At 29.0% G+C, this 57,671-nt stretch carries 54 protein-coding genes and 1 riboswitch (1 of these 55 running past the window's edge); of the genes, 46 read left to right on the forward strand and 8 right to left on the reverse strand.

Features of this window, described 5'->3' with window-relative positions:
- Positions 1-166 precede the first annotated feature (166 nt).
- Positions 167-1,798 carry a recombinase family protein gene (locus CLPU_RS12575; protein WP_050356024.1) on the reverse strand — a complete coding sequence of 544 codons (1,632 nt, stop codon included), beginning with the start codon at positions 1,796-1,798 and terminating at the stop codon, positions 167-169.
- 203 nt (positions 1,799-2,001) lie between these two features.
- Between CLPU_RS12575 and CLPU_RS12580 the strand changes: the two genes are divergently transcribed.
- The 3 genes from CLPU_RS12580 (at position 2,002) to CLPU_RS17320 (ending at position 4,682) form a co-directional block, all read left to right on the forward strand.
- Positions 2,002-3,387, forward strand: coding sequence for an MATE family efflux transporter (locus tag CLPU_RS12580; protein ID WP_235436181.1), 1,386 nt, complete (start codon positions 2,002-2,004; stop codon positions 3,385-3,387).
- Positions 3,388-3,574: 187 nt separating this feature from the next.
- Complete coding sequence (locus CLPU_RS12585) at positions 3,575-4,330, forward strand: polysaccharide deacetylase family protein (protein WP_050356026.1); 756 nt, start codon at positions 3,575-3,577, stop codon at positions 4,328-4,330.
- A 178-nt stretch (positions 4,331-4,508) separates the two neighbouring features.
- Positions 4,509-4,682, forward strand: coding sequence for a hypothetical protein (locus CLPU_RS17320; protein ID WP_157857734.1), 174 nt, complete (start codon positions 4,509-4,511; stop codon positions 4,680-4,682).
- A gap of 32 nt (positions 4,683-4,714) precedes the next feature.
- On the opposite strand, the gene CLPU_RS12590 is transcribed toward CLPU_RS17320, so the two are convergent.
- Positions 4,715-5,326 (reverse strand): S8 family serine peptidase, encoded by a 612-nt coding sequence (locus CLPU_RS12590; protein ID WP_164492060.1) that lies wholly within the window; start codon positions 5,324-5,326, stop codon positions 4,715-4,717.
- A gap of 143 nt (positions 5,327-5,469) precedes the next feature.
- Between CLPU_RS12590 and CLPU_RS12595 the strand changes: the two genes are divergently transcribed.
- The 9 genes from CLPU_RS12595 to CLPU_RS12630 all read left to right on the forward strand — a co-directional run bounded on the left by CLPU_RS12595 (position 5,470) and on the right by CLPU_RS12630 (position 13,574).
- A complete protein-coding gene (locus CLPU_RS12595; protein ID WP_050356027.1) occupies positions 5,470-6,285 on the forward strand; it encodes a peptidase MA family metallohydrolase in 816 nt (271 codons plus the stop codon).
- Between the two features lie 319 nt (positions 6,286-6,604).
- Positions 6,605-7,294, forward strand: a complete 690-nt coding sequence (locus CLPU_RS12600) for a response regulator (RefSeq protein WP_050356028.1) — start codon at positions 6,605-6,607, stop codon at positions 7,292-7,294.
- 3 nt (positions 7,295-7,297) lie between these two features.
- The gene (locus CLPU_RS12605) at positions 7,298-8,374 is read left to right on the forward strand and encodes a sensor histidine kinase (RefSeq protein ID WP_050356029.1); all 1,077 of its coding nucleotides are present in this window, start codon (positions 7,298-7,300) and stop codon (positions 8,372-8,374) included.
- Positions 8,375-8,802: 428 nt separating this feature from the next.
- A complete protein-coding gene (locus tag CLPU_RS12610) occupies positions 8,803-10,059 on the forward strand; it encodes a UDP-N-acetylglucosamine 1-carboxyvinyltransferase (RefSeq protein WP_050356030.1) in 1,257 nt (418 codons plus the stop codon).
- 153 nt (positions 10,060-10,212) lie between these two features.
- The gene (locus CLPU_RS12615; protein ID WP_050356031.1) at positions 10,213-11,016 is read left to right on the forward strand and encodes an MBL fold metallo-hydrolase; all 804 of its coding nucleotides are present in this window, start codon (positions 10,213-10,215) and stop codon (positions 11,014-11,016) included.
- 14 nt (positions 11,017-11,030) lie between these two features.
- Complete coding sequence (gene htrA / locus CLPU_RS12620) at positions 11,031-12,308, forward strand: serine protease HtrA (RefSeq protein WP_050356032.1); 1,278 nt, start codon at positions 11,031-11,033, stop codon at positions 12,306-12,308.
- A 169-nt stretch (positions 12,309-12,477) separates the two neighbouring features.
- Positions 12,478-12,645, forward strand: a complete 168-nt coding sequence (locus CLPU_RS16775) for a CxxH/CxxC protein (protein ID WP_082154225.1) — start codon at positions 12,478-12,480, stop codon at positions 12,643-12,645.
- Between the two features lie 19 nt (positions 12,646-12,664).
- Positions 12,665-13,120, forward strand: coding sequence for a 23S rRNA (pseudouridine(1915)-N(3))-methyltransferase RlmH (rlmH, locus tag CLPU_RS12625; protein WP_050356033.1), 456 nt, complete (start codon positions 12,665-12,667; stop codon positions 13,118-13,120).
- A gap of 124 nt (positions 13,121-13,244) precedes the next feature.
- Positions 13,245-13,574: a DUF6054 family protein gene (locus CLPU_RS12630; RefSeq protein WP_050356034.1), complete on the forward strand. Its 330-nt coding sequence runs from the start codon at positions 13,245-13,247 to the stop codon at positions 13,572-13,574.
- A gap of 166 nt (positions 13,575-13,740) precedes the next feature.
- Here the strand turns inward: CLPU_RS12630 and CLPU_RS12635 are convergent, their stop codons facing one another.
- Positions 13,741-14,883, reverse strand: a complete 1,143-nt coding sequence (locus CLPU_RS12635) for a phosphotransferase (protein ID WP_050356035.1) — start codon at positions 14,881-14,883, stop codon at positions 13,741-13,743.
- 533 nt (positions 14,884-15,416) lie between these two features.
- On the opposite strand from CLPU_RS12635, the gene CLPU_RS12640 reads away from it, so the two are divergent.
- The 8 genes from CLPU_RS12640 to CLPU_RS12675 all read left to right on the forward strand — a co-directional run bounded on the left by CLPU_RS12640 (position 15,417) and on the right by CLPU_RS12675 (position 22,957).
- Positions 15,417-16,301, forward strand: a complete 885-nt coding sequence (locus CLPU_RS12640; protein WP_050356036.1) for a cation diffusion facilitator family transporter — start codon at positions 15,417-15,419, stop codon at positions 16,299-16,301.
- Between the two features lie 240 nt (positions 16,302-16,541).
- Positions 16,542-17,285, forward strand: a complete 744-nt coding sequence (locus CLPU_RS12645) for an SDR family NAD(P)-dependent oxidoreductase (RefSeq protein ID WP_050356037.1) — start codon at positions 16,542-16,544, stop codon at positions 17,283-17,285.
- Positions 17,286-17,587: 302 nt separating this feature from the next.
- A complete protein-coding gene (locus tag CLPU_RS12650; protein WP_050356038.1) occupies positions 17,588-18,487 on the forward strand; it encodes an SDR family oxidoreductase in 900 nt (299 codons plus the stop codon).
- Between the two features lie 352 nt (positions 18,488-18,839).
- Positions 18,840-19,526 (forward strand): response regulator transcription factor, encoded by a 687-nt coding sequence (locus tag CLPU_RS12655; RefSeq protein WP_050356039.1) that lies wholly within the window; start codon positions 18,840-18,842, stop codon positions 19,524-19,526.
- Positions 19,527-19,536: 10 nt separating this feature from the next.
- Entirely contained in the window at positions 19,537-20,931 is a 1,395-nt protein-coding gene (locus CLPU_RS12660) for a HAMP domain-containing sensor histidine kinase (RefSeq protein ID WP_050356040.1), read from the forward strand.
- A 142-nt stretch (positions 20,932-21,073) separates the two neighbouring features.
- The gene (locus tag CLPU_RS12665; protein ID WP_050356041.1) at positions 21,074-21,769 is read left to right on the forward strand and encodes a cytochrome c biogenesis CcdA family protein; all 696 of its coding nucleotides are present in this window, start codon (positions 21,074-21,076) and stop codon (positions 21,767-21,769) included.
- A 14-nt stretch (positions 21,770-21,783) separates the two neighbouring features.
- Positions 21,784-22,374 carry a TlpA family protein disulfide reductase gene (locus tag CLPU_RS12670; protein ID WP_050356042.1) on the forward strand — a complete coding sequence of 197 codons (591 nt, stop codon included), beginning with the start codon at positions 21,784-21,786 and terminating at the stop codon, positions 22,372-22,374.
- Between the two features lies 1 nt (position 22,375).
- Positions 22,376-22,957 (forward strand): prolipoprotein diacylglyceryl transferase family protein, encoded by a 582-nt coding sequence (locus CLPU_RS12675; RefSeq protein WP_050356043.1) that lies wholly within the window; start codon positions 22,376-22,378, stop codon positions 22,955-22,957.
- A gap of 120 nt (positions 22,958-23,077) precedes the next feature.
- Here CLPU_RS12675 and CLPU_RS12680 read toward each other — a convergent pair whose 3' ends face one another.
- Positions 23,078-24,421 (reverse strand): MATE family efflux transporter, encoded by a 1,344-nt coding sequence (locus CLPU_RS12680; RefSeq protein WP_097677575.1) that lies wholly within the window; start codon positions 24,419-24,421, stop codon positions 23,078-23,080.
- Positions 24,422-24,577: 156 nt separating this feature from the next.
- On the opposite strand from CLPU_RS12680, the gene CLPU_RS12685 reads away from it, so the two are divergent.
- From CLPU_RS12685 to CLPU_RS12725, 9 genes are all read left to right on the forward strand, one after another.
- Positions 24,578-25,471: a LysR family transcriptional regulator gene (locus CLPU_RS12685; protein WP_050356045.1), complete on the forward strand. Its 894-nt coding sequence runs from the start codon at positions 24,578-24,580 to the stop codon at positions 25,469-25,471.
- Positions 25,472-25,707: 236 nt separating this feature from the next.
- Positions 25,708-26,151 carry a MarR family winged helix-turn-helix transcriptional regulator gene (locus CLPU_RS12690; protein WP_050356046.1) on the forward strand — a complete coding sequence of 148 codons (444 nt, stop codon included), beginning with the start codon at positions 25,708-25,710 and terminating at the stop codon, positions 26,149-26,151.
- Between the two features lie 120 nt (positions 26,152-26,271).
- Positions 26,272-28,497: an ABC transporter ATP-binding protein gene (locus CLPU_RS12695; protein WP_050356047.1), complete on the forward strand. Its 2,226-nt coding sequence runs from the start codon at positions 26,272-26,274 to the stop codon at positions 28,495-28,497.
- Complete coding sequence (locus CLPU_RS12700; RefSeq protein WP_050356048.1) at positions 28,494-30,362, forward strand: ABC transporter ATP-binding protein; 1,869 nt, start codon at positions 28,494-28,496, stop codon at positions 30,360-30,362. Before CLPU_RS12695 ends, CLPU_RS12700 begins: the two co-directional genes overlap by 4 nt.
- 363 nt (positions 30,363-30,725) lie before the next feature.
- Positions 30,726-31,322 (forward strand): hypothetical protein, encoded by a 597-nt coding sequence (locus CLPU_RS12705; RefSeq protein ID WP_050356049.1) that lies wholly within the window; start codon positions 30,726-30,728, stop codon positions 31,320-31,322.
- Between the two features lie 171 nt (positions 31,323-31,493).
- Positions 31,494-31,877 (forward strand): lactoylglutathione lyase, encoded by a 384-nt coding sequence (gloA, locus tag CLPU_RS12710; protein WP_050356050.1) that lies wholly within the window; start codon positions 31,494-31,496, stop codon positions 31,875-31,877.
- Positions 31,878-32,339: 462 nt separating this feature from the next.
- On the forward strand, positions 32,340-33,407 hold the full coding sequence (locus CLPU_RS12715) for a uroporphyrinogen decarboxylase family protein (protein ID WP_050356051.1): 1,068 nt from the start codon (positions 32,340-32,342) through the stop codon (positions 33,405-33,407).
- Positions 33,408-33,485: 78 nt separating this feature from the next.
- Positions 33,486-34,133: a corrinoid protein gene (locus CLPU_RS12720; protein ID WP_050356052.1), complete on the forward strand. Its 648-nt coding sequence runs from the start codon at positions 33,486-33,488 to the stop codon at positions 34,131-34,133.
- A 146-nt stretch (positions 34,134-34,279) separates the two neighbouring features.
- Positions 34,280-34,657: a YbaN family protein gene (locus CLPU_RS12725; RefSeq protein ID WP_050356053.1), complete on the forward strand. Its 378-nt coding sequence runs from the start codon at positions 34,280-34,282 to the stop codon at positions 34,655-34,657.
- 65 nt (positions 34,658-34,722) lie between these two features.
- Here the strand turns inward: CLPU_RS12725 and rsiV are convergent, their stop codons facing one another.
- A complete protein-coding gene (gene rsiV, locus CLPU_RS12730) occupies positions 34,723-35,616 on the reverse strand; it encodes an anti-sigma-V factor RsiV (RefSeq protein ID WP_050356054.1) in 894 nt (297 codons plus the stop codon).
- Between the two features lie 17 nt (positions 35,617-35,633).
- Positions 35,634-36,119 carry a sigma-70 family RNA polymerase sigma factor gene (locus CLPU_RS12735; protein WP_050356055.1) on the reverse strand — a complete coding sequence of 162 codons (486 nt, stop codon included), beginning with the start codon at positions 36,117-36,119 and terminating at the stop codon, positions 35,634-35,636.
- Between the two features lie 579 nt (positions 36,120-36,698).
- On the opposite strand from CLPU_RS12735, the gene secA2 reads away from it, so the two are divergent.
- From secA2 to mtnK, 3 genes are all read left to right on the forward strand, one after another.
- Positions 36,699-39,086, forward strand: a complete 2,388-nt coding sequence (gene secA2 / locus CLPU_RS12740; RefSeq protein WP_050356056.1) for an accessory Sec system translocase SecA2 — start codon at positions 36,699-36,701, stop codon at positions 39,084-39,086.
- Between the two features lie 168 nt (positions 39,087-39,254).
- On the forward strand, positions 39,255-40,433 hold the full coding sequence (locus CLPU_RS12745) for a DUF116 domain-containing protein (protein ID WP_050356057.1): 1,179 nt from the start codon (positions 39,255-39,257) through the stop codon (positions 40,431-40,433).
- A gap of 286 nt (positions 40,434-40,719) precedes the next feature.
- Positions 40,720-41,937, forward strand: coding sequence for an S-methyl-5-thioribose kinase (gene mtnK / locus CLPU_RS12750; RefSeq protein WP_050356058.1), 1,218 nt, complete (start codon positions 40,720-40,722; stop codon positions 41,935-41,937).
- A gap of 38 nt (positions 41,938-41,975) precedes the next feature.
- On the opposite strand, the gene mgtA is transcribed toward mtnK, so the two are convergent.
- A complete protein-coding gene (mgtA, locus tag CLPU_RS12755; RefSeq protein ID WP_050356059.1) occupies positions 41,976-44,591 on the reverse strand; it encodes a magnesium-translocating P-type ATPase in 2,616 nt (871 codons plus the stop codon).
- Between the two features lie 311 nt (positions 44,592-44,902).
- Positions 44,903-45,063, reverse strand: a riboswitch (M-box (ykoK) riboswitch).
- Between the two features lie 161 nt (positions 45,064-45,224).
- Here mgtA and CLPU_RS12760 point away from each other — a divergent pair.
- From CLPU_RS12760 to CLPU_RS12810, 11 genes are all read left to right on the forward strand, one after another.
- Positions 45,225-45,644, forward strand: coding sequence for a 23S rRNA (pseudouridine(1915)-N(3))-methyltransferase RlmH (locus CLPU_RS12760; RefSeq protein WP_050356060.1), 420 nt, complete (start codon positions 45,225-45,227; stop codon positions 45,642-45,644).
- Positions 45,645-45,997: 353 nt separating this feature from the next.
- Positions 45,998-46,609, forward strand: a complete 612-nt coding sequence (locus CLPU_RS12765) for a TetR/AcrR family transcriptional regulator (RefSeq protein ID WP_050356061.1) — start codon at positions 45,998-46,000, stop codon at positions 46,607-46,609.
- A 35-nt stretch (positions 46,610-46,644) separates the two neighbouring features.
- Entirely contained in the window at positions 46,645-47,232 is a 588-nt protein-coding gene (locus CLPU_RS12770) for a hypothetical protein (protein WP_050356062.1), read from the forward strand.
- A 296-nt stretch (positions 47,233-47,528) separates the two neighbouring features.
- On the forward strand, positions 47,529-47,948 hold the full coding sequence (locus CLPU_RS12775; protein WP_050356063.1) for a hypothetical protein: 420 nt from the start codon (positions 47,529-47,531) through the stop codon (positions 47,946-47,948).
- A 198-nt stretch (positions 47,949-48,146) separates the two neighbouring features.
- Entirely contained in the window at positions 48,147-48,671 is a 525-nt protein-coding gene (locus tag CLPU_RS12780; RefSeq protein ID WP_235436182.1) for a DUF924 family protein, read from the forward strand.
- A gap of 156 nt (positions 48,672-48,827) precedes the next feature.
- On the forward strand, positions 48,828-49,307 hold the full coding sequence (locus CLPU_RS12785) for a hypothetical protein (protein WP_050356065.1): 480 nt from the start codon (positions 48,828-48,830) through the stop codon (positions 49,305-49,307).
- Positions 49,291-49,605, forward strand: coding sequence for a hypothetical protein (locus CLPU_RS12790; RefSeq protein ID WP_050356066.1), 315 nt, complete (start codon positions 49,291-49,293; stop codon positions 49,603-49,605). The genes CLPU_RS12785 and CLPU_RS12790 overlap by 17 nt, the downstream gene beginning before the upstream one ends.
- A 338-nt stretch (positions 49,606-49,943) precedes the next feature.
- Complete coding sequence (locus tag CLPU_RS12795) at positions 49,944-50,456, forward strand: helix-turn-helix domain-containing protein (RefSeq protein WP_050356067.1); 513 nt, start codon at positions 49,944-49,946, stop codon at positions 50,454-50,456.
- A complete protein-coding gene (locus CLPU_RS12800) occupies positions 50,446-50,808 on the forward strand; it encodes a DUF4180 domain-containing protein (protein ID WP_050356068.1) in 363 nt (120 codons plus the stop codon). Before CLPU_RS12795 ends, CLPU_RS12800 begins: the two co-directional genes overlap by 11 nt.
- 663 nt (positions 50,809-51,471) lie before the next feature.
- A complete protein-coding gene (locus tag CLPU_RS12805; protein WP_050356069.1) occupies positions 51,472-53,214 on the forward strand; it encodes an ABC transporter ATP-binding protein in 1,743 nt (580 codons plus the stop codon).
- The gene (locus tag CLPU_RS12810) at positions 53,204-54,976 is read left to right on the forward strand and encodes an ABC transporter ATP-binding protein (protein ID WP_050356070.1); all 1,773 of its coding nucleotides are present in this window, start codon (positions 53,204-53,206) and stop codon (positions 54,974-54,976) included. Before CLPU_RS12805 ends, CLPU_RS12810 begins: the two co-directional genes overlap by 11 nt.
- A 421-nt stretch (positions 54,977-55,397) precedes the next feature.
- Here the strand turns inward: CLPU_RS12810 and CLPU_RS12815 are convergent, their stop codons facing one another.
- A complete protein-coding gene (locus CLPU_RS12815; RefSeq protein WP_050356071.1) occupies positions 55,398-55,793 on the reverse strand; it encodes a winged helix-turn-helix transcriptional regulator in 396 nt (131 codons plus the stop codon).
- Between the two features lie 361 nt (positions 55,794-56,154).
- Here CLPU_RS12815 and CLPU_RS12820 point away from each other — a divergent pair, with 361 nt between their 5' ends.
- From CLPU_RS12820 to CLPU_RS12830, 3 genes are all read left to right on the forward strand, one after another.
- Positions 56,155-56,757 (forward strand): FMN-dependent NADH-azoreductase, encoded by a 603-nt coding sequence (locus tag CLPU_RS12820; protein ID WP_050356072.1) that lies wholly within the window; start codon positions 56,155-56,157, stop codon positions 56,755-56,757.
- 206 nt (positions 56,758-56,963) lie between these two features.
- Complete coding sequence (locus CLPU_RS12825; protein ID WP_050356073.1) at positions 56,964-57,395, forward strand: hypothetical protein; 432 nt, start codon at positions 56,964-56,966, stop codon at positions 57,393-57,395.
- 222 nt (positions 57,396-57,617) lie between these two features.
- Positions 57,618-57,671, forward strand: the 5' portion of a protein-coding gene (locus CLPU_RS12830; protein WP_050356074.1) for a GIY-YIG nuclease family protein. Its footprint extends 966 nt past the window's final position; only the first 54 of its 1,020 coding nucleotides appear in the window; it begins with the start codon at positions 57,618-57,620; its stop codon lies beyond the right edge, outside the window.

The following is a 57,671-nucleotide window of genomic DNA, read 5'->3' on the forward strand; positions in this document are numbered from 1 at the left end:
TAATCCTGAGTTAACAGCTTTTTCAACAGCTCTAACTAATGGATCAGTATTAAGAGGATTATTAGCAGGACTACCTAATGATAAGTTCAGTATTTTTGTATTATACTTATCCTTTGTCTCAATTACCCATTGTATAGCAGAAACTATACATGTTAAAAAGTAATTATTAGCTATTTTTATTTAATTCACTAGAAAACCTTATTTCCAAGTTATTTCCGTCCCATATGATATCATTTACTAATTTAGAAAGTAAAATCACTTTTTCTTCATATTCAAACTCATATATACTTTTATTAAAGGATCTAACAAGATCTTTGAGAGATTCTAAAGTTTTTAATTCATTAAGAGTAAATTTTTTTTCCTTGTTTATTTTTTCTATACTTATTTTTACTTCATTTATCTTTTTATCAAGAGCTTCTATCTGACTTATAATATATTTACTAGATTTAGAATCGAGGGTTTCACTAAGCTTTAGGGTCAAATTTTCTATCATTCTTTCATACTTTTGAACTTCTTTTTCTAGAGTAGAAGATTTGGTAGCATATAAGTCATTAAGAGATATTATATAATCTTTCTTTTTAAGTAGAGATTTAAGTAGTTTATTATAGTCAAGATTTAATTTTCTTATTTCGTTTAAAACTAACTTATCAACTTCTTTACCTGGTAGATTTTTTGAGTTACACTTAAGTCCTCTTGAGATTTCTTTTAATTTACACTTATAATAGTGGGATCTAGTACCATCTTTTCTTTTATTACCATATATAGTTCTCATTTTACTTTCACATATATTACATTTTAAAAAGGTACTCAATAGTCCTATTTTACTGGAGATTGTTTTAGGAGATTTTAATTTATTGTTTTGTATTAGATTTTGAGTAGAGATAAAGTCGGTAGAGGATATTATACCTTTGTGTTTTCCTACTGCAACTATCCACTCAGAGTGACATCTTAGTTTATTTGCCCTACCTTTTTTTTCTATTGTTTTGTTATATACCATAAGACCATGTATGCCATCAAACTCAGATTTATCACTAGCTATATCCATATTAAGAGAACGACAGTATTTATACATGTTTTCATCAGCTTTTACGTATACCATATTGGTTAGTATGCCTCTAACTCCAGTAACATCAAAATAATTACCATTAGGAGTTTTAATATTATTTGTAACAGACCAAACTTCAACTTGATTTAGACTTTTAAGCTCTAAATATTTTTTAAAAATCATTTTAACTATGCTTATTTCTTTAGGAATTTCCTTTAGCTTATACATTACTTTTTTGTTCATATTTTCATCATAATATTCTATGGGCTCTGATCCATATCCAGTAGGAGTTTTTCCACCTAACCATCTACCAGAGCGTGAGAGCCTTAACATGTTATCTTTTATACGCTCTGCTATAGTTTCACGTTCTAATTGTGCGAATACACTAGCAATATACATCATAGCTCTTCCCATAGGTGTAGAAGTATCAAATTGTTCTCTTATAGAAATAAAAGATATATTATTTGACTGAAGAAGTTCTATAGTATTTGAAAAATCAGATATACTTCTACTAATTCTATCTAATCTATAACACATGAGTATATTAAATTTTTTTTTATTGGCATCTCTAATCATTTTTTTATATTGAGGTCTATCAGAACTTCCACCAGAAAATCCTTCATCTTCGTATATTATGAATTCATCGACTTTAAAATGTTTATTAGCATATTCTTCACATAATTGAATTTGGTTTTGAGTAGATTCACCTTTGTTAGTAAGCTTAGACTTTCTTGAATATATAGCTATTTTCATAGTACCACCTCATTTAATTATATGAAGATTTGATTTTAATATTTGTTAGTTTAATTTAAAATATTTAAAACTTTACTATTTACAACGATATACTAAAAGGATAAGCTGATATAGGAACCTGAGATTAATTTTAAAGATCATAATGAAGTGATTGAAATTAAGTAATTAGTGGTAATAAACATTAAAGCTGAAGGTAAAGGAGAGTGAAAACGAGTATGCTACCAGATACATTAAATGGTTTATTTAAGGATAGGGATTATTACAAGATTTTATTTAAAATAGCTGCTCCTATAGTAATACAAAACCTTATTACATCTTCTGTAAATATCGTAGATACACTTATGGTAGGACGGCTAGGGGAGGCAGAAATTGCTGCAGTAGGTATAGCAAACCAAGTATTTCTTTTATATAGTATCTTAATAATGGCATGCTGCAGCGGATGTGGAGTATTTATAGCTCAATATTGGGGAGTAAAAGATGAAAAAAATATAAGAAGAGTTTTAGGACTTTGTATTTCTGTTGTAACAACAATATCTTTAGTTTTTACCGCACTTATCTTAATAGCTCCATCAGCTATAATTTCTATATTTAATAAAGATCCACAGGTAATAAAATTAGGAAGTGAATATATACGATTAGTATCTTTAAGTTACACTTTTACAGCTATAACATTTGCAGTAGCAGCAGCTTCAAGAAGTGTAGAGAAAACAGTGCCACCTATGGCTGCAAGTTTTTTAGCATTAATATGTAATAGTGTATTAAATTATATATTTATATTTGGAAAAGCAGGATTTACTCCAATGGGAGTTAAAGGAGCAGCTTTAGGAACTCTTATAGCAAGAGGAGTAGAATCCTTTGTACTTATAATCTATCTATATAAAACTAATAAAGTGTTATGGGGAAAACTATCTGATTTATTTTCTTTTAACATGAAGTTTTCAAAAAAAATATTTGGAGTTGTAATAGATGTTGTATTAAATGAGCTCTGCTGGGGATTGGGTTCAGTAGTATATTCTATAGTATATGGTCATATGGGTACTAGTGCTATAGCTGCTATACAAATATATAATACCGTGCAAAATTTATTTTTAGTTTTCGTATTTGGTATGGCGGCTGCCTCAGTAGTTATGATAGGAAAAGAAACAGGAGCAGGGAATAAAGAAAAAGCCATGAGATATGGATATCAATCGACTGCTTTGACAGCCATTATAGGAATAGTAGCATCTATACTACTTGCATTAAGTGCTGGTTTCATAGTATCGCTATTTAATATACCAGATATAGTAAGATATTATGCTAAAATGATTTTGTATGTTGTAGCTTTTGTTTTCGCAATAAGATCAATAAACATAATCTTAATTGTTGGAGTACTAAGAGGTGGTGGAGATGCAAAATATAGTCTTAAGATAGAAGCATTTACTATGTGGGGAATAGGTGTTCCACTATCATTTATAGGAGCATTTGTCTTAAAGTGGCCAGTATATTGGGTAGTTGGACTTTTAACAGTAGAGGAGATAGTTAAGTGCTACTTCTCAGTATCAAGACTAAGAACAGGTAAATGGATAAAAAGAGTTACTGATACTGTATAAAAATCAATAATAATAACATAAAAAGCATAATGACAAAGATATTAGAATAATATTTTAATATGTCCTTTGTTATTATGCTTTTATTTTACTTGGCATGATAAACTGCTGAAACTTAGAGTGGTGTATATATTCTATATGCTAGTTATTTAGCAAATTAATAAAATTAAATTAAAAGAGGAGATATAATATGATTGAAGTAAAAATAAGAACATTAATTATGAGCTTTTTAGCAGTTATTATTACTACTTCACTTTTGGTGTTTGTTAAACCAGGTAAAGAGATGATTACTCATAATGAAATACAAAATAATAATATAGAGGAACTAGATAATAGTACAAATTTAGTAAAGCACGGTCCTAGAGATAGAAAAATGGTTACACTTACATTTGATGATGGGCCTAATCCGGTATACACTCCTCAAATATTAGATGTACTAAAGAAACATAATGTAAAAGCTAATTTTTTTGTACTAGGAAAACATGCTGAAAAATATCCAGATATTATTTTAAGGATGAAAAAAGAGGGTCATGAGATAGGAAACCATTCATATAGTCATATAAACGTAGAGAAAAGTAGTATAGAAGAAATAAAAGCTGAGATAATAAAAACTCAGGAAATCGTAAAAAATATAACAGGAGAAAATCCTAAGTTACTTAGACCACCTTATGGACTATACAATGGAAAAATTATTAATATGTCAAAGGAAATGGACCTAAAAATAGTATTATGGACTTATTATCAAGATCCTAAAGATTGGAGCAGTCCAGGAGTAGATCATATAGTAGAAATAGTTACTACTAAAATAAAGAATGGAGATATAATACTACTACATGATCATAATGAAAAGGAAAGCCATACAGTGGAAGCATTAAAAACTATCATACCAAAATTAACTGAAATGGGGTATGAATTTGTAACAATATCAGAACTATTAAATTTATAGATACATAAATAGAGGCTTTATATGAAAAATCTAAATAGCAAAACTCCAAATCTTATGATTTAATTATAGTTTAAAATATAAGATTAAAGGAATTTTGCTATATTTATTTTTTGTTTTAATTTTAAAAGAACAAATAGTACAAACCCGTATATTCATAGACATATATGGGAGGGATAAAATGAAAAAGACAATAAATATAGTCACTAATATAGAAAATAAAGAGATTTTGGAAGAACTTATTATAGAGGCTTTAATAGAAGTGATAAAATTAAGAATAGATAGACTTTCTGAGGGGGTAAGGGAAGAGGCATATAATATACTTATTAACGAAGTTAAGTCGATTTTAAGTTAGTATATGAGATTAAGAAATCATTACTTTTATACTTATATTGCAGAAACTATATCCGAGGTATTACCTCCACCTGTTTCATCTAGTGCTTTAATTGCTAAAATATTTGCTTCTGGAGCTATACCCATATATTTTCCATTTGATGAATACCCATTTGAGCCTATAATACCTGAAACATGTGTACCATGACCGTTATCATCATAAGGAGATGTCTTATTATTTACAAAATCTTTAAATCCTACAATTCTATTTCTAGGTTTTACTAAGTCCGCATGAGGAGCAACACCAGTGTCTATAACAGCTACAGTCACCCCTTTTCCAGTATAACCTCTTTCATATGAAATAGGAGCTCCTACTGAAGGGCTTGCTATATCTAATAAAGCAAACACTTTAGAGTCAAAGCATATATACTCAATATTTGGGTGTCTGGATAGCCTGTTTATAGCGTCTAAACTAAGATGACAAGCAATACCACCAACTAGAGGAAGGTGGTGTCTTACCTTTCCAGACATACCAAAAACCATACTACTTAGCGTATCGCTATCATTATCCTTAACACATATTATAACAGGAATTTCTTCTTTAGATCTAGAATTTAGTTTCGCACTAACAACAGGACAAATTTTCAAATTACTCACTCTTCTCATTTCATTCACCTTCCCATATATTAAATTTATGCAATTACCTATTAAAAGGTTAATTTAAGTTAAATTTTACAGTGAAGTTTACATAATGTTGTGTTATAATGGAATTCCCTCTTACATACTTATTTAGAAAGGGGGAGCTATGTATGAGGATATTTAAAACACAAAAAAATATATTGAAAACTTTAATTATATCAATATTAATAATATTATTCACAACTACCCTATTTCGTGAACAATTATTAGTATATTTTTATCCAATAATTAAATCCACTCAAAAATTCGCAATAACATCTAACGTAAAAGATTATGAAAAAATAGAAACTGATAATTTTATAATAAGATATGATGAGAGTCAGTCACAAAATGCTTTAATGTCATTAGAAATAGCAGAGAAGTATTATAATGATATGATTAAATTATTTAGACATGCTCCTAAGAACAAGATAGAAATGATACTCTATAAAAATGGGGATGAGATGATGAAAAACACTGGGTTAAATGATGGATCTTATCCTATAGGAGTTTATTATGGTGGTGTCGTTCATATTCTTCCTCCTGAAGAGTGGATAGAAGATGATGACAACTTTGAAGAGATATATGAAAAAGACGGTCCAGTAGTCCATGAGATAGCACATTATATTGTAGATGAAATCACAAATGGAAATTACCCTATGTGGCTTACAGAAGGGGTAGCATTATATGCAGAATATAAAATTACTGGATCTGAATGGGGAAAAGATATGAATGATGACTATATATCAATAGAAGATCTTGAAGAAAGATTCAATGAACTAAATCAAGAAGTAGCATATAGAAAATCATTTAATATAGTAAAAAATATGTCGGATAAATGGGGAGTCGAAAAATTGAACAACATGTTGTATTCCCTGGGAAAAGGTAATAGATTAAATAAAGTGACTGAAGCTGTATTTAAAGTGAATTTATACGAAATCAGATAAAAAAGACAGCCTTTTAAAGGGCTGTCTTTTTTACATAATTTCATACATATCTTCAAATTAATGGGGGATGGAGATTTATGAAATATATTTACAGAATACTACGCTATTCTAAGAAAATTATACTATAAAAGTTAAATACTTGTATATGAGACTTTAGCACTAAGTAATAGTAAAAATTTAATAGTTAAATAATTACATTGATAACTATCATATTCAAAGGAGGAAATTAGTTATACTAATAGAATAAATATTAATAAATCGACATAATATAACTAATTATACAAAAAATTAACTGATGTTACGAGGTGGTATAGGGATTATGAAAAGGAGAATATTAGTAGTAGATGATCAAAGACACATGGCAAACGTAATCAAATTTAATTTAGAAAAAGAAGATTTTGAAGTAATCCTATCACATGATGGTGGCGATGCTATAAAAAAAGCATTTGACTGCTGTCCAGACTTAATCTTACTGGATATTATTCTTCCTAAAAAAGATGGATTTCAAGTATTAAAGGAAATAAGGAAAAAAACAATTACTCCAGTAATAATAGTTACTTCCCAAGAAGATGAGGAACATAAAGTACAGGGGTTAGATCTTGGGGCAGATGACTATATTACAAAGCCATTTGGTATTAAAGAGTTGGTCGCCAGGGTGAAGGCTAACTTAAGAAGACTAGAATATCTAAACTTACCTAAAAAAAGCAACATAATAGCTTCAGAGGATTTGGTAATAGATATATCAAAATATGAAGTAAAAAAAGATGGACAAGTTATAAATCTTACTTTAAGGGAGTTTGAATTACTTAAGTTTTTAGCATTAAGATCTGAAAAAGTATTTTCAAGGGAGCAATTATTAGAAGAAGTATGGGGATATGAACATTATGGAGATATAAGGACTGTCGATGTTACTATAAGAAGGTTAAGGGAAAAAGTAGAAAATCAATCAGGCAAATATAAACATATACTTACAAAAAGAGGTGTTGGATATTATTTCAGGAGGATTTGATAAATGTTGAAGAATAAAAAGTCTTCAAATATTTTTCAAGAAGACATTTTAGATAATATTATTAATAATATTGATAGCGGCATAATAATATTTGACAAAGATAGGAATATAATATGTGGAAATAAATCAGTTGCTAATATACTTGGGATAAACTATGAAAGTTTATTTAAATTAAATCTTCAAGATATATTGAGGATTGCTAAAAAAGATGAAAAAGTAGAAAACATAATAAAGAATTTAAAAGATAACTTTGAATTAGAAGTAAATATAAAAGGAATAGATTACAAGTTTGAATATACTTATTTTGACGGAGATGATAATGAGAAGTCAATCATAAATTTAAGAAGGATTAATAATGAAAAGCCATCAAATAGTAATGATTATATAGGATACGTTTCTCACGAGTTGAAAACACCTATATCTACAATAAAGGCATATATAGAAACTCTAATAGATATAATGAATAATAATGAATTTAGAGATAAAGAAATATCAATGAAGTTTCTATCTGTAGTTAAAGAAGAATGCGATAGAATGTTTACTATAGTTAAAGAATTATTACATATATCAAAATTAGATAGAGACATATTTGCATTAGAAAAAGAAAAAGTGTCAGTAAATGAGTTTATAAAAAAGATATATACTAAAATTGAGGTATTGGCAAAAATTAAGAGACAGAATATTTTAATAAACATTTCTAAGAATATTAATAATATATATATAGATAAAAATGCTATGGAACAAGTAATATTAAATATACTAACTAATTCTATAAAATATACAAAAGAAAAAGGAAAAATAGAAATATTAGTGTATGAAGAAGATAGCAAAAGTATTATATCCATAATAGATAATGGTATGGGTATTAAGGATGAAGATATAGAGAGAGTATTTGAAAGATTTTATAGAGTACAAGAAAGGGAAGAAGATTTCAAAGATATAATAGATGGAGCTGGACTTGGACTATACATATCGAGAGAAATAGTTAAAAAACATGGTGGAAGTATAACTATAAAGAGTGAATATAATGTAGGAACACAAGTGAATATAATAATTCCAAAAATAGAGCATATACATTAAAAAATATCTAAGATTGATAATACATATTGAAAAATATGACATATATAAAAAAATTAATAACATTTTATTAAATAGTAGATAGAAAAATAAATATATGATATTATAGTTATTGTTTAGTGTTGATATTTACGAGCCCTTGTAAATAAAAGCCAATATATTTATTTGGATATAATTTGCTATTTAAAGTAACTTTATTAAATAGAATTGGCTCTTGATTGAATGGATAAGTGAAAATAGAAGAAGTAACGGACTTCTTCTATTTTTTGTTTATTAATATAGGAACACAGGCTCATTGTTTTATAGTATAATATATATTGGTTAATTGTGTTTAAAAGTGAAAAATAAGCGAGTTAGAATAGAATACAATACAAGTTATAAAGCAAAGGTAGAAAGAGAGGTGCAAAACTGACTTAAGTCGGTGGGATGGTATGGACAAGTTAGTTATAGAAGGCGGAATTAAACTAAATGGTGAAGTTGAAATAAGTGGGTTCAAAAATGCAGCCCTTCCTATGATACCGGCTACTTTGTTAGCAGGTGACAAATGTGTAATCGAGAATCTTCCATTAATAAATGATGTATATTGTCTTACTGAGATAATGAAAGAAATAGGTTCTGATATAGATATAAAAGATAATGGTACTATGACTATAGATACCAGTAACATAAAAGAGTGTAAGGCTCCATATGAATTATCTAATAAAATTAGAGCATCTTATTATCTTTTAGGAGCAGGACTTGGTAGATTTAAAGAAGTAGAAATATCATATCCAGGAGGATGTAATATAGGTACTAGACCTATAGATCAACATATAAAAGGTTTTGAGGCACTTGGAGCTAAAGTAGAAGTAGACCATGGAGTTATAAGATGTAAAGCAGAAAAACTCGTAGGTGCCAGTATTTACTTAGACGTTATAAGTGTAGGTGCTACTATTAACATAATGTTTGCAGCAACTATGGCAGAAGGAACAACTATAATAGAAAATGCTGCAAAAGAACCTCATATAGTAGATGTTGCTAATTTATTGAATGCAATGGGAGCTAATATAAGAGGCGCTGGTACAGATGTTATAAAGATAGTTGGAGTAGAAAAACTACATGGATGTACACATAGTGTAATACCAGATCAAATAGAAGCTGGAACTTATATGATTGCAGCTGCATGTACAGAAGGAGATATACTAGTAAAAAATGTAATACCTAAGCACTTAGAATCTATAACTGCGAAGTTAAAAGAAATGGGTGTAGATGTAATAGAAAATGGGGATTCAATTAGAGTTATTGGAAATAGTGACTTAAAAGGGATAAATGTTAAAACACTTCCTTATCCAGGATTCCCAACTGATTTACAACAGCCTATGACTGTATTACTTACAAAAGCAAAGGGAACTAGTATAGTAACTGAAAGTGTTTTTGAAGGTAGATTTAAGTATATTGATGAATTAAAAAGAATGGGAGCAAATATAAAAGTAGATGGAAGAGTTGCTGTAATAGAAGGTGTTGGAAATTTAAGTGGAGCACAAGTTAAAGCTACTGATTTAAGGGCAGGTGCTGCATTAGTTGTAGCTGGTCTTATGTCAAAAGGTATAACAGAAATTGAAGAGCCATATCATATATATAGAGGATATGAGGGCTTAGAAAGCAAATTAATAAGTCTAGGTGCAAAGATAAGAAGGATTAAAGAATAAAAAATAGCCGAGTAACATCGGCTTTTTTTATTTTTTGATAACTATGTAAATTTTATGATATAATTGTTTCATCAAGGATTTATTAATCCTTAAATCACATACTTAAATTACAGTACACATATAGTATATAGTAGAAAATATGGAGGATAAACAATGTCTTTTAAATTTTGCTCGCTAGCTAGTGGGAGTAGTGGGAATTGTCAATATATTGAAACGGAAAAGGTAAGAGTACTATTAGATGCAGGATTAAGTGGGAAGAAGATTCAAGGTTTGTTAACATCTATAGACATAGATCCAACTACTATAGACTGTATACTGATAACTCATGAACATAAGGATCATATAAAAGGAGCGGGTATACTATCAAGGAGATTTAACCTGCCAATATATGCAAATGAAAATACTTGGTTAAGTATGAAAAATGAATTAGGAAATATAAAAGAAGAGAATATAAGAGTAATAGGAGCTGAAAGTGATTTTGAAATAGGAGACTTGGGAGTGTCTACTTTTAAAATATCACATGATGCTGTAGAACCTGTAGGATATTCTTTCTATAATAAAGGAATAAAAATGAGTATAGTTACAGATACTGGTTGTATTAATGAAAATATAAAAAAAGAAATAAGAGATTCTAATTTGCTTATGATTGAATCAAATCATGATACTGAAATGCTTAAAATAGGGAGTTATCCTATGTTTCTGAAAAGAAGAATACTAGGAGAATTTGGTCATCTTTCAAATGATGATGCAGGAAAGCTATTAACAGAGATTCTTACTGGAAAGAATGAAAAGATAATTCTTGGACATATCAGTAATGAAAATAATTTTCCTGAATTAGCATATCAAACAGTTGCTAACATATTAACAGAAAAGGGTATAGATATTTTTAAAGATATATCTTTAGAAGCAACATATAGAGACAGGCCAACGAAAGTTTATGACTTTAAAAATCTTTAGGAGGTATTTAAGTCATGGATAATGAAAATAAAAACTTTTTTAATGAAGATGAAAACAAAAATAATGACGTAAACTTTCAACTATTAAATAGCGATAACGAATCGAAAGAAGATAAAACTTACTATAGAAGCGGAAATAATAATTATTCTAATAATTTTAACAACGGAAATAATAAAAAAAGAAGTAATCTATCATATGTATTAGTATCTATAATATCAGCTATCATAGGGGGATTAATATTTTCACTAGTAGCTCCTTCAATATATGGAAGAACAGGATATAATAAGGGTGGCGAAGGATTAAATCCTCAACAAATAAATATAACACCAAAAGATAATATTTCAACAGTAGAAGCAGTTGCTAAGAAATCTATGAAGTCAGTTGTAGGAATAACAACAGTGGAAACTATAAAAGAAGACTTTTTTCCATTTGCGTCAGAAAGACAAGTTCAAGGAGTAGGATCAGGAGTAATAGTAGATAGTAATGGATATATTCTTACAAACTCTCATGTTGTAGGTGATGGGAAAGCTGAAAACATAACGGTTCTTTTTGAAGATAGAAGTAAAAAGCAAGCTAAAATACTTTGGAATGACGTTGCTTTAGACTTAGCAGTTATAAAAGTAGATGCTACTAATCTTCCAGTAGCAGACTTAGGAGATGCAGAAAAGTTAAATATAGGAGAAATAGCAGTAGCTATAGGAAATCCACTTGGACTAGAATTCCAAAGAACAGTTACTTCAGGAATTATAAGTGGACTTAATAGAAGTATAACAACACAAGGTGGAGATAAAATAGAAAACTTAATTCAAACGGATGCTTCAATTAACTCTGGTAATAGTGGAGGGCCACTTTTAAATTCAAAAGGAGAAGTTGTAGGAATAAATACATTGAAACTTAGCTCAGCAGAAGGACTTGGATTTGCTATACCTATAAATTTAGCAAAACCTATAGTAGAGCAAGTTATAAAAGAAGGAAAATATACTAGTGCATATATAGGAATATCATCATATGACGTAAATGAGGTTAAACAAAGATATAATCTTGATGTTAACATTGATAAAGGTTCATATATATTGCAAATAGTTCCAAATTCTCCAGCAGCTAAGAGTGGACTACAACCAGGAGATGTAGTAGTTAGTATAGATGATAAAAAAATAGAATCCCAAAGAGGGTTAAAGAAGCTTCTTTATAGCTACAAGCCAGGAGACAAAGTTAAAATTGGAATAGTAAGAAATGGAAAGAAAATAGAAAAAAATCTTACTTTAGAAGCGGCTCCATCTAATGGACAATAAAAGCTTAGCAAGTTTGACTTGCTAAGCTTTTTTTAATATAAGTCATAAAAATAGCATTAATTGAAAATACTAATTAAAAGTAGTGTTAGTTGAACTATGCAGTATACTATGGAATTATGATAAAATAGGAAATAATAGTTTTAAAATATAGTAGGTTTGGAGTGGTTATATGTACGTAGTATGCAATGATCATTTAGAAGTAGCCTTAGAAGAATTTATAGATACCTATGAACAATCGCCAGATATTTATGAACTTAATAAAATAAGTTTTACAGACTGGACAAGTCCACATTCTTGTGAATTTTGTGAAAAGATACCTAGGTTTTTAGTAGTATAAAACGAGATATGGAGGACTTATGAATATAACTATAGCATCAGTTGGAAAAATAAAAGAAGATTTTTTGAAAAAAGGAATAGAAGAGTATTCAAAGAAAATTTCAAAGTACTGTAATATACAATTTATAGAGGTAAGTGATGAAAAAGCTCCTGAAAACTTAAGTAAACAAGAAGAAGAAATAATAAAGAACAAAGAAGGAGAAAAGTTACTTAACAGAATAAATGAAAATACTTATCTTATATCACTTACAATAGATGGTGATGAAATTACATCAAATCAGTTTTCTCAAAAGTTGGAAAAATTAAAAGAAGCTGAAAATATAGATGTAACTTTTGTAATAGGTGGTTCGCTAGGACTGTCAAATGATATTTTAAAAAGAAGTAATTATAAATTATCGTTTTCTAAGATGACATTTCCTCATCAGCTGATGAGATTAATACTTCTAGAACAGATATACAGACTTATAAGAATATAAATTACATTATTACTAATATCATTCTTTTATTATAAAAAATTAGAAATATATGTGGTCTAAATATTTCGATTTTTAATATATTGAATAAAGTGAGACATATTACAATAAAAGGGTGGTATAAAAAATGAGTAAAAAAATACTTAAATTGAGCATTGAACCGTCTAAAGTAATTGAAGTTCTTAAGGGGCATAATTTTTCAGATCTAGTTCACGAAGAGTTTCACCAATTAGAGAATGAAAAATATATAGGAACTTTAATATATGAGAAATTTTTTTATAAAGTAGAAAGAAAGGTTAGTGTAATAATTATCGTAGATAACCTTAAAGATTTTACAGAGATAAGAATAATATCTACCGGGACTTCCCAAGGTTTAATATTTGATTTTGACTGGGGAGCATCAGGTAATGTTATAGAATATGTTTCAGGTGTTCTGAAAGAATATATAATAGAATAACGTATATAGTTAATTCTATAGTGTATTTAAAATAAATAGATCATAAAGGAAACTTATAATTTAAGATTAATTAATCTTAAATTATAAGTTTTTTTATGATCTAAAATAGATATAATAATTTTAATATAGTATATTGAATGAAATTATTATTTATATGTTAAAATCCTCATATAATTTCGTATAGCTTACGGGCTTCATCAGATAAGGATAGTAGATAACTAACTAGTATTCCCTGCTGATGTATATATTCTTCCATTGAGTGTTTAGATATTTGTTCCCATATTTTATAACTAGTTTTATCTGATATATTAGGAAGCCACATAAGCAAACATCCATATTTTAAAGCTGAAATAGTATAAAAAGCAAACTTTATTTTCTCATATGATCCATTCCATCCAACATCTTTTAAACCATCTATATAGCTTTCAAGTATTATATCAAAGAGATCGTTGGGTTTTGATAAATTTGTTTCAAACATACTAAAACTTGCAGATGCTAAATCACTTATATCAGTTCCTATAATACCTTTACCAGCGTAAGACCAGTCAATAAGTGTTAGTATATTGTCTTGTGAAAAGAACATGTTTCTCCTAAAAGCATCGAGATGACAAAAAGTTTCTGATAATGTTTCAAGCTTGTCTAAAAGAAAAGGACTATCATTCCATAATTTAATTAAATGTTTAGAAGTAGATTTAGAAAATGCAGAACGTATCATAGGATGCTCCCATATGGCTTTATCTTCAATTGATTTTTTAATCCAGGATAAATGATGTAATGTAGCCCTTGGAGACCCATTTTGAGTTAACCATGGATAATTAGGCATCGCTTTTTTAGAAATATATTCTCCATTAAAATTTCCTAAGATCTTTGCTGATTTAGAATATTGATCTAAGGACCATAGAGAGTCATCAGATAACTCTTCCATCCATAACCATATAGAATTATCTGTTTGTTTTTCAATACTATAGCACTTTGGACCTTTTAGTTTAGACGGAAGTGTATCTAATAATGTTGAATCATAAATAATAGCTTCACGCTTCCAATACAAGGGATGACATATATCGGTTTCACCGACTTGTGTTGAAGATAAAACTTTAAGTATAAACGACCAATCTTTAGTTATAGATTTAACTTTTGCTTTTCCATAAACCCTATATACTCCATCTGTTGCAGCACCTTTGCTACTAACTATAGGAGTATAATTATAAGTGATATTAGTTATATCATTAGAGTTGAATGACTTACTTATAAGATCTAATAATTTTAATTTGTCATAGTTTCTAAGCTTTTCCTCAATTTTATTGTGCAATAATATACACCTCCTAGAGATAGAAAATTTCATATATTATAGTTTAGGGATGAAATTATAATATAATTTGTAAGGAATGTATAGACTTTAAAAAAGGTAAATTTTGTGGTATAATACATATAGAAAACAAAGAGAGAAATACATAATAATACGAATATATTAGGAAAAAGCGTGTCCATTGTGATACGCTTTAACTGTTATATTTTGTAATCAAATAGTCTCATATAAAAATAACAGATAGTAAATCAATGATTAATTATAATGGAACTAGTTGTTCTCAATTGAAAATAAAAAAGATAATTATGTCTTCATTAACGAAAAAGTATAACTAACATATAATGAGATGTGACATAACATATAGTAATATTAATATACCGATACTATCGTGATTTTCAACTAAGAACAAAGAAATAGAAAAAACAATACTGTATCAGAATTAATATTTAGTTAATTTAAGGGGAGATTGGACTATTGATTTATATGTTTAATTTAACAGAAGTTTATAGATCAAACTTTGTTAAGGAGAATAATATATGAGGAATAATTATGATGAAGCTAACAAAGTTACTATTAAATCTATAATATGGAATTTAATATTAACAGCTATAAAAGTGTTAGCTGGCATAATTGGAAATTCTACAGCTATGATTGCCGATGGAATACATTCAGCATCAGATATAGTAAGTTCCATAGGTGTGCTAATAGGAAATTTTATAGCAAAGAAGCCTAATGATGAAGAGCATAGTTATGGTCACGAGAAAGCAGAAACATTAGTTTCTTTTTTATTATCAATACTTCTTATAATGGTATCATTTAGTATAGGATATAACGGTATTAAACTATTATTTAACACAGAGGAAATTAAAGTTCCTACTTTGCTACCTCTTATTATATCCGTTGTATCAATAATAATAAAAGAATATCAATATCAAATAACTATAAAAGTAGCTAAAAAAACAAACTCGCCAGCACTTAAAGCAGATGCATGGCACCATAGGTCAGATGCATTTTCTTCAATAGCAGCATTTATAGGAATAGGTGGAGCATTGATAGGCTTTAAGTTACTAGAACCAATAGCAACAATAATAGTTGCTTTATTTATCTTAAAAGTAGGGCTTAATATACTAAAGATCTCTACAAATGAATTAATGGACTATTCTATAGAAGTAGAAGAACAAGAAAAAATAATAGATATAGCTAGCAAAATAGAAAATGTTATAGAAGTTAGACATTTAAGAACAAGAAAACATGGTTCATTTGTATATGTAGACTTAACTGTACAAGTTGATAATGCATTAACCGTATCTGAGGGGCATGAAGTAGCCCATAAGATTGAAGAAAAGATACTGGAAAGTATGAGTTCTATAAAAGGAATACTTGTTCATGTTGAGCCTAGTGAGAAATTAAGAGAAAAATAGATGTTAATACGTCTGTATAAAATGGGTATTAGATAAAACAACTGGGTTTTCTTTTAAGACGTAAATAGAATAAAGCTCAATAAAATTATATGTGAAAAGAGGTGGTGATTTACACATCCTCTTTTTCTACATAACCTTATTTTATCAAACTTAATACTACGGTATAGATGTTTGGAATGAGGACAGACTAAAATCATGTAATTTGTTAGCAAGATTAACTTAAATTTTGGAGGGTTGGATATGTTTTTAAAAGATAAGGTTGTTATTATTACTGGAGCTGCTTCTGGTTTTGGAAAAGAAACTTCTTTTTTGCTTGCTAAAGAAGGAGCTAATATAGTTGCAGTAGATTATAGTGAATCTGGAAAAGAAATAGTAGAAAAAATTAAAGAAGATGGTGGAAATGCAATATTTGTTAAAGCTGACGTGTCAAAAGAAGATGATGTTAAAGATTTTATTAATAAGACAATACAAACTTTTGGAAAAATAGATGTACTTTTCAACAACGCTGGAATATACATACCTGGGAAAGCTGATGAGTTATCGACTACAGACTGGGATAAAGTAATAGATATAAATCTTAAAAGTATTTACCTAGGAAGTAAATATGTATTTCCACATATGAAAGAGAACGGAGGAGTTATTTTAAATACAGCTTCTGCAGCAGGAATAATTGGGTTTCCAGATGCCGTGTCATATGCAGCGTCGAAAGGAGGAGTTGTTTCGTTAACTAAGGCTATGGCTGTAGATTATGCACAGTATAATATAAGAGTAAATTGTATTTGTCCTGGTACCGGTGAAACAGGAATGACAAAAGAGGTCTTAGAGAATGAAGAGTTAAGACAAATGTTCGCAGAACCTATACCTTTAAAAAGATTTGCTCAGCCAATAGATATAGCAAATGCCGCTTTATTTTTAGCATCTGATTTGTCTTCATATTTGACTGGAGTTGTCCTTCCTGTAGACGGTGGTTGGACTGTAAAATAGTTTATAATAAATCATAAAAAATAAATTGTAATTGAAAAATAGAGTGCATAAAGTTTTATAATAGCTATGAGTCAATCTATCTGTAGATAGATTGACTTTTATTTATATAAAAAACGAATTTTAATATCAAAGGAGATTGTATAATGTTCTTTTTAAATTTTCATCACTTAGACAGTAATAGAAAAGATATTGAGACAACCGTGTGATTGGAAGAAAGCTTAAATTACTAATCGTTTATAACGAACACTTTCTTACCTAAAACATATAATATATATGAAGTTTTTATAGAGAGGATGGGTATTATGTATCCAGTGTATCCGTATTTAGGATGGGAAACTAAATGTAAGAAAGTCCCTATAACTTTTCCACCACAGCATCAAAATCGTCAACCAGGGATAGAATCAAAGATGATTCCGAGACCCATATATAATAATCCCTATTATTATGGTTCGAGGAAGTTGATAAATAAGGTAGCCCTTATTACAGGCGGTGATAGTGGTATTGGTCGAGCTGTTGCTGTAGCATTTGCAAAAGAAAAAGCTGATGTGGCTATCGTCTATTTATATGAACGTTGTGATGCTTTGGAGACAAAAGCAGCTGTAGAAGCATTAGGTCGTCGCTGTCTTATTATTAAGGGGGACATTAGAAGAGCAAAGTTTTGTAATGAGGCTGTAGAAAAAACGCTACATACTTTTGGACGTCTTGATATACTTGTAAATAATGCAGGAGTTCAATTTCCTCAAGATAGCATATTAGACATAAGCAACGAACAGTTAGAAAATACATTTAGAACTAACATTTTTTCATTCTTTTATATGACAAAAGCAGCACTACCTTATCTTGATTGTGGAAGCTCTATTATTAATACGTCTTCTATTACTGCCTATGAAGGAGAAGAAACTTTAATAGACTATTCTTCTACTAAAGGTGCGATAGTATCATTTACACGATCACTATCAAAGTCTCTTGTTGAAAAAGGAATACGTGTAAATGCTGTTGCCCCTGGACCTGTTTGGACACCACTTATACCATCAAGTTTTTCAGCTAATAGAGTTAAAACATTCGGAAGCGATACTCCTATGAAACGAGCAGCACAGCCATTTGAACTTGCACCTACTTATGTATTTTTAGCATCAGACGATTCAAGTTATATTACAGGACAGATGATTCACGTGAATGGAGGAAGAATGGTAACTTCTTAAATCAAATCTTTATATTTTCTTCATATTTATTTGATATAATGTAAAGAAAGTTGAAGTAAAAAACATATAAAACGAATACCTTGTTTTAAATATATTTATCTTAGTTTAAAGATACTCTAGTATTGATATCCTACGTGTAAAAGATTTTTTAAAATATTTCTTAATTTATATATCCCCTATTATTTTATAGGGGATATATTAGTTTTCAGGTAATGGAGATATTTATTAGAATATTTTTAATTTATATAAAAGGACATCTTATAAGTAATATTATATTGAATTTTATAAGATATAAATTCTAATATTAATAATTAGAAGGGTTTATAAATTAGTAGATATAGGAGCTGGATGAATGAAAAACATTTTAATTGTAGATGATGAGATTAAGATTGTAGAGCTTTTAGAAGCTTTTTTAAAGATTGAAGGTTACAGTATCTATAGAGCATATGATGGAAAAGAAGCATTAGAAATATTTGAAAAAGAGGAAATTCACCTTGTTATTCTAGACCTTATGCTTCCTAGAATAAGTGGAGAAGAGGTGTGTAAAAAGATTAGGGCTAAATCAGATGTACCAATAATTATGCTCACAGCTAAAGTAGACGAAGAAAATAAAATAGAAGGTTTAGGCATAGGAGCAGATGATTATGTAACAAAGCCTTTTAGTATAAGAGAACTTGTAAGCAGAGTGGCCGTAATCATGAGAAGATGTTATAAGGAGGAAAATACACAGGCTGAAAGGTTTGTATTTAATGATGGTGATTTAGAAGTTGATGTAAAATTATTTAACGTAATAAAAAAAGGAATAGAAATTAAATTTACACCAAACGAATTTAAAATATTGAAGACTTTAATTTCTAATAGAGGAAAAATTCTATCAAGGGATGTTCTTGTGGAGAAAGCTTTTGGGATAGATTTTGATGGCATCGATAGAACCATTGATGTTCATATAATGAATATAAGGCAAAAGATAGAAGATAATCCTAAAGATCCGCAATATATTAAAACGGTTTATGGTATGGGATATAAATTTAATTGTTAGGAAGTGGAGTATGCAGATAAAACTTGTAAATAAACTGATAATTAGTTTTTTAATTGTAATACTACTGTCTACAATTTTGGGAGTTATCATAAGTAATAATAAAATAGATAAAAATTTTGAGGATTATTTAAAAGATAAACAAAAGAAAATGATATCAATGGTCATTAATGTTATTAAGAATAATTATGATGACGAAAGAAAAACGATAAATACTAAAGATATAGAACTTCATGCCAAAAGTGAGGGACTTTATATTCAGGTTAAAAGTATAGATGGTGAAAAAGTTTTCGAGACAAGTGAAGATTATTTGAAGAAAAGAGAAGATGATCTATTCATAAGGTATTCTAAAAAATCAGGTAAAAAGTCTAATAAAAATTATTATAAAGAAGAAAACCACGATTTAATAAAGAATGGTAAAAAAATCGGTAATATAATTATAGGATATTATAGTATAGATAATTGTGATAGTCGTGATCTAGAAATGAAGTATACCTTACGTTATATTTTAATTGAAACAGCATTTGGTACATTAATAATTGGGACAATAATAAGTATAATTTTAGCAAAACACTTTTCTGTTCCTTTAAAAAAAATAGCCCAAACAACAGATGAAATTAGAAAGGGAAATCTAAAGGTAAATTTAGACTTAAGAAGTAGTACCTATGAGATAAATCAATTGTCTAATTCAATAGATTATTTAGTAAAAACTCTTGAGAGTAAGGACATGCTTAGAAAGAGGCTCACCTCAGATATGGCTCACGAAATTAGAACTCCGTTAACAACGTTACAAAGTACAATGGAGGCGTTTTTATATGGAGTTTGGGAGCCTACGAAGGAAAGGATAGAAAGTTGTCATGAAGAGATAAGAAGACTTTCAAAACTAGTCGAAGGACTTAAAGATATAGCAAAACTTGAAGAGGCAGATATGAATCTAAACATAACAAGGTTTAACATCACTGATGAAATAAGACAACTTTTAGAGCTGTTAAGACCTCAATATGAAAATAAAAATATTAATCTAATTTTTGAATATAATAAAGAAATAGCAATAAATTCTGATAAAGATAAAATCAAACAGATATTAATAAACTTACTTAACAACTCTTATAGCTATACAAATGAAGGTGGAAAGGTAGAAGTTATTTTGGAGGATTTAGAAAAAAATATAGTTATATGCGTTAAAGATAATGGAGTTGGTATTTCTAATGATGATCTACCCTTTATATTTGAAAGATTTTACAGAACAGATGGAACGAGAAATAGAAAAACAGGTGGAACTGGAATAGGTCTAACAATTTCAAAAGCGTTAGTTGAAGCACTTGGAGGAAATATAAAAGTTGAAAGTAAGTTGGGACAAGGGAGTAAGTTTATTGTAAGTTTACCTGTGAAAAATTGCACTGATTAAAAAACTCTAAAAAACTATATATTAAATGCAATTATTGCATTTTTATATTTTCTTTATAATGTTTTGTTAACATATAGGAGAAGAAAACTTGACATAGACTATGTCATTGTTGTTTTTACTATATGTTTTAGGAGGAAAGTATATGGAATTAGGAGGCGTTTCGCTATCAATAGCTTTTGGAGCTGGATTTTTATCTTTTTTTACACCATGTATACTTCCATTAATTCCAGTATATATAATGTATATTACTGGTACGAGCATGGAGAATGAACTTGACAAAAGAAAGCTATTTGCATTGAAAAGAACGATTGGATTTGTTATAGGATTTACAATTATATTTATGATAATGGGAACATCTGCTACCTTTTTAGGAAAAATATTTATAAGAAATAAAGAAGTTTTTTCTAAGATTAGTGGAGTTTTGATAGTAATCTTTGGTTTGAAAATGACAGGTATTATAAATTTAAAATTTCTAAATATGGAAAAGAGAATTAAAACTCCTAAAAAAATCACGAACTGGTTTAGTTCAATTATAATGGGAATGGCTTTTGCTGCTGGCTGGACACCGTGTTTTGGTCCTGTACTAGCGTCTATTCTTATTTATGCAGGAGGAACTGCTACTGTTTCAAAAGGTGTTTATCTCCTATTAGTATATTCTATAGGTATGGCAATACCTTTTGTATTGACAGCATTATTCATAAATGTATTTAGTAAGTTTGTTAATAAAGCAGAGAGGTTTATAAAATACATCCCTAAAATTAGTGGTTTTATCATGATAATTTTTGGGATACTAGTATTCTTCAATAAGGTTATAGATATAAGTAGATTGTTAATATAGGAAGGAGGAAAATAATGAATAAGAAAGGTTTAATTATAATAATCCTTACTGTAGTGTTGATTGGAGGACTATACTATTTTACAATGGGAAGAAAAACAGAAGAGAGTTTACCTAAGGATAACATTACTAAGGAAAAGAATGAGGAAGACAGAGAAGAGAAAAAAGAAAAGAAAAAAATAACAGAGGCAACAGTTGGTGAAGAAGCACCGGACTTTACTCTTAGGAATCTAGATGGAAAAGAAGTATCATTAAAAGATTACAGAGGTAAAATAGTTCTTATAAATTTTTGGGCAACATGGTGTGAATATTGTGATAAGGAAATGCCAGATCTTCAAAAGTTAGATAAAGAAAATGATGATTTGGTAGTATTAGCAGTAGATGTAATGGAAGATGAGGAAAAAGTAAAGAACTACATTAAAAAAGGCGCGTATGATTTTGAAGTAGTTTTAGATGAAGAGGGAGATGTAGCTAAAAATTACTTGATAAGTGCTTTTCCTACTTCATATTTTGTAGATAAAGATGGCACTTTAATAGGATCAGTGCCAGGAATGATGGAATATCCACAAATGAATCAAATATTAAAGAGTATAAGGGAAAATAAATAAAGTGAGGCCGTTTTTTTTAGCTTATAAATCCATAACTATAACATGGTTTATGATTTTAGCTATTATTTCTATTGTTATAAGTTATTTTATTGTGAACATTTTAGCAGAGGAATATGAAGAGGATAAGAATAAAATAGAAAACATTTTTATAGTTTTATTAATAGGTGGATTTGTAGGGGCTAGATTAAGTTATGTTTTAATGAATATTCATCTATATAAGGGTAATATATCTTCAATATTTAAAATATCTCATTATAATCTATCTCTGATAGGTGGTATAATATTTGGTTTATTAGTGTTGATGGTTCTATCTAAGAAATATAAAATTGCATTTGGAAAACTATTAAAAATATTTGTTATACCATTTTACTTTTCTATGGCTATAGGGATATGGGTGCTGATGTTTGATAGATTTTTATTGTATTCAAGTCATATAAAGAATGAACCATCAAAAGTTCTATATTTATCATTGTTATTTTTAACAGGAATGATACTAGAATTAGCTATATCAAAAAGAGTAAATAATAAATATATAACGGTTATAATTTTAACTATAGTAATGGTTTTATACTATATAATGTGATAGGAAGGAATTTCCTATCACATTTTTGTTTATATACCAGGCATATTAGCTGAATTTTTATATTATAAAAAAATAAGCATATATCTACAGAAAGTAGATATATGCTTATATATTATTTTTTTAAATCTTGCTAACATCTCTTTCCCATTTACCGCTTTTGTAAGCAATAAATCCAATGGCATCTGCTATAATCCATCCTAGAGGTATAGACCACCAAATACCTTTAGGACCTATAGAAGGGAAAGAGGAAAGAATATATGACATCAATACACGAATACCAAGTGAAACTACTGTTAGTTTCATAGACATTGTTAGATTTCCAACCCCTCTAAAGAAGCCATAGTAAAGGAAAAGGAAACCAATTAACATGTAGAATATTCCTACTGTAGTTATATAATCAATACCTGTCTGGATTACTTTTACCTCACTAGGGTCAACAAATATTGTCATTAACTGTTTTGATGACAGTAGTATTCCAGTAGATATAATAACACAGAAAATAAAAACTGTTCTAACAGCAGAGCGTAAACCTTGTTTAACTCTATCTATTTTACCGGCTCCAATATTTTGAGCTACATAAGTTGAAAAGGCATTACCAAAGTCTTGAACAGGAAGATATGCAAGTGAATCAACTTTTACAGCAGCAGCGTATCCGGCTATTACATCTGAACCAAATGTATTTACAATTCCTTGAACAGCTACCATTCCTGTTGCCATAATAGACTGTTGCATACATGTTAGTAGACTATATTTTGCTATGACTGGAAAAAGAGTCCTATCAAATACGAATTCTTTTGGAGACATTCTTAGCATAGGGACTTTTAATAATGCATATAATAAGCACAAAATCGAAGATACAGCTTGAGAAATAATTGTAGCATAGGCAGCACCCTCAACTCCCATCTTAAGCTTTAATATAAATAGAAGGTCTAAGACAATATTTACTAAAGAAGCAACAATTAAAAAATACAAGGGCGTTTTTGAATTACCTAGTGCTCTTAAAATCGATGCTGCCATATTATATAAAAATGTAAAAATTAATCCTGCAAAAACAATTTTAAGATAATAGGTTGAACCATCAAGTATTTCTTCTGGAGTTTGAATAAGTCTTAAAAGCGGTTTTGTAAATATAAAAGTAGAAATAGATAAAATCATAGTTAATATAAATGTAAAGATAAAAGATGTTGAAACTACACGTTTTAAGTTTGTGTAATCTTCAGCACCAAAGTATTGAGAAACAACAACTGAACTTCCTAAGCATAATCCAATGATTAATACTGTAACAAAATTCATAAGAGAAAAAGATGAACCTACAGCGGCAAGTGCATTTTTTCCTATAAATTTCCCAACAATAACAGAGTCAACCATATTATATAACTGTTGAAAGATATTGCCTATAAGCATTGGAAATGCAAACTTTAGTATTAACTTTGTTGGATTTCCTGTTCTCATGTCTGTTACCATAGTAAGCATGCTCCTTTATAATAAAAATTTTCTAACCTATAAAAGTATTTTGTCACTACTAGCTAAGATTATGGTAACATATAAATACATATATGAAAAATATTATTTTTATTTGATTCCCATATGATTTTCATATACAAAAGGAGAAATAGAAATATGGACATTAAACAACTACGTTATTTTATTGCTATTGCTGAAGAAAAGCAGATTACTGCTGCAGCTAGAAAACTTCATATGACTCAACCACCTCTGAGCCAACAGTTAAGTGCAATGGAACAAGAACTTGGTGTTAAATTAGTCAGTAAAAATGGTAAGTTTCTTGAGCTTACTGATGCAGGTCGGGCTCTCTATAAGAATGCCTTAAACATAGTGAATCTTATGGAAGAATCGAATATTGAAATTAAAGAAATTGGTAGTGGTATAAGGGGAAAATTACTAATTGGTGTAAATACTCTTTCATATGATAAATTACCAAATTTACTTAAAAGTTTCCAAGAAAGATACCCTTATACTTATTATAAGATTCAGCAAAATGAATCAGGACAACTATGTAAATTAGTTGAAGAACGGTCTATTGAATTAGCAATTGTTAGATTGCCTCCTAAGCTAAAAGACTTTTCTGTTCTTAATTTTAGATCTGAACCGTTTTATTTTGTAACATCAAATAAACTAATACTTCCCTCACAGAAGGTATCCTATGATCAGATTCAGCATTATCCACTTATATTACCAAGCACTGAGGGGTTAAGTCTTTACAATATGATTTTAGAACAATTTTCATATAGACAATTGAATGTTAATGTAATATGTGAATGCTCTGATATTCTAGTTCTATTAAAGTTAGTATCATCAGGATTTGGAGCTACGATCATTCCTAGATCAGTATTAAAGATGCATAAGATTCATAATTTAAATGCATATGAAATTGATGATGATAAATTTAGAGCATCATCAGGTTTGATTTGGCGAAAAGATCATTATCTATCTAAAGCTGCACAAAATTTTATTGAACTTTTAAAGGAAATGTATCCTGATGGTTTAGATTTTTAAGCTTATTTGATTAATTAATCTCAACTTTATATCATACATAAGCTAATAAAAGTAGAAGTATCTATAAAGGTACTTCTTTTTTGTATACTTTTTTACTACGAAAAATATATAAAAAAACTTGACTAAGAAGCTGTATATAGGGTAAAATATATTTCGTATACGAAATATATTAATACGAAATATTTCTATATAATACTTTCACAGTTTAACTATTCTGTGATGAGGAGACTAAAAGGATGGAGGAAATAAGTAAAGGAATTAGAATAATTAAGATTTTAAAGAAGGTGATGGGCACTATAAAACAAAGTATGAGACATGAATGTCATGGAATGCAATTAACTGGACCTCAAGGAATGTTAATAGGTATTTTATCTCATAATAAGGAAAAAATGAAAGTTAGTGATTTAAGCGAAAATCTAGGTTTATCTAATAGTACTGTATCTGGAATTATTGACAGATTAGAAAAACAAGGGTTAGTTGAAAGAACTAGAAGCAAAGATGATAGAAGAGTAGTTTATGTTAGTGTTACGGATGAGGTTAGAAAAAAACATAAACAACATTTTAATGAAATTGAAAAAAGGTTTGAAGATATTATGAGTAAGGGAACTCCTGAGGAAATTGACAAAATACTTGAAGGTTTATATACATTAGAAAAAGTAATAGATAGACAACGAAAATAGTTAATAAAGTTAGAAAGCTTTTTATTGTTACACATTTTAGATTTCTTAAACATTTAAAGGGTGTAATATCAGTTAATAATACAGAGATATTATAATTTTAGACAAGGAGTAGATGCTATAATGTTTAAATTAACTAAACACCTAAAGCCATTTACCGTCATGATTATTAGTGCAATAGCATTACTTTTCGTACAGGCAATGTGTGATCTTTCTTTGCCAGACTATATGTCTGACATTGTAAACAAAGGTATACAGCAAGGTGGTATAGTAAACGCTGTGCCTGATGCTATAAGGAAAAGTGAAATGGATAAATTAACATTGCTTATGAATGAGAATGATAAGAATGAGGTTGAGAAGAACTATACTTTAATTGATAAATCAAGTAAAGATTATGATAAGTATTTAAAGAAGTATCCACGTTTAGAAAAAGAGCCTATATATGTACTTAAGAATATTGAAGAAACAGAAATTGATAAACTAGATCCAATTATAGGTAAGGCTTTTATTGCTGTTTCTAGTATTGAACAAGTAAAAGCTCAAGCAAAAGGTGGAGAGATTTCTTTTAATGGAATGAAAATTCCTGCTAATACAGATTTATTTGCAATGATAGCAAATACGCCACAACAGCAACGCTCTCAAATAATTAAATCTATTAATGATAAAATTACTAAAATGGATGACAATATGATTTCTCAAACTGCTGTTGGTTCAGTTAAGTCAGAGTATAAAGCCTTAGGAATGAATACGGACAAGATACAAAGCAACTATATATTTAAAACAGGTGGAATTATGATACTAGTATCTTTACTTAGTGCAGCTAGTACTGTTACAGTAGGACTTTTAGCATCTAAAACCGCTGCAGGATTAGCAACAAATTTACGTAAAGGGGTATTTACGAAAGTTGAAAGTTTTTCTAATGCAGAATTCGATAAATTTTCTACTGCTTCACTTATAACTAGAACTACAAATGATATTACACAAATTCAAACAGTTATTGTTATTATGATAAGATTAGTGTTTTATGCACCTATTATGGGTGTTGGTGGAATAATAAGAGCTCTTAGTAAGAGTACATCTATGTCCTGGATTATAGCACTTGCTGTTACAGTTCTTCTAGGATTAATGTTAGTAATATTTTCAGTTGCTATGCCGAAGTTTAAGATTATTCAAAAACTTGTTGATAAACTTAACTTAGTTACTCGTGAAAATCTTTCAGGTATGATGGTAATAAGAGCTTTTAATACGCAGAAGTTTGAAGAAGAAAGATTTGATAATGCAAATCAAGATCTTACAAGAACGAATCTTTTTGTAAACCGTGTTATGACTCTTTTAATGCCTGCTATGATGTTTATAATGAATGGAGTTACATTACTAGTAGTTTGGGTAGGTGCACATCAAATTGAAAATGCAAGTATGCAGGTAGGGGATATGATGGCATTTATGCAATATGTTATACAAATTATTTTTGCATTCTTAATGTTATCTATGATTTTCATTTTACTACCAAGAGCTTCTGTATCTGCACAGAGAATTACTGAGGTTCTAGATGTAAAACCTACAATTATAGATCCAAAAGATCCTGAACACTTTGATAAAGAAACTAAAGGTGTTGTGAAATTTGAAAACGTATCATTCAGATATCCTGGAGCTGATGAAGATATGCTTAAAAATGTAAGTTTTGAAGCATTACCAGGACAGACGACAGCATTCATAGGATCCACTGGATCAGGTAAAACAACTCTTATTAACTTAATTCCACGTTTCTATGATGCAACGAGTGGGAAAGTTTCTATTGATGGAATAAATGTAAAAGATGTTTCACAACATGATCTAAGAGATATAATTGGTTACGTACCTCAAAAAGGATTTTTATTTAGTGGGACTATTGAATCTAACTTGAAATATGCTGATGAAAATGCAACAGATAATGATATAGAAAAAGCAGCAGAAATTGCTCAGGCTATGGAATTTATTAGCCAAAAACCAGAAAAGTTTGAGACTGAAATTTCACAAGGAGGATCAAATGTATCTGGAGGACAGAAACAAAGATTGTCAATTGCTCGTGCTCTTGTAAAGAAACCTAAAATATATATATTTGATGATAGTTTTTCTGCTCTTGACTTTAAGACAGATTCAGCACTTAGAAAAGCATTAAAAGAACAAACAAGTTCAAGTACAGTTCTTATAGTTGCACAACGTATCTCAACTATTATGAATGCCGAGCAGATAATAGTTCTTGATGAAGGTAAGATAGTTGGAATAGGTAAACATGATGAACTTATGAAAAATTGCCAAACTTATCAAGAAATTGCATTGTCACAGCTATCGAAGGAGGAATTAGCATGAGCAGGCATAATAAAGTAGATAGTTCTAATCAAAAAAGAAGATTTGGCGGTGGTATGGGCAAAGGAATACCTGGAGGTGGCGAAAAGGCTCGTGACTTTAAAGGTACAATGAAAAAATTGCTTAAATATTTAGGTGCTTATAAACTGTCAATATTTATTGTAGTAATATTTGCAGCAGCTAGTTCTGCATTTTCTATAGTAGGTCCAAAAATTTTAGGTAAAGCCACTACAAAAATATTTGAAGGTATAATGGGAAAAATCTCAGGTACTGGTACTGGAATAGATTTTAAATATATAGGAAATATAGTTTTAGGTCTTCTAGCGTTATATATCCTTAGTTCGATATTTAGTTATATTCAAGGATGGATAATGTCTGGAGTATCAATGAAGGTAAGTTATCGTTTTAGAAAGGACATTTCTGAAAAGATTAATCGTATGCCTCTAAAATACTTTGACAGTACGAATCATGGAGAAGTATTATCACGTGTTACTAATGATATAGATACTGTCAGTCAAACACTTAATCAAAGTTTAACTCAAATTATTACGTCAGTAGCAACAGTAATCGGTGTTTTGATTATGATGTTTTCTATAAGTTGGGTTATGACACTTGTAGCACTTTGTATAATACCTGTATCTATGATACTAATTATAGGTGTGGTAAAGAAATCACAAAAGTACTTTAAGCAACAACAAGATTATTTAGGAAATGTAAATGGCCATGTAGAAGAAATGTATGGTGGCCACACTGTAATGAAAGCCTTTAATGGAGAAGAAAAAAGTGTTGAAGAATTTGATGAACTAAATAATAAACTCTATGGTGTAGCATGGAAATCACAGTTCTTATCAGGTATGATGATGCCTATAATGAACTTTGTAAGTAACTTAGGATATGTGGCAGTATGTATCTTGGGAGGATGGCTTACTGTAAAGAAAACTATAGAACTTGGAGATATTCAAGCTTTCATTCAATATGTACGTTCATTTACACAACCAATTTCACAACTTGCGAATATATCTAACATACTTCAACAAACTGCTGCATCAGCAGAACGTGTATTTGAATTTTTAGCAGAGGAAGAGGAAGTTCCAGAGACTTCTAATCCAATAAAACTTAAAGATGTAGATGGTAGTGTAGAATTTAAAAATGTTAGATTTGGATATAACTCTGATAAAATCGTTATTAATGATTTCTCAGCTTCTGTTAAGCCAGGTCAAAAGGTTGCAATTGTTGGACCTACTGGTGCAGGAAAAACTACTATAATTAAGCTTTTAATGCGCTTTTATGATGTAAACGAAGGAGCAATACTAGTTGATGGACACGATATAAGAGAGTTTACTCGTAATGATTTACGTTCAATGTTCGGTATGGTTTTACAAGATACTTGGCTTTATAACGGAAGTATAATGGAAAATATACGTTATGGTCGTCTAGATGCAACAGATGAAGAAGTTATAGAAGCCGCAAAGGCTGCACACGTTGATAGCTTTGTTCATGCTTTGCCAGATGGATATAATATGGTTTTAAATGAAGAGGCATCAAATGTATCACAAGGACAGAAACAGTTAATCACTATTGCAAGAGCTATACTCGCAGATCCTAAGATTCTTATACTTGATGAAGCTACAAGTTCTGTTGATACTCGTACTGAGCTTCAAATTCAAAAAGCTATGGATAATCTTATGGAGAATAGAACAAGTTTTATAATTGCTCATCGTTTATCAACGATTCGTGATGCTGACTTAATTCTTGTTATGGATAAGGGAGATATTATAGAGCAAGGAAATCACTATGATCTTCTTAAAAAAGGTGGTTTCTACGCTAATCTTTATAACAGTCAATTTGAAGAAAATCAGGCTAGTTAATAATAGTAAGATTGTTATAGCTTGAAAGAAAAAATAAAATATTACTGACCTTTAAGAGAAGAGATAAATTTATTTCTTCTCTATATTTTTTAAAGAATATAGAGAGGAATTATCCATAACATTAGGATAGATTGATAACATATAAAATATTTATAAATATAATAAATACTAATAAAGAAGACAATCTTATGATTAACATATCTATTTATATAATATAAATTCCTATATTATATAAATAGATATGTTATAATTATTATTTATAAAAACAAATAATAATTTAAGAGAACAAAATATAAACAATAAAATATATAGTACTTTAAATATAGTTATACAATTATACTATTAAAGTAGGAGGTATTATTTATGAAAAAGATATTAGTTAGTATACTAAGTTGTATGTTAATAATAGGATTATCAGCATGTTCAAATGGAGATTCTAAAAATGCTATAGAACAAGGAAAAACACAGATGAACAATAGGGAGTATGAAAAGGCAGCATCATCATTTCAGTTAGCGTTAAATAAAGATGAAAACAATAAAGAAGCTAAAGAGCTATTAGATAATGTTGATAAATATATAAATGCTAAAAAATCATTAGATAAGAATGATTTTGAAAAGGCAAAAAGATTGGTAGAAGGAATAAGTGATAAGTATGGTGATTCATCTATGAAAGAGGATGTTAATAAACTAAAAAATGATATAAAAAATGCTGAAAATATTACAAATAAAATGAATCAAAATATAGGAAACCTAAAAGATATGATTGGTGATGAAAAGTTTCAAGAGGCTAAGTCTATAATAAAAGAATTTAAGGGTAAGAAATTAAATGATAAACAGAAAGCTAAAGTAAAAGAAATAACAGAGAAAGTAGAAAATGGTGTAATTAAGATAACGATGGATAAAAAAGGTGCAGAAGATATACTAAAAAAACTAGAAGAAATAAAGTCAATGGGGAATTAGAAAATATTATACATTGATTTCAAATACAGATTAAGAATAGAATGAATTGGAATTCTTAATTATAATTGTCATAAGAGCTATATAATAAGTGATATGTGCGCATCATAAAAATAAGATTTACTATGGTAAAATATAAACTAATCTATTTATAAATAAAGGAGTGATTATTTTATGGATTATGAAATGCTTCATACTTGTATAAGAGTAATGGACTTAGAGAAATCTTTAAAGTTTTACAAAGAAGCAATAGGTCTAGTAGAGAAAAAAAGAATAGACTATCCTGAACATAAGTTTACTTTAGTTTACTTAAGTGATGAATTAGGTCACTATGAATTAGAATTAACGTATAACTATAACCCAGATAAGCCTTATGAAATAGGAAATGGATTCAGTCATTTAGCAGTATCAGTAGATGACTTAGAAGGTTCTAGAGAAAGACATAAAGAAATGGGATATACTGTTACAGAATTAATGGGACTTCCAGATAGTCCACCTAAATATTATTTTGTAACTGACCCAGATGGATATAGAGTAGAAGTTATAAGAGCTAGTTAATAAATTGAAGTTTATTATAAATTATAAAAGACTATGAAAATATCTAATTTTCATAGTCTTTTATAATTTATACAAAACATTTAAACCTACATTAATTATTTGATATATTCATTTAAGAAAATAATTAATTTTCAGTAACTGTTCACGCCTTTTCTTTATTTCTTACTCATTAATATTTAGTACTTGAACTAAACTATAAGACGAAACTAAGTAAATAGTTTTACTAATATCTTTAGATACATATTCTTAAAATCGATAAACATATTAATTATGTTTATCATTTCAAATTTTCTCATAGAAGTAATTGATTAGAAAATAAGTTGAAGTTTTTATATAATTATATAAGCAATAGTTTTATTGTTTTAACAAGTAATACAATAGTAAATGCAGATTGAATAATTTGGGAATTTTGACTAAGATAACTAGTTAGCTAGATTAACTATATGGGGGGAGAGGGTTAATATGATTCATCAAAAAGATAAAATGACACCTAAAGAAAGACTTCAAGCATACTTTAAAAAAGAAGAAGTAGATCGCTTACCATTTACAATATCTTTAGGTGAGCCAAGTGCCAAGTTTTTAGGAATATCTTCTTTTGATTATCATCACAAAGCAGATTCAATAGTAGAAACAGAAGTATTTTGTTTTAATCGATTTGGACAAGATGGTATATCAGTTAGAACAGGATTACATGGGATAGCAGAAGCAATGGGAAGTAAGTTATCTTTTGCTGAAAAAGGATTAGCAGCAGTAGAAATACCGTTTTTATCACTAGAAGAAAACTTTCAGAAACTTAGACCAGCTGATCCACATAAAGATGGAAGATTGCCCATGTTTTTGGAAGCAATAGAAAGACTACAGGAGAAACTTGGAGATGTGGTACCTATTAGCGCTGGATTACCAGGACCTTTTACAACCCTTAGCTCATTAAGAGGACCAGAGATTTTGATGAGAGATCTTCATACTCAGCCAGAGGTAGCTTTTAAATGGATGGATATTATAATGGAAAGTTTTTATGCTTATATTGATGAGGCAGCAAAGTTAGGAGTTGGATTTAACATTTCTGAACCTGTGGCATCACAATCACTAATTAGCCCTAGGATGTTTAGGACGTATGTAAAACCTTATCTGAAAAAATGTGTAGATAGAATGATTGAAAAAAGTGGCAGAAAACCTTCACTTCATATCTGCGGACAGACACAAAAAATACTAAGAGATATGACTGAAACTGGAGTAGGAACATTAAGCCTTGATAATGCTGTTGATATGGAAAAAGCAAAGATAGAAGTTGGAAATGACATTTGCTTATCAGGAAATGTAAAGCCTGTTGAAACGATACTTCATGGAACAAAAGAAGATATATTTAATGAGGTAAAAGATCTTGTTAAAAAACTTCATGATAATCCTAAAGGATATGTCATAGCACCTGGTTGTCAGTTGCCAATGACAATTACTTTAGAAAAGATAGATATGTATGCAGAAGCAGCACGTAAGTTTGGAAAGTTTCCTATAGAATTTGATTTAGATTAAATCCTTTTAAGCGAATTATAGCTGTTTAAAAATTATAAATAGTTTACAAATAAAATTAATATAAGGGAGAAATATAATATGTTAAAAGAAAATTTATTTAATGATATTAAAAAATCAGTGGTTGATATGGAGGAGCAAGCAGTAGTAGATCTGTGTAAAGAAGCTCTTGATAAAGGTATTCCTGCATATGAAATAATAACAGATGCATTAATAAAAGGAATGGATGAAGTAAGTAGACTTTTTGAAGAAGAAGAATATTATCTTCCAGAAGTTCTAGTATGTTCAGATGCATTTAATAGTGGAATTGAGGTTGTAAAACCATATATTGATAAAAATAACGATGACAAACCTATAAAGGTAGTAATAGGAGTTGTTGAAGGAGATACTCATGACATTGGAAAGAACCTTGTAAAAATAATGATGCAATCATCAGGTTTTGAAGTTTATGATCTTGGAAGAGATGTACCACTTGATAAGTTTATAGAAAAAGCAGAGGAAGTAGAGGCAGATATAATAGGGATGTCAACATTAATGACTACGACAATGGAAGGCATGAAAATCGTAATAGATAAATTAGAAGAGAAAGGAATAAGAGATAAGTATAAGGTAATGATTGGAGGAGGTCCTATATCACAACATTTTGCCGACTCAATAGGGGCTGATCTTTATACTAAAGATGCAAATGAAGCTGCGAGAAAAGCAAGAGAATTAGTATGTGCTCTATAGTAAAAACTACATAACATTATTTACTTTTAGTTAATATATTTGTAGATAAATATATTTTACGTAATTGAAAATCAATATCACAAATGTTATTATAAAGTTAGTAAAATAATTTAGATATTTCGAACAAAGTAAGAGGAGAAATTGGTATGTTAAAAAAGGGATTACTTATAGTATTAGGCTTTATTTCTCTAGGTTTTGGCGTCATAGCTATATTAATACCTTTACTACCAACATTTCCGTTTCTAGTACTTACATCTCTATGTTTTATAAAGGGCTCTGATAGGGTTAATGTATGGTTTGAAACTACTAAAGTTTATAAAAAACACTTAAAGCCTTTTAAAGAAAATAGAGGAATGACATTGAAAACAAAACTAATAATACTTATATCAGTTTATATAGCATTAGGTGCTTTATTTATTGTCAAAGATATTTTACCTATGCGTATAGCTATAGTAATACTACTAATCATTAAAACTATAGTATTTATAAGGATAAAAACAATTAAGGAAGATTCAATTCTATGACAATAGTAAAAGACTATGAAAATTAAATTTTCATAGTCTTTTATAGTTTAATATAAGATATATGATTATTTAATATATTCATTACCAACTAGAATATTAGAAATTACATCTGTAGGAATCACAAATTCTACAACTCCCATATAACCAGGGGCTACATCATATTCGTTAAAGGAAATAACTAATTTCCCATCTTTATTTATATAGAAGTTTTGATCTTTAGCTATTTTTTCAAAAAGATCTATAGGTTCATCTTCTTTGTTGCCAGTGTCAACAAAATAAACTTTGCCTGTGTCTGATTTCATCTGTTCTTTCATTTGTTTCTTTATGTTTTCACTTATAACATTTACATAACTATTGTTTTTAAATAGACTTGGTAAAGTTATTAGAATTTGATTTCTTTTATCAATAGTATCATATTTTATTTCTGTTGATGATGAAGCCATAGTATTTGTAACATATCGTCCTACGGAAAGTATTCTTTCATTATCTGTTTTTACCTCATATCCTGCATCTAAACCTAAATTACCTTTTCCTTTTGACTTCAATTTTTCCATTTGAGTGATAAAGTCATCATATAACTTCTTATTTTCTTTAATATATTTTTCATTTAGGCTATTTTCTAAATCTTTATTTTCTAAATCAGATATTTTAGGCACTTTTATGTTTGCTTCAAAATTATCTTCTTTTATATTATATTCTGTAAAGTTAACTACTTTCACTAAGCTTTTTATCACTGGAATTTCTGATAAAGCATTTGCAATAGGTGGACTAGTATTAACAGCACCTGTAAATATAATAGCTGAAGCAGCTATTGCACCAATTAATTTAAATTTATTATTTCTTTTCATATTTTTCTTTCCTCCACTTTTTAAAGATTTTCTTACTATAAAGTCCAATTCATCAGGAATAGGTGTATTCATATATTCTTTTTTCAATTCGTCTAGTTTTCTATTATTCATATTTTCACTCCTAAAGATTAATCTTTCATACTTATACGCAATTTTTTAAGTGCAGAATATAGTCTAGTTTTTACGGTGCTTGTATTTTCTTTCAATATATCTGCAATTTCTTCTATTTTTAAATCCTCAAAGTATCTAAGAATTACTATAATGCGATAATTAGGAGGTAAATTATCTAATTCTCTTTGCAAGTCTATATTTTCATAGACATCATCTACCCCGTGACTATAAACATCTAAAATTTCTTCACTTACTATATCAACTTTTTTTTGTTTTCTTAAAAAGTCTAAAGAAGTATTTACTATAATTCTATAAAACCATGTTTTTATATATTTAGGTTCTTTAAGTGAATTTAAAGATGTTACTGCTTTGTAGGTAGACTCTTGTACAATGTCTAAAGCATCATCAACATTTTTTACATAGCTATATGCTAGCCTATAGCAATTTTCTTTATTTTCTAAAATATAGTCTATAACTATTTTTTCTAAATCTTTTTTTCTCATAAGACCAAAGTACTCCTTTTTTAGATACGTATCATAATCACCTTATACTATATAGACGCATGAAAGTAATAAAAAGTTTTAAAGTTTTATAAAAAATTTAAAATTTTTAGTATATAAATTTATGCTATAATATTGACATGTTTTAGGTTTTTAAATGAAAATTTAATTTTAACGATTATAATATCTGTTATTAAAGGAGCAGGGAAAATGATTATATTACTCATTGGCATATTAGCTACAATATATAGTTTTAAAATTATGAGTGATAGTCTTACTAGCAATAAGTTTTTTATCTCTAATAAGGCTTTGCCTGTATGTTCAATTCTGTTCCTTTTATCTTTTATAAGTACACAGATCGTATATAATTTTCTTTTATTAAAAATACTTTTAAGTAATATTATTGTATCTATTTATAGATTTTATAGCTTATCAAATCACTTCATAATTTCACTGTATATTATTTTTTTCCTTAATGCTTTAATTCTTGTTTTATATCATACCTTTAAGATAACAAAGATTTCTTTTGCAAGATAGTTGAAATACTTATTGAAATTTGACTATTTGCAGGAGGGATTTATTATGTCTAATAAACTATCTAAATTAATTGATTTCATACGAAATCTTCAAAATCCTATGGAATATGATTTAGAACCCTATAAAAAAGTTTTAGAAGAAATAAACAATATTAAATTAAGAAACTTGAGTGATTATCAGCTTAAAGAATTATCAATTAGACTTAAAAAACAAGCACGAGATGGAATATCACATGAAAAGCTTTTAACAGAGTCTTTTGCACTGGTAAGGGAGACATCACGACGTGTATTAGGAATGTGTCCTTTTGACACACAGATTATGGCGGGAATTGCTTTGCATAGAGATAAGATTGTAGAAATGAAAACTGGAGAGGGGAAAACCCTAGCTGCTACAATGCCAGCATATTTAAATGCTTTGACAGGTAAAGGTGTTCATATTTTGACTTTCAATGATTATCTTGCAGGTAGAGATGCAGAATGTATGGGACATATATATGAATTTTTGGGTCTTACAGTAGGACATATTAAAGAAGATATGGATATATATAAGAAACAGAATGCTTATTGGTCAGATATAACATATGTGACTACAAAGGAGTCAGGATTTGATTATCTTCGTGACTTCCTATGTATGGAAAAGGAAAAACTTGTTCATCGACCATTACACTATGCAATTATCGATGAAGCTGATTCTATCCTTATTGATGAGACACGTTCACCTCTTGTAATTGCAGGTAAAGTAGAGGAAGATGTAGAAAATCAAATTTATTTATCTGATATAGTAAGAAACCTTAAGCCTAATGACGATTATGAAACTGATAAATATAAAAGGGATGTATATCTTACTGATAAGGGACTTTCAAAAGTTGAAGATATTTTAGGATGCGATAACCTTTATCATTCTAAAAACTTAGAGTTGCTTACTAAGATAAATTGTGCATTACATGCTGAAGTACTGCTTAAAAAGGACAGAGACTATATTATAAGAAATGAAAAAATTGAAATTATTGATGAATTTACCGGTCGTGTAGCAGACAAAAGGCACTGGCCTCATAATATCCAAGTAGCAGTTGAAGCTAAAGAGGGAATTGTATCTGAATCAAATGGAATAATTATGGGATCTATTGCATTACAACATTATTTGAGTCTATATCCAAGAATATCAGGAATGACGGGAACAGCTAATACAGCAGCAGAAGAGTTAATAGAGTTTTATAATAAGGATGTGGTAGTGATACATACAAGTAAACCATGTATTCGTAAAGATCATCCAAACATGATTTTTGCGAATAAGCTAGCTAAGCAGAAAGCAATCGTTTCTAAAATTAAAAGAGTCCATAAGACAGGACAGCCTATTTTAATTGGTACAGGTAGTGTAGAGGAATCAGAATTGCTCGCACATAATCTAAGAGAGGAAGGTATAAACTGTCAAGTATTAAATGCAAAAAATGATGAAATGGAAGCTAAGATTATTGCTAGAGCTGGAGAAATAGGAGCTGTAACAGTATCTACCAATATGGCTGGTAGAGGGATTGATATAAAATTAGGTGGAGAAAAAGAACTAGATCGTGATAAAGTATGTACCTTAGGAGGATTATATGTAATAGGAACTAGCCTCCATGAAAGCAGAAGAATATACGATCAGTTAAAGGGTAGAGCTGGTCGCCAAGGGGATCCTGGAGAGAGTAGATTTTTTATTAGTTTAGATGATGAACTGATACAAAAATATGATGTATCGAAGTTGATTTCACATAATTATTCCCCAAAGCATGATGAAGTTGTTGAAGATCCTGTTATCCATCAACAGTTGGAAAGAGGACAGAGGATTATAGAGGGCTATAATTCAGATATGAGAAGACAACTGTGGAAATATTCTTTTATTATAGAACAACAACGACGTATCATCCATAATAAACGTCAAGATATTCTTATTGATAAGGTACCACTGAAGATATTATCAATTAAAGCTGCTGAACGATATGATTTTTTTCGTAGTCAAGTAGGGGAAGAAACATTAAGAAAAGTTGAGAAGCAGATTATTTTATATTGTATAAACAAATGTTGGGCTGATTATCTTGATTATATTTCTCACATAAGAGAAACTATACACTTAGTTGTAATAGGAGGAAAAAATCCTCTAGATGAATTTCGTAAAATTGCAATAGAAGCGTTTGATGAGATGATGAATAGAATAGAGCATGAGATAGTTAATACATTTCATGATGTTGAAATTAATGAAGATGGAATAAAGATAGATAAAGCGAGACTGAAAGTACCTTCATCTACTTGGACTTATCTTATAGACGACAGCCCAGATCAGTTTAGTAATCTTCCTCTTTTAGTAAAAACCGTAACTACTACTATTACTGGCACTCTTTTTTCATTACAGTCTATTTATAAACGTATTTTTAAAAAGAAGAAGATATCCAAGTAATTAAATATAAGGGTAATTTTATATTATAATTTAGATAATTCATCATGCTACATTAAAAGTGGCAACTTCTTGTATAAAACTATTAAAATAGTTTAGAAGAGAAAACTATGTGAGATTTAGAATTAGATATTTTATAGCATAGTCGGGAAAGGGGATAATGAGGTTTGCATGGGGGATATAATAACATATTCTTTAAAGCTGAATGATAAAACATCGTATGAATACTATATGAAAGTATCAACTTTTACTGACGAAGTAATGTTTAAGCTTAGTGAGTCCACTGATATATTAGTAAAAGATTTTCAAGATTATATAATAGAAAATGATTGTGAAGCTGTTAGAAGTAAAGATGAATATTCCTTTGAATTATTAACATTAGGCGTTTTATGGATAAAATATATTGATAAAGCTCTTATATTAGGAAAAATTCCAAAAGTGACACTTAATAAACTAGTAGATTTGAGAGGCATAGGTGGTTTTACAAAAATAGCAGTTGATTATATAAGGGGATTCTTAGGTAGATTATTTTTACTTAAAGAAAAAAGTCAACTGAGTCCAATAAATAGAACAGTTGAAAACATGAACAAGTTACTAGATTGGTTAGATGCAACAGGAGAGTTTAATCAAGAAATTAAACGATTAAAACATTGGCAAGACTATCTATCTAGTAAGTCAAAAGAAGAAGCTAGTAATATTATTTTAATAGCTTTAGATTTAGCAAAGTGGTTTGAATATAAAAGTAGAGATAGGCTGGGGTGCTTTACTGAAAATGTAGAAAGATTTCTTACAGGAACTTATAAAAGGCATAAATGGAAAGAAGACAATGTGTATTGTGGACGAAAAAGGATTGAGTATCACTTAAATATGGTAGGAGCAGAGATAATGAATAGAGTATTTAGAGAAGATTTTTTAAAAACTAAGGAAAAGATATTGCTTTTACCTGCATGTATGAGATTTCAATCAAAAAGGAATTGTAAAGCTATTGAAAATGAAGAAGGACAATTGTGTACTGGTTGTACGTCAAAATGTAAAGCAAATCATTTGATTCAAATGGGAAGAAAACATAACTTTAGAGTATTGATTATTCCTCATGAATCTACTGCATTTAAAAATACAAAGATTGAAAAAAATGAAAAAGGAATAGTTGGAGTAGCATGTGTTCTTGGTCTTATTTCAGGAGGTTGGAAAGCAAAAGAGTTAGGATTTGTTCCACAATGTGTTTTGCTTGACTATTGTGGCTGTAAAAATCATTGGCATGAAGAGGGGATAATCACTGACATTAATGTTCATAAGCTTATGGATATATTGAATATATCTAAAGCAGTTGAAGCAGAACATGAGTTATAACATTAGGAATGTAATTAGAATAAATAGTTATACAAATGTAAATATGATAAGGAATATTCCTTATCATATTTTTTATTATATATTACTTTAAGTTTCATCTTTGCTTGATAACTTTTAGTGAAATAATTCTCGTTATATATGGAGAATATTTACAAATATTTAAATAAATAGTATAATCGAAATAAATAAAATGGATGAAGATACTACTTGATAAATCTAGATTACAACTTAAAAAAGCATGAGTTTAGAACAAATGTTAAAGTTATTATACAGGGGTGAAGCTATAATGTATAAGACGTTATCACTTAAAGATGTGTGTGATTATGTAAAGAGTAATACAGATATTTTTAATGGAGATGATACATTAGAAGCAATTGAAGTAAGTGACGGAAATGTTAATTTAGTGTTTAGAGTAATGAATATTAAGGATAAATGTTCTGTTATAGTAAAACAAGCACTTCCATATCTAAAAATTGCTGGAGAGGATTGGAAACTAACATTAGAAAGAAACAAACTAGAGTCTGAATCAATGAAATTCCAGCAAAATCACTGTGAAGAATTCGTGCCAAAAGTATATTATCAAGATGATAAATATGCAACTTTTATTATGGAAGATTGTAGTGATATGAAAATACTAAGAACTGCAATGATGGACTTAGAAGAATATCCTAATTTTCCTAGTCAGATAGGTACATATTTAGCGAGAAATTTATTTTTTACTTCTGATTTTGGACTAGATGCAAAGTCTAAGAAAAAAATGATATCTAAATTTGTAAATCCAGATTTATGTGATATTACAGAAAGATTAGTATTTACAGAACCATATTACAATTGTGACTCGAATGATATTAATCCGTATATAATGGACAATGTTAAGAGAATCTGGGAGGATGAGAGCCTGAAATCAGAAATAGATATTCTAAGACATATATTTATGAATAAATCAGAAGCCTTAATTCACGGTGATTTACATACCGGATCAATTTTTATAAGTCATGAAAAATGTAAAGTCTTTGATAGTGAGTTTACATTTTATGGACCAATAAGTTATGACATTGGATTATTATATGCCAATATTATAATTAACTATTTTTATTGGGAAAAATCACAGAAACATAATGATAAGATAGAAGACTATAAGAAGCATTTACTCAGTAATATAAAAGAAATCTGGAGTAACTTTACAAGAGAATTTATTAAATTATATAAAAATAATTTGAAAATAAAAGTGTTGTCTAAAGAAAGATTTTTAGAATCATATCTAAAGAATGTATTATCAGAAACTATTGGATTTTGCTCATGTGAAATAATGAGAAGAGTTATAGGATTAGCGCATACTCAGGAATTGGATGTTATTACTGATAAGATAAAAAAAGCGAAATTCGAGAAATGTTTATTAGATGTAGCAGAAAAATTATTAATTAACAGAAATTCAATTGATATTAATGAATTTCTTGAAATTATATATACTGGTGAATTGGAACTAAGTGAATCTATAATATAAGAAAAAGCGTGTCTTAATAGACACGCTTTAAAAGCTCATTATAACCATTTATCAAATTTCTTTATATAAGCAACTTTAACTACTTGAGTTACTAAACAGTAAGCTAATAAGATTCCAATTAGCCAAGGAAAATAGCTTATTGGTAGAGCTTGTAGCCCAATTGATGATCCAAAAGAAGTAAAAGGTATAACTATACCTATAGCCATTATTAGTCCAGTAAGAGCTATTACTGGAGTAGAAGCTCTACTTTGAATAAATGGAATTTTTCTAGTTCTTATCATATGAACTACTAAAGTTTGAGATAAGAGTCCTTCAATAAACCATCCAGATTGAAAAAGAGATTGTACTTCTGGAGTATTAGCTTTAAATACATACCACATCACTAGAAAAGTTATAATATCAAATATAGAACTAATAGGTCCAACATAAATCATAAACTTTCCAATGTCATCTGCATTCCACTTACGAGGCACTTTTAAATAATCTTTATCCATGGTATCCCAAGGAATAGATATTTGAGATATATCATAAAATAAGTTTTGCACTAGTAAATGAATAGGCAACATAGGTAAGAATGGTAAAAAGATACTTGCTATTAAAACACTAAATACATTACCAAAGTTTGAACTTGCAGTCATTTTAATATATTTTATTATATTTCCAAAGATCTTACGTCCTTCTATTACGCCTTCTTCAAGAACCATCAAGCTTTTTTCAAGTAAGATTATATCTGCTGACTCTTTAGCAATGTCTACTGCAGTATCAACAGATATACCTACATCAGATTCACGTAATGCAGGTGCATCATTTATTCCATCACCCATATATCCTACAGTATGGCCTTTAGATTGAAGAACTTTTATAATTCTTGATTTTTGTACAGGAGATAATTTTGCAAATATATTAGTATTTTCTGCTATTTCACATAATTCTTCATCAGTCATATTTTCAATATCATTTCCTAGAACTACGTTTTTAACTTCTAGTCCAACATCTTTACAAATTTTCTTAGTAACTATTTCATTATCACCAGTAAGAATTTTGACTTCTACACCATGTTCATTTAGTGCTTTAATTGCAGGTGCTGCTGATTCTTTTGGAGGGTCTAAAAATCCAATGTACCCCATAAGAACCATATCACATTCATCTTTTACGCTAAATGAGTTTTCATCAGGTATATCATTTTTTTGAGCCACAGCAATTACTCTCATTCCATCTTCATTTAGCTTTTCAATCATTGTCATAACTTCTAACTTTATATCATCAGTTAGATTAACTATTTGACCTTGATATTCAGCTAAGCTACATATAGACAACATTTCTTCTACAGCACCCTTAGTGATAAGTTGTCTTTTACCTTCATCGTTTTTTAGAACTACAGACATTCTACGTCTAGAAAAATCAAAAGGTATTTCGTCAACTTTGACAAATTGTTTTTCTAAAAGATTAAAGCTTTTTTCCTTACCAAACTCTAATATAGCTAGATCCATAAGATTTTTAAGACTAGTTTGATAAAAGCTGTTAAGATATGCATGTCTTAGAACTCTGTCATCTTCATTTCCATGAATGTCTAAATGTCTTTCAACAACAATTTTATCTAGCGTAAGAGTACCAGTTTTATCAGTACATAATATATCCATAGATCCGAAGTTTTGAATAGAATTTAATCTTTTTACTACAGTTTTCTTTTTAGATAAAGCTACAGCTCCTTTAGCCAAGTTACTAGTAACTATCATAGGTAGCATTTCAGGAGTCAATCCTACAGCTATGGAAATTGCAAATAATAGAGAAGCTATCCAGTCTCCTTTAGTCAACACATTTATAAAGAAAACTATAGGAACCATTACTAGCATGAACTTTATGAGAAGCCAGCTTACACTATTAACACCTTTATCAAAACTAGTTTCACCTTTTTCACCAGTTAGAGATGAAGCCATAGATCCAAAATAAGTGTCATTCCCAGTAGCAATAATTACAACTGTTGCAGTACCACTAATTACATTAGTTCCTAAAAGACAAATATTATCAAGTTCTGAAATACTTAATTCATCAATGCTTTTATTCTCTTTAATTGATTCAAATTTCTCAACAGGCTCAGATTCACCAGTTAGAGTCGATTGACTAATGAATAAATCTTTGCAAGATATTATTCTAGCGTCTCCTGGAATCATATCACCTGCTGCTAGATGAACAATATCACCAGGAACTATTTCAGACATATCAATTTCTTTAACTCCAGTATCTTTTCTTACTACAGAAGCAGTAGTTCTTACTAGAGATTTAAGCTTTTCAGCAGCTTTACTTGATCTATCTTCTTGAATAAATTTTAATAGTCCACTTACTATAACCATAGTACTTATTACTATAACAGTCATCCAACTTCTATCTTCAGGTGAAGAAAGGATAACATCAGTAAAAAGAGATATTATAGCTAATGTTATTAAAATTATTGTAAATGGATTTATAAAAGATTTTATTAATTGAATATACCAAGGAGATTGTTTTTCATGGGTTACTTCATTTATTCCGTACTTTTCTATTCTTTCATTTGCTTCTTCAGAAGTAATACCATCTTTACTTGTATTTAATAGATTATATAAGTTCTTTAAGTTCATTTTACTAAAATTGATTAAGTTTTTAGTTAAGTTTTTCATTGTTCACACCTCCAAAAAGACAACAACAAACTAAAGGGTAGTTGTATTATTTTTTTGACCCTTTTAAAGTTATTAAATTTAGTTTTACCAGAAAAAATATTTTGATTAAAAGTTTTGAATAGATGAGTAAATGGGAGGTATGAAAGATTAATTGTAAAATAAAGATAAGATCTAAACTTTATGATGAATCTTTTATACCTCACGTACTCGGCCTACTACTATGTGTTTCCATACATTCCACCTCCAAAAGTTTAAAAATAAATAAAAAAGCCCTCACCAAAACTTGAATTTGATGAAGGCATAAAAATTCATATACACATCGTCCCGTTCAAGTTTTGGCTCTGCAAGGCAGTGAAATTGCATTAGGTTAAGCCTTGAGTTCGGCAGAACCTGCTAACCAGTTCAGAGTGTCTCCACTCTTTTACGGCAGCAACCCATATCCTTGTAGTAACCTCACCTACCGAGGTACTTATTCAATTACATGTAAAATATATCACTAAAATGTTAACTTGTCAAACATAGATAATTATAACTTAATAAAATCACTTAATCTACATTGTAAAAATATCCATTTTGATATATTATGTGAATGAATATTAAACAGTTTATTTTAAAAACTCTTAGGAGGGTTTTATGAATATAAAGATAATTACTACAAAAAAGATAAATGAAAAATTTTCAATGGAAGGTATAAAGGAATATCAAAAAAGATTATCTAGATACTGTAAGTTAAAATTAGTTCAACTTAAAAATGAAAATGGGTTAGAGAAAGAAATAAATGAAAAAACATACTTGATATTAGTTAATGCTAAAGGTGAAGTAATATCATCAGAACAATTAGCAGACAAGCTATCTAATATGGCACTAAAAGGGCAAAGTGATGTTACTTTCATAGTATCTGAAGAGGAATTACCTTCTGATATAGCTGATAAAGCAGACTTTAAGTTAGCAGTATCTAGAATGGATATAGGTCTTAATGTACTTACATTAACGCTACATGAACAGATTTATAGGGCGTTTAGGATTAATGGGGGGGAACCGTACCACAAATGATTACGGTTTTCTCTAAGATTCAGTATTTGCAATGTATATGAAGTGATAAGCTAAAAGATAGTTACTGAAATAAAGCAAGCAAGAGCCGTACGCACTTGTCACACTTGCATTTTCATTCCTTACAGAATTAGTAAAAGGAATCATTATTATCCTTGCAGTATTGTACCAGAGTGAAAGGAAAAATAATTACATAACTATGAAATAAAAGCCATATTCTATGATCATAGAATATGGCTTTTGTAATTTGGTTCTATTTCCTATTGACAGTATTGGATAAAAGTGTTATATTCACTATAGACCAACTAGTCTAGACTTGGTGGTCTATAAAGATAATAAAGGAGATATAATAAAAATTGAAAGAAAAGTCTTTTGAAAGAAAAACAGAACTTCTTGAGGCAGCATTAGATGAATTTATAACAAAAAACTATGAAGATGCTTCGCTCAATAACATCATAAGAAATGCAAAGATCAGTAAAGGAACTTTTTACTACCACTTTCAGGATAAACAGGCACTTTATCTGTTTTTATTAGAGTCTTCTGTAAGAACCAAATGGGAATTTGTTAGTAAAAGGATTAATGAATATCCAGAAGCATATGAAGGAAAGGACATTTTTGAAAAGTTTAAAATGCAAGCAAGAATTGGTGCAGAATTTGCTATTGCTTTCCCAAAGTTTCATAGGTTGAGTAAGATGTTTACGAAAGAAAAGGGTAACAAAATATACGATATTGCAAAGGGTATATTAGGAAGTGATACGGAAAAATTGCTTGAAGAAATGATAGACAAAGCCATAGAAAATGGAGACTTTAAAAAGGAATTTTCTAAGGATTTTATTGTAAAAACTGTAAGCTACCTGTTTATTCATTTTGATGAGATTTTTTATACGAAAGAGGATTTTGAACTTGAAAAAATGATTGAAAACCTTGATAATTATGTGGACTTTATGAAAGGTGGTTTAGGTAAATAGGGAGTTTATGCAAATATGAGATGGGAGTGAATATTATGGGAAATACTCAACTCAAACGCTATGATAAAATGTTAGCTTTGACCTTTGCAGTATTTACATTATTATTTATTGTTTTGGCATTTACGAATAAGAGCTTTTTCAATTGGGCTTATGAACGCCACCAAAATCAATTAAGCTGGTATTTAAGACCATTATTCCTTATACCCTTTTGTTATTTTGCATATAAAAGAAGTTGGGCTGGTATTTTCGGAACGATTTTTCTTCTTTTAACGAGCATGTTTTGGTTTCCAAGGCCGGAAGTTGTAAGTGACCAAGTAAAACAATTCTTGGAAATGGAAAAGGAATATTTAAGCGGTGATTGGGGAAGTGCAAAAATACTGATGTCACTTCTTATACCCGTCTCGTTTACCGCACTAGCCGTAGCATTCTGGAAGCGCAGCTTATGGTTTGGATTATCCGTTGTTATCTTTATGGCTGTGGCTAAAATGATATGGAGTGTAGCCTTTGGTGGCGAAGCAGGAAAGTCCATCTTTATACCTGCAATTTTAGGGTTAGTAATTTGTATTGGTTTAATTTATCTGGGATTTAGGAAGCTCGAAAAAAAGAATAAATGGTATGATTGATGATTTGATGTCAGAAAAAATATCTATATGGAGCTCTGATTGCCTTGATTTTTCAAGGAATTCAGGGTTCTTTTGTTCATACTGAGTGACTCAATTATTTTGTTAATATAGAAATCTCAGTTACAACGATACGGTGAACCTTACCATAGCGTAATTTATTTAATAGTGGGCGAATATTGAATATGGGTAAAAAGTGAAGCTTTAGATATGATTTCATCAAAAAGATTATAGTACCGCATTAAATTTTTCCTCTATTTGTAGTATAATTTAATCTAAGAATTGGGGAGTGTGAGAACATGAAATTCATTAAATTTTTAACTATCACTGTAGTATTGGTAGGTGTCATTGGTTACGGAGTTTATCACTATGGTACTAAGATTGCTTCCGACAAGGTAGTGAAAATGGTTTTTACAGAACTTGAAGGCAGCGGAGAATTAAAAGAAATAAAGAAAACCATTGAAAGTGATTCTAAACTAAAATCATTTATAGAAGACGCTGAAACAGTAGATAGTAGCAAATTACCGTTTACTACAAAAGAGGAAGCGACTAAGGTATTAATTAAAAAAGTTGGTATTTTTGAACTTAATGATATTAGAGTACAAGTACAGGATGGATCTATTTCTAAAAGAAAGGCCTTTAAAGAAATTCAGGGAAAATTGACGGAAGAGGAAGTTCAGGCATTAAAAGTAATTGCTTATAAAGAGCTATATGAATAGACCTGTGGGGAGGAGGCTGAAAAGTTTAGTCCTCTTTTTATTATATTTAAAACCTCCGTTTATGCCGGTGGTGCAGAGAAAGCTTTCTAGAAAATATGATAGCTAAAGGTAAGATAAGAAAAGAAAGGAGAATGAATTTGTATGAATAAAATAAATAGTCAAGAAGAGGCAATCTTTTCAAATGAACCATGGAAAGTGGTGTTAGACTTCTGGTTTAATCCAGAAAATAAACCATACTGGTTTAAAAAAAGTGAGGATTTTGATAATAAACTACGCAATAAGTTTTATAATATATGGCAAAGTGGATGTCAAGGATTACTATCAGACTGGCGAGTATCGTTACATGGACGTTTAGCAGAAATTATTGTATTAGACCAATTCTCTAGAAACTTATGTCGTGAAAAAGCATGTGCATTTACTCAGGATGGGATGGCTTTAGTATTATCTCAAGAAGCAATAAAACAGCCTGGATTTAGTGAAATGTCAAAGGAAGAAAAAAAGTTTATGATTATGCCGTTTATGCATTCTGAATCATCTGAAATACATAAACAAGCAGTTGTTTTATTCGAAGAACTAGGTGATAAAGAAACAGCTGAATATGAATATCGTCATAAAGAAATTATAGATCGATTTGGCCGTTATCCTCATCGTAATAAGGCTCTTAATCGTAAATATACTCTAGAAGAGATTGAATTTTTGAAACAACCCGGCAGTAGTTTTTAAAAGATTGGAATTGATATAATAATTTATATAATTATTTTCTAAACATCAAAAAAGCCTCCTTTATCGATAATAAGGTAAACCATACTATAAATAACTGAGTCTTGGAAACATATGGTATAATAAAGGATGACTTACTAAGATCGTGGAGGGAACTAGATGAAAAGATTAATAATAACTTTTTGTATATTTGCTACACTGTTATTTACTGGATGTAGGTTAAATTACATGAGCTCTCTATATTCAAAAGATAACAAGATTTCAAGTGACACAAATTCATTTAGTTTAAACAAGGAAGAACAATCGATGGATGATCAAGAGTACATAGGTAAATTAGAATTTGAAGGAATGGATACTATTTGGAAGTATAATGCTGAAAATGATATGAAGATTAAACTTTCATATTTATTATCAGTAAATAAAGGTAAAGCGAAATTAGTTTTAATTGATCCAACAGGAAAGGTAGAAACACTTATTGAGAATAAGGATAGCAACACTCAAAAGAATATAGAAACAATTATGATATCTCTAAAAAAGGGTAAAAATAGGATTAAGCTAGTTGCATCGAATAAAGCACAAATTGAACTTAAACTTAATGTAAATGTGGGTGATCTTAATAAGATTGGATTTGATAGATAAGCAAGTGAAGAAAGATTGGTATGCTAGTCAGTCAAGTTTTTGGGCTCATGAAAAACATATAGTGTTATCAGAAGTGTTTCATTATCCAGAAGAAAAAGTATTTCTAAATCAGGATATTGTTATCTTAGAGTCTGATAACTTTAAAGTTTATAGATCCTATGATCATTATTACTCTGAAGAGGAACTTATACATTTATTAGATAAAAATAAATTTAAAAATTATCATTTCTTTTATGATATTATAGAGGACAATAACTTTGTATCAGATAATGTAGTTTTTACAGTTACACAAAAATAGCTAGATAAGTTTTATAAAAACCTCAGCATAACATATGGCTAACCGTATCATAAGTAACATAGAGTTTTTATCCTGAATTACTAATTGTTTAGTTTACAATAATAAAATCCTCGAGAATAATATCAAGGATTTTATTTTTTACTTAAGTAGAGGATAGAATTACTAAAAATGATCATTTTATAATAAATGGTCATTTTTTTATGTGAAAATAGAATTAGAAGTCAAATAAAAGAAAATAAAGTATAACAAAGTTCAATAAAATACAATAAATTGCTTGACTAATATAAAAAGAATTATTATAATTTGATCATAAACTAATTTTGGAAGGGTGGATTTTTATGGAGAATCAATTCTATACAATAGATAAAGTTGCAGAAATATTAGGTATGCATCATAAAACTATAAGAAAATTTATAAGAGAAGGTAAACTTGGAGCAAACAAAGTTGGAAAGCAATGGAGAATTTCAGTACATGATTTAAGTGTTTTTATGGAAAGAAATAGCGTTAATATTAATGATAAAAAAATAAGTAAAGAATCAAATATTGACTTTCATACTAATGAAGAAGTGGGAGATATTATAAAGAAAAAGATAAATGTATCAACCGTTGTAGATATTAATAATGTAGATAAGGATGAATATTTTAGGATTTCAAATACTCTTATAGCTATAATGAATTGTAAAGACCCTAAAATGGGAAAATCAACAATTAATATGAAATATGATGATAAAGAAAACAGATTAAGAGTAATGTTATGGGGCGGGATAAAGTTTATAGAAGATATGTTAAGTTCAATTTCATTACTTTTAGAACAAAATGATTTACAAGGGGAGAAACACGATGAATTATAGAGTAGTAAAAAAGGACAACAAAAAATATATTAACTATACTTCTTGTGAGACAAAAATTTGTTCAGAACAAGATGTATTAGATCTTATTTCCATTTGTTTTGAAAATAATTCAGATATATTAATACTTCATGTTGAAACAGTATCTGAAGATTTCTTTAATCTTAAAACAAGATTAGCAGGAACGATGTTACAAAAATTTATGAATTATAATATAAAATTAGCCATTATTTTAGACAATGAAGAAAAATTTAATGATAGATTTAAAGAAATGATTATTGAAGCTAATAAAGGAAATCATTTCAGAATATTTAAAAATATTTCAGAAGCTGAAAGTTGGATTTTAAGTTTATGATACTAAAGAGGAAAATAAAACGAAAATGAATATTGCATTTGAAACTCAGGAAGGAAAAAATGATGTTATAAAACATTATGATTTATTTATCGAAAAGTGAATGATCACCATTGTTTATAAGTACTATTATAAATATATATTTATAATAATGAATCTCCTATCTATTAGAATCATAGATAGGAGATTCTTATATTTTTTAGGAGAATAATATGATAGAATTTAGCTATTTAAGGGAAAAATAAAAAATGAATATTCTACTTAAAGGGTATAAGAATTAATTAAGGGTATTTGATTCAAATACATCAAAAGTAGATTGAAGTATTAATATGATGGCGGACATGAACTTAAATTTGATGAAGGCATAAAAATTTATATAGGCATCTACATGCAGATATATCATTAAAATGTTAACTTATAAGACATAATTAATCGATAAAATTAACTAATTTACATTATAAAAATACTTATTTTGATATAATAGATAAAGTATACTTTAAGTCAACAATATTCAGAATGGATATAGATATTAATGCACCTACATTAACGTTACATTAACAGATTCGGTTATTAGTTCAGATTTTCGTATATCTTATTTTGAATATAGATTGAACAAGACATCAGCACAAAGATGTTTATATACTAGGAAATAATGGAGGACAATTTATGAAACTAATGTGGAATTATATTAAAAGATATAAGAGGTATCTTGTATTAAGTGTCTTTTGTGCCTTTGGGTTTGCACTTATAGAGCTTGGACTTCCTACACTATTAGCTATGATGATAGATAAGGGAGTAGCAGTAAAAGACTTTGAAGTAGTAAAAAAAATAGGCCTTTGGATGATAGGAATATGTAGTGTTGGTCTTATTGGATTATTAAGCTTAGCATATTCTGTAAGTAGAATGACAACATTTATAATGAGAGATCTTAGAAGAGATATTTTTAGAAAAATTCAAGGTTACTCTCATTTAGAATATGGAAAGTTTGGAGCAGCATCTTTAAATACTCGTACAATGAACGACGTCTATAAGATAATGACATTTCTACAAACGATTTTAAGAATAGGAATTATAGCACCATTAATGTTTATTAGCAGTTTTATTATGATTATCAAGACAAGTCCATTTTTATCATGGGGACTATTTATCGCCATTCCGATTATAATTGTTGGAGTTATTTTTATTGGTAAAAATGCACAACCTTTGTCTACTAATCAGCAGCTAGGACTAGATGGCATCAATATGATATTTAAAGAGAATCTAACAGGGTTACGTGTTATTCGCGCATTTGGTAATGAGTCTTTTCAAGAAGAGAGATTTAAGGAAGTTAACAATAATTATACAAAAACTTCTAGGAAACTTTTTAAACTAATGGGAATTGCGCAACCAGGATTTTCATTTATCTTTAATATAATTTTTGCTTTTATCATTTGGTTTGGAGCTAAATTAGTGGGATCAGGTGATTTACTAGTGGGTAACCTAGTGGCATTTATTGAGTATATATTCCATGCAATGTTTTCTGCTATGTTATTTGCTAATGTATTTATGATGTATCCACTTGCTGCAGTTTCTGCAAATCGTATTCAGGAGATTTTAGATTCTAATTCAGAAATACATCATAGAGAAAATGGAATAGCAAAGACAGAAACAAAAGGAGTAATAGAGTTTCAAGATGTAACATTTGCCTATCCAGGAGAGAGTGAAGAACCTGTAATTAAGAATGTGTCATTTACTGCAAAGCCTGGAGAAACTGTAGCTTTTATTGGTAGTACAGGTAGTGGTAAATCAACTCTTATTCAATTAATTCCTCGTTTCTATGACGTAACTAGAGGTAGAATCTTAATTGATGGAGTTGATGTTAAAGACTATGATATTAAAATATTAAGACAAAAAATTGGATATGTTCCACAGAAGGCTTTACTTTTTACTGGAACTATTGAAGATAATCTTCGTTATGGAAAACATAACTTAACTCTTGAAGAGCTAAAAGATGCAGTTAGAGTTGCACAAGCAGAAGATTTTATTAATCAAAAACCAGATGGATTTGAAACGTTCTTATCTGAAGGTGGAAGTAATTTGTCAGGTGGACAAAAACAGAGACTAGCTATAGCTAGAGCTATTGTTAGAAAACCTGAGATTTATATATTTGATGATTCTTTCTCAGCACTTGATTATCGAACAGACTTAAAATTACGTACTGCCTTGAAAGAAAAAACAAAGGATTCAACTGTATTAATTGTTGCTCAAAGAGTTGGAACAATTAAAAATGCAGATAAGATTATTGTTTTAAACGAAGGGGAAGTTGTGGCACAAGGAACTCATAAAGAATTGTTGAAAACAAGTAATATTTATTATGATATTGCTTCTTCTCAACTTTCTAAGGAGGAATTGATGAAGGATGAAGAATAATATTCAGGCTTTAAAACGCTTATATACTTACATTAAAGCATATAGATTATATTTTATTTTAGCTTTATTTATGACTGTAATTGCCACTATAACTAATGCGACTATTCCATTTGTAATTGGTCTTGCAGTTACAGAAATGGCTAATAATGTAGCCGATATTATAAAAGGGATAGAAGGAGCTGCGATTAATTATAAATATATTGGAGGAGTTTTAGCTACCTTTATAAGTATAGGTCTTATATCACAGATAACACAATATTTATCTATTTCATTTATGACTAATGTTGTGCAAGGTTCAATGAGAAACTTACGTAAAGATATTACTGAGAAAATCAATAAATTACCTGTTTCTTATTTTGATAGTAGAAAACAAGGCGATATTTTAAGTATTGTTACTAATGATGTAGATGCAATTTCAAATGCTCTTCAGCAAAGTGTGATTCAGATTTTTACAGCAATACTTGGTATCATATTTGCAGTTGCAATGATGATGTATATATCTGTTCCAATGGCATTAATTGCATTATTAATTATACCCCTATCTCTTATTGTGTCTAAATTTATTATTAAAAAATCTCAAAAATATTTTGTGAATCAACAAAACACATTAGGAGATCTTAATGGATATATTGGAGAAGCTTATAGTGGTTTTGATGTTATAAAACTATATGGCAAAGAAGAAGATACAATTAGAGAATTTGAAAGTATAAATGATCGTTTAACACAAAATAGCTTTAAAGCATTCTTTGTATCTGGACTTATGATGCCTCTAGTTGGGCTTATTTCAAATCTTGGATATATAACTATGGCAGTACTTGGTGGCTATTATGCTATTTTAGGTGCTTTAACTGTAGGAAATATGCAGGCATTTATCCAGTATATTTGGCAGATAAATCAGCCTATTTCTCAAATGACACAGTTATCTAATGTAATACAAACTGCAAGTGCAGCTACAATAAGAATATTTAGTATTTTAGATGAAAAGGAAGAATTAGCAGAGATTAATACTGCAAAATTACCAAGCAAAATAGAAGGAAATGTTACATTTGAAAATGTATCCTTTGGATATAATAAAAATGAACCTTTAATTAAAAATTTAAATTTTAGTATAAAAAAAGGAGATAAGGTTGCTATTGTTGGACCTACTGGTGCAGGAAAAACTACACTGATAAATTTATTAATGAGGTTTTATGATATAGATAGTGGTTCTATTAAGATTGATGGTATAGATACTAAAGATATGAAGCGTTCAGATGTACGATCAATTTTTGGAATGGTATTACAAGATGCATGGCTTTATAGTTCAAGTATTAAGGATAATATTGCCTTTGGTAATTTAGATGCATCAGAATCCGAAATAATAAATGCTGCTAAAACAGCAAATGTAGATCATTTTATAAGGACACTTCCAGATGGATATGATACAGAGTTAAATGAAGGTACTTCTAATATATCTCTAGGGCAAAAACAACTATTAACAATTGCACGTGCACTTATCTCTAATCCTAAAATTTTAATTTTAGATGAAGCAACTAGTTCAGTAGATACTCGTTTAGAACTTCTTATACAGAAAGCAATGGATGCTATAATGAAGGGAAGAACAAGTTTTGTTATTGCACACAGACTTTCAACTATTAGAGATGCAGATATAATTTTAGTGATGAATAAAGGAAGTATTATTGAACAAGGAAGTCATGATGAATTAATTGAGAAAAAAGGATTTTATGAAAAGCTATATAATAGTCAATTTGCTAATAGCTAAATATAATCTTGTTTAGTAATAAGATAGAGGGATAGGTATGTACTTCTATTATTACCTATGTAAATATATTGATGAAGTCATGAATTATATTAGTTCAAAACCAAAGCCTTCATCCCTCTATATATTTAGTAGAAATGATAAACCTATTGATTATATATTAAATCATATAGAGTCTTGAGATATATCAATAAATGATGTAGTGATTCATGTAGGAAATACTAATCTATTTTTTGATAGTCTTAATAATAATAGTGTTAGAGAATGTTACAAATATCAATATTATATTTATCATTTAAAAACTTAATTAAAAGTATGATTGAGAAATTTATAAAATATTTTTAGTAGGTTAATGTGAAAAAGTAACATATGGAAAGGAAAACTATACATTACATAGATTAAGTGGATTCAATATAACATATATTTATTCTAAGGGGTCTTCAGACGTTGAAGTATCAAAACTATCCTCTAAATATTCAGCCCCAAACTTATGCATCATTTCCAGAATAGGAACTATTCTTTTACCCAATTCTGTCAATCCATATTCAACCTTTGGTGGAACAACCGGAAAAACCTTTCTATATATAAGTTTATCTTCTTCTAAACTTCTTAACTGTTGCGTAACCATTTTTTGGGTAACATTTGGAAGTTTTTTCTTTATTTCAGTAAATCGAAGTTTCTTGTAACTTAAATACCATAAAATTAGTATTTTCCATTTTCCTGAAAGTATTTTTTGCACTAAAGTCATAGGACATACATCATACTTAAGGCAGTGCTCTTTCATATAGCATTCCTCGTGTCTTTTCATATCCTCTGTCATATAGATCACCTCGTCAATAGTATAGTATCTTTTTGGGTACTATGCAACAAAAAAGTACCTAATTGCTAAAAGTATATTTAAGAGTTACTATCATAATATAAGGAAAAGTTAATTTCTTATAAAAAATATTACTTTCTATAATAGTGTAAGAATGATAACAGTATTTTACAAATGCCATCCTAAGCATATATTAACAATCTTAAATCTCAAATTTCTCACTTAGTTTTTTCAATTAATGATAATAAATGTTCTAAATTAAACATCTGCAATTTAATATACGTAAAAATGCACTATTATAGTTACTACAAAGAATAAAACTGATGTTGACAAAAAAATATTATTAAATAAGGAGATGTAAAAAATGAGTAAAGTACTTTATATCAAAGCGAATGCAAAACCTGAAGGGGTTTCAAGAACTTTTAGAGTTTCTGACAGTTTCGTTGAATCATATAAAGAAAGCCATCCTGATGATGAAGTTATAACCTTAGATTTATACAAAGAAAATATAGGGTTCCTAACAGAGGATGATATTGCTCTTCATAATGTTGAGTTTGGTGAAGGTAAAGATCACCCAGTACTGAAATATGCATATCAATTTCTTGAAGCAGATAAATTTATAATCTCAGCTCCTTTCTGGAATTTAAGCTTTCCTGCAATACTTAAAGCCTATCTTGACTATGTAAGCGTAAGTGGTATTACATTCAAATATACATCACAGGGACCAGTTGGACTATGCCAAGGTAAAAAAGTTATACATTTTGTTACAAGGGGAGGAGCCTATTCACATGAACCCCTATCAGCTTTTGAACTAGGTGATAGATACTTAAGAACACTTCTTGGATTTCTTGGAATAACAGATTTTACTACTGTTGCATTAGAAAATATGGATAGAAGTGACACAAATATTGAATTAGTTGTAACAGATGCAATTAAAGATGCAAGAGAAGAAGCTAAAAACTTCTAATTTTTTAAAATAATTTTAAGGGTGCCAGTCTTATGTCAATTAACACTTTACAATAAGATTGGCACCTTATTAATAAATTTAGAAAAGTAAGCTTCTAAGAATTATAAAGGTATTAGGTTTTATAGAAAAGGTAAGAAAGCTTAGTAGGAATAAACTAACTTATAATGCTCAATTAATTGTATAAGACATAGGAAAGGGGTATTAATATGGATTATTTAAATAACTTAGAAAATAACTTGAAAGAAATTTGTAATGAATGCTGCCATAAAGGAACAGAAAAATGCAGTTATAGAGAGTGTAACATTGGATTTGCTGATTATGTTGTTCAAAATATTAAAAATAAGTCTGTATATTTCATAGCTGATGGAGAAAGTTTAATTCCCAAAAGTGATTTTAAATATTATGATGAAAAAGCAATTGCTAGCGGAATAGCTAATATATGTAGATTATGCAAGGAATGTAATGAAAAACATAATGAAGACTGTATTATAGCTTTGACAAGAAGAACTTTAGAATATACACAATTGAAAAATAAAATAGCATATCCAGGAAATGTAATTCTTTACTTGATGAATGTATCTAAGGAAAGACCAGAATTCTCAGAGTTAATAAAACAAGAATATGTGAGAATAGGATAACTTTACATATAAAATGATGAAGCATATCATGAAGAAGATTAAGCAAATTATTGTCCTCATGGATAATCAAGTCCGCTAAATTCTGACGAGATATATCAAATTTAAAATTGATAAACTGTTGCTCTTGCCTATATAATAGAACTGATTCTGAATATTTACTATTATGTTAATTCGTTTTCTTTCATGATAAATCGGAAATTAAAGAAACAGTAGGTGGTTAATTTGTCTAAAATACCTGAGCATTTAATAGAAAAAGTTAAAGCAATACCATCAAAA

Source organism: Gottschalkia purinilytica (genome assembly GCF_001190785.1).
Classification (GTDB): Bacteria; Bacillota; Clostridia; order Tissierellales; family Gottschalkiaceae; genus Gottschalkia_A; species Gottschalkia_A purinilytica.

What these genes read in the sequence shown, in the direction of transcription:
- CLPU_RS12805 (WP_050356069.1), top strand. Translation starts at nt 51,472, where the DNA reads ATGAAACTAATGTGGAATTATATTAAAAGATATAAGAGGTATCTTGTA.
- CLPU_RS12605 (WP_050356029.1), top strand. Translation starts at nt 7,298, where the DNA reads ATGTTGAAGAATAAAAAGTCTTCAAATATTTTTCAAGAAGACATTTTA.
- CLPU_RS12705 (WP_050356049.1), top strand. Translation starts at nt 30,726, where the DNA reads ATGAAAAAGATATTAGTTAGTATACTAAGTTGTATGTTAATAATAGGA.
- CLPU_RS12655 (WP_050356039.1), top strand. Translation starts at nt 18,840, where the DNA reads ATGAAAAACATTTTAATTGTAGATGATGAGATTAAGATTGTAGAGCTT.
- CLPU_RS12685 (WP_050356045.1), top strand. Translation starts at nt 24,578, where the DNA reads ATGGACATTAAACAACTACGTTATTTTATTGCTATTGCTGAAGAAAAG.
- CLPU_RS12600 (WP_050356028.1), top strand. Translation starts at nt 6,605, where the DNA reads ATGAAAAGGAGAATATTAGTAGTAGATGATCAAAGACACATGGCAAAC.
- CLPU_RS12735 (WP_050356055.1), bottom strand. Translation starts at nt 36,119, where the DNA reads ATGAGAAAAAAAGATTTAGAAAAAATAGTTATAGACTATATTTTAGAA.
- CLPU_RS12665 (WP_050356041.1), top strand. Translation starts at nt 21,074, where the DNA reads ATGGAATTAGGAGGCGTTTCGCTATCAATAGCTTTTGGAGCTGGATTT.
- CLPU_RS12615 (WP_050356031.1), top strand. Translation starts at nt 10,213, where the DNA reads ATGTCTTTTAAATTTTGCTCGCTAGCTAGTGGGAGTAGTGGGAATTGT.
- CLPU_RS16775 (WP_082154225.1), top strand. Translation starts at nt 12,478, where the DNA reads ATGTACGTAGTATGCAATGATCATTTAGAAGTAGCCTTAGAAGAATTT.
- htrA (WP_050356032.1), top strand. Translation starts at nt 11,031, where the DNA reads ATGGATAATGAAAATAAAAACTTTTTTAATGAAGATGAAAACAAAAAT.
- CLPU_RS12695 (WP_050356047.1), top strand. Translation starts at nt 26,272, where the DNA reads ATGTTTAAATTAACTAAACACCTAAAGCCATTTACCGTCATGATTATT.
- CLPU_RS12725 (WP_050356053.1), top strand. Translation starts at nt 34,280, where the DNA reads ATGTTAAAAAAGGGATTACTTATAGTATTAGGCTTTATTTCTCTAGGT.
- CLPU_RS12770 (WP_050356062.1), top strand. Translation starts at nt 46,645, where the DNA reads ATGGGAAATACTCAACTCAAACGCTATGATAAAATGTTAGCTTTGACC.
- CLPU_RS12680 (WP_097677575.1), bottom strand. Translation starts at nt 24,421, where the DNA reads ATGGTAACAGACATGAGAACAGGAAATCCAACAAAGTTAATACTAAAG.
- CLPU_RS12595 (WP_050356027.1), top strand. Translation starts at nt 5,470, where the DNA reads ATGAGGATATTTAAAACACAAAAAAATATATTGAAAACTTTAATTATA.
- CLPU_RS17320 (WP_157857734.1), top strand. Translation starts at nt 4,509, where the DNA reads ATGAAAAAGACAATAAATATAGTCACTAATATAGAAAATAAAGAGATT.
- rsiV (WP_050356054.1), bottom strand. Translation starts at nt 35,616, where the DNA reads ATGAATAATAGAAAACTAGACGAATTGAAAAAAGAATATATGAATACA.
- CLPU_RS12800 (WP_050356068.1), top strand. Translation starts at nt 50,446, where the DNA reads ATGAATTATAGAGTAGTAAAAAAGGACAACAAAAAATATATTAACTAT.
- CLPU_RS12775 (WP_050356063.1), top strand. Translation starts at nt 47,529, where the DNA reads ATGAAATTCATTAAATTTTTAACTATCACTGTAGTATTGGTAGGTGTC.
- CLPU_RS12645 (WP_050356037.1), top strand. Translation starts at nt 16,542, where the DNA reads ATGTTTTTAAAAGATAAGGTTGTTATTATTACTGGAGCTGCTTCTGGT.
- CLPU_RS12715 (WP_050356051.1), top strand. Translation starts at nt 32,340, where the DNA reads ATGATTCATCAAAAAGATAAAATGACACCTAAAGAAAGACTTCAAGCA.
- CLPU_RS12585 (WP_050356026.1), top strand. Translation starts at nt 3,575, where the DNA reads ATGATTGAAGTAAAAATAAGAACATTAATTATGAGCTTTTTAGCAGTT.
- mtnK (WP_050356058.1), top strand. Translation starts at nt 40,720, where the DNA reads ATGTATAAGACGTTATCACTTAAAGATGTGTGTGATTATGTAAAGAGT.
- CLPU_RS12760 (WP_050356060.1), top strand. Translation starts at nt 45,225, where the DNA reads ATGAATATAAAGATAATTACTACAAAAAAGATAAATGAAAAATTTTCA.
- CLPU_RS12660 (WP_050356040.1), top strand. Translation starts at nt 19,537, where the DNA reads ATGCAGATAAAACTTGTAAATAAACTGATAATTAGTTTTTTAATTGTA.
- CLPU_RS12590 (WP_164492060.1), bottom strand. Translation starts at nt 5,326, where the DNA reads ATGAGAAGAGTGAGTAATTTGAAAATTTGTCCTGTTGTTAGTGCGAAA.
- CLPU_RS12690 (WP_050356046.1), top strand. Translation starts at nt 25,708, where the DNA reads ATGGAGGAAATAAGTAAAGGAATTAGAATAATTAAGATTTTAAAGAAG.
- CLPU_RS12670 (WP_050356042.1), top strand. Translation starts at nt 21,784, where the DNA reads ATGAATAAGAAAGGTTTAATTATAATAATCCTTACTGTAGTGTTGATT.
- CLPU_RS12640 (WP_050356036.1), top strand. Translation starts at nt 15,417, where the DNA reads ATGAGGAATAATTATGATGAAGCTAACAAAGTTACTATTAAATCTATA.
- CLPU_RS12575 (WP_050356024.1), bottom strand. Translation starts at nt 1,798, where the DNA reads ATGAAAATAGCTATATATTCAAGAAAGTCTAAGCTTACTAACAAAGGT.
- mgtA (WP_050356059.1), bottom strand. Translation starts at nt 44,591, where the DNA reads ATGAAAAACTTAACTAAAAACTTAATCAATTTTAGTAAAATGAACTTA.
- CLPU_RS12810 (WP_050356070.1), top strand. Translation starts at nt 53,204, where the DNA reads ATGAAGAATAATATTCAGGCTTTAAAACGCTTATATACTTACATTAAA.
- CLPU_RS12795 (WP_050356067.1), top strand. Translation starts at nt 49,944, where the DNA reads ATGGAGAATCAATTCTATACAATAGATAAAGTTGCAGAAATATTAGGT.
- CLPU_RS12650 (WP_050356038.1), top strand. Translation starts at nt 17,588, where the DNA reads ATGTATCCAGTGTATCCGTATTTAGGATGGGAAACTAAATGTAAGAAA.
- CLPU_RS12720 (WP_050356052.1), top strand. Translation starts at nt 33,486, where the DNA reads ATGTTAAAAGAAAATTTATTTAATGATATTAAAAAATCAGTGGTTGAT.
- rlmH (WP_050356033.1), top strand. Translation starts at nt 12,665, where the DNA reads ATGAATATAACTATAGCATCAGTTGGAAAAATAAAAGAAGATTTTTTG.
- CLPU_RS12700 (WP_050356048.1), top strand. Translation starts at nt 28,494, where the DNA reads ATGAGCAGGCATAATAAAGTAGATAGTTCTAATCAAAAAAGAAGATTT.
- CLPU_RS12825 (WP_050356073.1), top strand. Translation starts at nt 56,964, where the DNA reads ATGGATTATTTAAATAACTTAGAAAATAACTTGAAAGAAATTTGTAAT.
- gloA (WP_050356050.1), top strand. Translation starts at nt 31,494, where the DNA reads ATGGATTATGAAATGCTTCATACTTGTATAAGAGTAATGGACTTAGAG.
- secA2 (WP_050356056.1), top strand. Translation starts at nt 36,699, where the DNA reads ATGTCTAATAAACTATCTAAATTAATTGATTTCATACGAAATCTTCAA.
- CLPU_RS12630 (WP_050356034.1), top strand. Translation starts at nt 13,245, where the DNA reads ATGAGTAAAAAAATACTTAAATTGAGCATTGAACCGTCTAAAGTAATT.
- CLPU_RS12785 (WP_050356065.1), top strand. Translation starts at nt 48,828, where the DNA reads ATGAAAAGATTAATAATAACTTTTTGTATATTTGCTACACTGTTATTT.
- CLPU_RS12815 (WP_050356071.1), bottom strand. Translation starts at nt 55,793, where the DNA reads ATGACAGAGGATATGAAAAGACACGAGGAATGCTATATGAAAGAGCAC.
- CLPU_RS12610 (WP_050356030.1), top strand. Translation starts at nt 8,803, where the DNA reads ATGGACAAGTTAGTTATAGAAGGCGGAATTAAACTAAATGGTGAAGTT.
- CLPU_RS12820 (WP_050356072.1), top strand. Translation starts at nt 56,155, where the DNA reads ATGAGTAAAGTACTTTATATCAAAGCGAATGCAAAACCTGAAGGGGTT.
- CLPU_RS12745 (WP_050356057.1), top strand. Translation starts at nt 39,255, where the DNA reads ATGGGGGATATAATAACATATTCTTTAAAGCTGAATGATAAAACATCG.